General features: G+C 61.0%; 55 protein-coding genes (1 of these 55 cut by a window edge). 34 read left to right on the plus strand and 21 right to left on the minus strand.

Annotation, left to right across the window (positions count from 1 at the left end; all coding sequences use genetic code 11):
- Positions 1-206: 206 nt before the first annotated feature.
- Positions 207-1,376, minus strand: a complete 1,170-nt coding sequence (locus ACIPSK_RS20540; protein ID WP_162118470.1) for an alpha-D-ribose 1-methylphosphonate 5-triphosphate diphosphatase — start codon at positions 1,374-1,376, stop codon at positions 207-209.
- A gap of 179 nt (positions 1,377-1,555) precedes the next feature.
- On the opposite strand from ACIPSK_RS20540, the gene ACIPSK_RS20545 reads away from it, so the two are divergent.
- Entirely contained in the window at positions 1,556-1,795 is a 240-nt protein-coding gene (locus ACIPSK_RS20545; protein ID WP_162118471.1) for a type II toxin-antitoxin system Phd/YefM family antitoxin, read from the plus strand.
- Positions 1,795-2,199 carry a type II toxin-antitoxin system VapC family toxin gene (locus ACIPSK_RS20550; RefSeq protein ID WP_162118472.1) on the plus strand — a complete coding sequence of 135 codons (405 nt, stop codon included), beginning with the start codon at positions 1,795-1,797 and terminating at the stop codon, positions 2,197-2,199. The genes ACIPSK_RS20545 and ACIPSK_RS20550 overlap by 1 nt, the downstream gene beginning before the upstream one ends.
- On the opposite strand, the gene ACIPSK_RS20555 is transcribed toward ACIPSK_RS20550, so the two are convergent.
- On the minus strand, positions 2,196-2,786 hold the full coding sequence (locus ACIPSK_RS20555) for an NUDIX domain-containing protein (protein WP_162118473.1): 591 nt from the start codon (positions 2,784-2,786) through the stop codon (positions 2,196-2,198). The two genes, ACIPSK_RS20550 and ACIPSK_RS20555, sit on opposite strands and share 4 nt — an antisense overlap.
- Positions 2,783-4,987: a molybdopterin-containing oxidoreductase family protein gene (locus ACIPSK_RS20560; RefSeq protein WP_162118474.1), complete on the minus strand. Its 2,205-nt coding sequence runs from the start codon at positions 4,985-4,987 to the stop codon at positions 2,783-2,785. Before ACIPSK_RS20560 ends, ACIPSK_RS20555 begins: the two co-directional genes overlap by 4 nt.
- Before the next feature lie 16 nt (positions 4,988-5,003).
- On the opposite strand from ACIPSK_RS20560, the gene ACIPSK_RS20565 reads away from it, so the two are divergent.
- Positions 5,004-5,873 (plus strand): 23S rRNA (adenine(2030)-N(6))-methyltransferase RlmJ, encoded by an 870-nt coding sequence (locus ACIPSK_RS20565; RefSeq protein ID WP_162118475.1) that lies wholly within the window; start codon positions 5,004-5,006, stop codon positions 5,871-5,873.
- Between the two features lie 59 nt (positions 5,874-5,932).
- Entirely contained in the window at positions 5,933-6,529 is a 597-nt protein-coding gene (locus ACIPSK_RS20570; RefSeq protein WP_162118476.1) for a glutathione S-transferase family protein, read from the plus strand.
- 99 nt (positions 6,530-6,628) lie between these two features.
- Here the strand turns inward: ACIPSK_RS20570 and ACIPSK_RS20575 are convergent, their stop codons facing one another.
- Positions 6,629-7,264, minus strand: a complete 636-nt coding sequence (locus tag ACIPSK_RS20575; RefSeq protein ID WP_017963745.1) for an outer membrane protein — start codon at positions 7,262-7,264, stop codon at positions 6,629-6,631.
- A gap of 365 nt (positions 7,265-7,629) precedes the next feature.
- Between ACIPSK_RS20575 and ACIPSK_RS20580 the strand changes: the two genes are divergently transcribed.
- From ACIPSK_RS20580 to ACIPSK_RS20600, 5 genes are all read left to right on the plus strand, one after another.
- Positions 7,630-8,397, plus strand: coding sequence for an SDR family oxidoreductase (locus ACIPSK_RS20580; RefSeq protein WP_017963744.1), 768 nt, complete (start codon positions 7,630-7,632; stop codon positions 8,395-8,397).
- Positions 8,394-10,439, plus strand: coding sequence for an excinuclease ABC subunit UvrC (uvrC, locus tag ACIPSK_RS20585; RefSeq protein ID WP_162118477.1), 2,046 nt, complete (start codon positions 8,394-8,396; stop codon positions 10,437-10,439). Before ACIPSK_RS20580 ends, uvrC begins: the two co-directional genes overlap by 4 nt.
- 193 nt (positions 10,440-10,632) lie before the next feature.
- Entirely contained in the window at positions 10,633-11,223 is a 591-nt protein-coding gene (pgsA, locus tag ACIPSK_RS20590) for a CDP-diacylglycerol--glycerol-3-phosphate 3-phosphatidyltransferase (protein WP_017963742.1), read from the plus strand.
- The gene (moaD, locus tag ACIPSK_RS20595) at positions 11,220-11,474 is read left to right on the plus strand and encodes a molybdopterin converting factor subunit 1 (RefSeq protein ID WP_017963741.1); all 255 of its coding nucleotides are present in this window, start codon (positions 11,220-11,222) and stop codon (positions 11,472-11,474) included. The genes pgsA and moaD overlap by 4 nt, the downstream gene beginning before the upstream one ends.
- A gap of 196 nt (positions 11,475-11,670) precedes the next feature.
- The gene (locus tag ACIPSK_RS20600) at positions 11,671-12,132 is read left to right on the plus strand and encodes a molybdenum cofactor biosynthesis protein MoaE (RefSeq protein WP_162118478.1); all 462 of its coding nucleotides are present in this window, start codon (positions 11,671-11,673) and stop codon (positions 12,130-12,132) included.
- Positions 12,133-12,141: 9 nt separating this feature from the next.
- Here ACIPSK_RS20600 and ACIPSK_RS20605 read toward each other — a convergent pair whose 3' ends face one another.
- Positions 12,142-13,038: a branched-chain amino acid ABC transporter permease gene (locus ACIPSK_RS20605; protein ID WP_162118479.1), complete on the minus strand. Its 897-nt coding sequence runs from the start codon at positions 13,036-13,038 to the stop codon at positions 12,142-12,144.
- 65 nt (positions 13,039-13,103) lie between these two features.
- On the opposite strand from ACIPSK_RS20605, the gene ACIPSK_RS20610 reads away from it, so the two are divergent.
- A complete protein-coding gene (locus tag ACIPSK_RS20610; protein ID WP_162118480.1) occupies positions 13,104-13,649 on the plus strand; it encodes a CGNR zinc finger domain-containing protein in 546 nt (181 codons plus the stop codon).
- Entirely contained in the window at positions 13,646-14,149 is a 504-nt protein-coding gene (locus tag ACIPSK_RS20615; protein WP_017963737.1) for a hypothetical protein, read from the plus strand. The genes ACIPSK_RS20610 and ACIPSK_RS20615 overlap by 4 nt, the downstream gene beginning before the upstream one ends.
- Positions 14,150-14,233: 84 nt before the next feature.
- On the opposite strand, the gene ndk is transcribed toward ACIPSK_RS20615, so the two are convergent.
- Positions 14,234-14,656 (minus strand): nucleoside-diphosphate kinase, encoded by a 423-nt coding sequence (gene ndk, locus ACIPSK_RS20620; protein ID WP_004680549.1) that lies wholly within the window; start codon positions 14,654-14,656, stop codon positions 14,234-14,236.
- An 81-nt stretch (positions 14,657-14,737) separates the two neighbouring features.
- Positions 14,738-15,427, minus strand: a complete 690-nt coding sequence (locus tag ACIPSK_RS20625; RefSeq protein ID WP_162118481.1) for a glutathione S-transferase family protein — start codon at positions 15,425-15,427, stop codon at positions 14,738-14,740.
- 138 nt (positions 15,428-15,565) lie between these two features.
- Here ACIPSK_RS20625 and ACIPSK_RS20630 point away from each other — a divergent pair, with 138 nt between their 5' ends.
- Positions 15,566-16,075: a DinB family protein gene (locus tag ACIPSK_RS20630; protein WP_162118482.1), complete on the plus strand. Its 510-nt coding sequence runs from the start codon at positions 15,566-15,568 to the stop codon at positions 16,073-16,075.
- Between the two features lie 92 nt (positions 16,076-16,167).
- Here the strand turns inward: ACIPSK_RS20630 and ACIPSK_RS20635 are convergent, their stop codons facing one another.
- Positions 16,168-17,961 (minus strand): hypothetical protein, encoded by a 1,794-nt coding sequence (locus tag ACIPSK_RS20635; protein WP_162118483.1) that lies wholly within the window; start codon positions 17,959-17,961, stop codon positions 16,168-16,170.
- A gap of 529 nt (positions 17,962-18,490) precedes the next feature.
- Here ACIPSK_RS20635 and ACIPSK_RS20640 point away from each other — a divergent pair.
- The 7 genes from ACIPSK_RS20640 to ACIPSK_RS20670 all read left to right on the plus strand — a co-directional run bounded on the left by ACIPSK_RS20640 (position 18,491) and on the right by ACIPSK_RS20670 (position 27,218).
- Positions 18,491-19,225, plus strand: a complete 735-nt coding sequence (locus tag ACIPSK_RS20640) for a hypothetical protein (protein WP_210254214.1) — start codon at positions 18,491-18,493, stop codon at positions 19,223-19,225.
- A gap of 176 nt (positions 19,226-19,401) precedes the next feature.
- The gene (locus ACIPSK_RS20645) at positions 19,402-20,451 is read left to right on the plus strand and encodes a GGDEF domain-containing protein (protein WP_032985045.1); all 1,050 of its coding nucleotides are present in this window, start codon (positions 19,402-19,404) and stop codon (positions 20,449-20,451) included.
- Positions 20,452-20,564: 113 nt separating this feature from the next.
- Positions 20,565-22,448, plus strand: coding sequence for an ABC-F family ATP-binding cassette domain-containing protein (locus ACIPSK_RS20650; protein WP_162118484.1), 1,884 nt, complete (start codon positions 20,565-20,567; stop codon positions 22,446-22,448).
- A gap of 128 nt (positions 22,449-22,576) precedes the next feature.
- Positions 22,577-23,422, plus strand: coding sequence for a polysaccharide deacetylase family protein (locus ACIPSK_RS20655; protein ID WP_017963732.1), 846 nt, complete (start codon positions 22,577-22,579; stop codon positions 23,420-23,422).
- Between the two features lie 167 nt (positions 23,423-23,589).
- A complete protein-coding gene (locus tag ACIPSK_RS20660) occupies positions 23,590-25,632 on the plus strand; it encodes a prolyl oligopeptidase family serine peptidase (RefSeq protein ID WP_162118485.1) in 2,043 nt (680 codons plus the stop codon).
- 89 nt (positions 25,633-25,721) lie between these two features.
- A complete protein-coding gene (locus ACIPSK_RS20665; RefSeq protein WP_162118486.1) occupies positions 25,722-26,648 on the plus strand; it encodes a Gfo/Idh/MocA family protein in 927 nt (308 codons plus the stop codon).
- Positions 26,649-26,720: 72 nt separating this feature from the next.
- Entirely contained in the window at positions 26,721-27,218 is a 498-nt protein-coding gene (locus ACIPSK_RS20670; RefSeq protein WP_026154093.1) for a hypothetical protein, read from the plus strand.
- A 122-nt stretch (positions 27,219-27,340) separates the two neighbouring features.
- Here ACIPSK_RS20670 and ACIPSK_RS20675 read toward each other — a convergent pair whose 3' ends face one another.
- Complete coding sequence (locus tag ACIPSK_RS20675; protein WP_162118487.1) at positions 27,341-27,790, minus strand: DNA polymerase III subunit chi; 450 nt, start codon at positions 27,788-27,790, stop codon at positions 27,341-27,343.
- Positions 27,790-29,280, minus strand: coding sequence for a leucyl aminopeptidase (locus tag ACIPSK_RS20680; protein ID WP_162118488.1), 1,491 nt, complete (start codon positions 29,278-29,280; stop codon positions 27,790-27,792). Before ACIPSK_RS20680 ends, ACIPSK_RS20675 begins: the two co-directional genes overlap by 1 nt.
- A 144-nt stretch (positions 29,281-29,424) precedes the next feature.
- Between ACIPSK_RS20680 and ACIPSK_RS20685 the strand changes: the two genes are divergently transcribed.
- The 7 genes from ACIPSK_RS20685 (at position 29,425) to rsmA (ending at position 37,883) form a co-directional block, all read left to right on the plus strand.
- Positions 29,425-30,198, plus strand: a complete 774-nt coding sequence (locus ACIPSK_RS20685; protein WP_162118489.1) for a phosphatase PAP2 family protein — start codon at positions 29,425-29,427, stop codon at positions 30,196-30,198.
- A gap of 100 nt (positions 30,199-30,298) precedes the next feature.
- Positions 30,299-31,480: an LPS export ABC transporter permease LptF gene (lptF, locus tag ACIPSK_RS20690; RefSeq protein ID WP_017963725.1), complete on the plus strand. Its 1,182-nt coding sequence runs from the start codon at positions 30,299-30,301 to the stop codon at positions 31,478-31,480.
- Positions 31,477-32,565, plus strand: a complete 1,089-nt coding sequence (gene lptG, locus ACIPSK_RS20695) for an LPS export ABC transporter permease LptG (protein ID WP_017963724.1) — start codon at positions 31,477-31,479, stop codon at positions 32,563-32,565. Before lptF ends, lptG begins: the two co-directional genes overlap by 4 nt.
- Complete coding sequence (locus tag ACIPSK_RS20700) at positions 32,565-34,892, plus strand: LPS assembly protein LptD (protein ID WP_162118491.1); 2,328 nt, start codon at positions 32,565-32,567, stop codon at positions 34,890-34,892. Before lptG ends, ACIPSK_RS20700 begins: the two co-directional genes overlap by 1 nt.
- Before the next feature lie 184 nt (positions 34,893-35,076).
- Positions 35,077-36,021: a peptidylprolyl isomerase gene (locus ACIPSK_RS20705; RefSeq protein ID WP_017963722.1), complete on the plus strand. Its 945-nt coding sequence runs from the start codon at positions 35,077-35,079 to the stop codon at positions 36,019-36,021.
- A 6-nt stretch (positions 36,022-36,027) separates the two neighbouring features.
- Positions 36,028-37,056, plus strand: coding sequence for a 4-hydroxythreonine-4-phosphate dehydrogenase PdxA (gene pdxA, locus ACIPSK_RS20710; protein WP_162118492.1), 1,029 nt, complete (start codon positions 36,028-36,030; stop codon positions 37,054-37,056).
- The gene (gene rsmA / locus ACIPSK_RS20715; RefSeq protein WP_017963720.1) at positions 37,056-37,883 is read left to right on the plus strand and encodes a 16S rRNA (adenine(1518)-N(6)/adenine(1519)-N(6))-dimethyltransferase RsmA; all 828 of its coding nucleotides are present in this window, start codon (positions 37,056-37,058) and stop codon (positions 37,881-37,883) included. Before pdxA ends, rsmA begins: the two co-directional genes overlap by 1 nt.
- Before the next feature lie 63 nt (positions 37,884-37,946).
- On the opposite strand, the gene gmk is transcribed toward rsmA, so the two are convergent.
- The 7 genes from gmk to fabD all read right to left on the minus strand — a co-directional run bounded on the left by gmk (position 37,947) and on the right by fabD (position 44,509).
- Entirely contained in the window at positions 37,947-38,609 is a 663-nt protein-coding gene (gmk, locus tag ACIPSK_RS20720; RefSeq protein WP_017963719.1) for a guanylate kinase, read from the minus strand.
- Positions 38,610-38,612: 3 nt separating this feature from the next.
- Positions 38,613-39,500 carry a YicC/YloC family endoribonuclease gene (locus ACIPSK_RS20725; protein ID WP_162118493.1) on the minus strand — a complete coding sequence of 296 codons (888 nt, stop codon included), beginning with the start codon at positions 39,498-39,500 and terminating at the stop codon, positions 38,613-38,615.
- An 18-nt stretch (positions 39,501-39,518) separates the two neighbouring features.
- A complete protein-coding gene (gene mltG, locus ACIPSK_RS20730) occupies positions 39,519-40,736 on the minus strand; it encodes an endolytic transglycosylase MltG (protein ID WP_020486067.1) in 1,218 nt (405 codons plus the stop codon).
- A 181-nt stretch (positions 40,737-40,917) separates the two neighbouring features.
- Complete coding sequence (gene fabF / locus ACIPSK_RS20735; RefSeq protein ID WP_017963716.1) at positions 40,918-42,180, minus strand: beta-ketoacyl-ACP synthase II; 1,263 nt, start codon at positions 42,178-42,180, stop codon at positions 40,918-40,920.
- Between the two features lie 93 nt (positions 42,181-42,273).
- Positions 42,274-42,510: an acyl carrier protein gene (locus ACIPSK_RS20740; RefSeq protein WP_003547058.1), complete on the minus strand. Its 237-nt coding sequence runs from the start codon at positions 42,508-42,510 to the stop codon at positions 42,274-42,276.
- 286 nt (positions 42,511-42,796) lie between these two features.
- Positions 42,797-43,534 carry a 3-oxoacyl-[acyl-carrier-protein] reductase gene (gene fabG, locus ACIPSK_RS20745; RefSeq protein ID WP_017963715.1) on the minus strand — a complete coding sequence of 246 codons (738 nt, stop codon included), beginning with the start codon at positions 43,532-43,534 and terminating at the stop codon, positions 42,797-42,799.
- Between the two features lie 30 nt (positions 43,535-43,564).
- Positions 43,565-44,509 (minus strand): ACP S-malonyltransferase, encoded by a 945-nt coding sequence (fabD, locus tag ACIPSK_RS20750; RefSeq protein ID WP_162118494.1) that lies wholly within the window; start codon positions 44,507-44,509, stop codon positions 43,565-43,567.
- A gap of 214 nt (positions 44,510-44,723) precedes the next feature.
- On the opposite strand from fabD, the gene ACIPSK_RS20755 reads away from it, so the two are divergent.
- The 6 genes from ACIPSK_RS20755 (at position 44,724) to ACIPSK_RS20780 (ending at position 50,425) form a co-directional block, all read left to right on the plus strand.
- Positions 44,724-45,767, plus strand: a complete 1,044-nt coding sequence (locus tag ACIPSK_RS20755) for an aldo/keto reductase (protein ID WP_162118495.1) — start codon at positions 44,724-44,726, stop codon at positions 45,765-45,767.
- 314 nt (positions 45,768-46,081) lie between these two features.
- Positions 46,082-46,549 carry a 30S ribosomal protein S6 gene (rpsF, locus tag ACIPSK_RS20760; RefSeq protein ID WP_003547040.1) on the plus strand — a complete coding sequence of 156 codons (468 nt, stop codon included), beginning with the start codon at positions 46,082-46,084 and terminating at the stop codon, positions 46,547-46,549.
- Positions 46,550-46,563: 14 nt separating this feature from the next.
- Positions 46,564-46,812, plus strand: a complete 249-nt coding sequence (gene rpsR / locus ACIPSK_RS20765) for a 30S ribosomal protein S18 (protein WP_003547038.1) — start codon at positions 46,564-46,566, stop codon at positions 46,810-46,812.
- Between the two features lie 156 nt (positions 46,813-46,968).
- Positions 46,969-47,955 carry a DUF2232 domain-containing protein gene (locus tag ACIPSK_RS20770; protein ID WP_017963712.1) on the plus strand — a complete coding sequence of 329 codons (987 nt, stop codon included), beginning with the start codon at positions 46,969-46,971 and terminating at the stop codon, positions 47,953-47,955.
- A 22-nt stretch (positions 47,956-47,977) separates the two neighbouring features.
- Positions 47,978-48,556: a 50S ribosomal protein L9 gene (rplI, locus tag ACIPSK_RS20775; RefSeq protein ID WP_162118496.1), complete on the plus strand. Its 579-nt coding sequence runs from the start codon at positions 47,978-47,980 to the stop codon at positions 48,554-48,556.
- 372 nt (positions 48,557-48,928) lie between these two features.
- Entirely contained in the window at positions 48,929-50,425 is a 1,497-nt protein-coding gene (locus ACIPSK_RS20780) for a replicative DNA helicase (RefSeq protein ID WP_026154092.1), read from the plus strand.
- 24 nt (positions 50,426-50,449) lie between these two features.
- Here ACIPSK_RS20780 and ACIPSK_RS20785 read toward each other — a convergent pair whose 3' ends face one another.
- From ACIPSK_RS20785 to ACIPSK_RS20795, 3 genes are all read right to left on the minus strand, one after another.
- Complete coding sequence (locus ACIPSK_RS20785) at positions 50,450-50,752, minus strand: AzlD family protein (RefSeq protein WP_017963709.1); 303 nt, start codon at positions 50,750-50,752, stop codon at positions 50,450-50,452.
- On the minus strand, positions 50,749-51,453 hold the full coding sequence (locus tag ACIPSK_RS20790) for an AzlC family ABC transporter permease (protein WP_162118497.1): 705 nt from the start codon (positions 51,451-51,453) through the stop codon (positions 50,749-50,751). Before ACIPSK_RS20790 ends, ACIPSK_RS20785 begins: the two co-directional genes overlap by 4 nt.
- A 67-nt stretch (positions 51,454-51,520) precedes the next feature.
- A complete protein-coding gene (locus tag ACIPSK_RS20795) occupies positions 51,521-52,342 on the minus strand; it encodes an AraC family transcriptional regulator (RefSeq protein ID WP_017963707.1) in 822 nt (273 codons plus the stop codon).
- 188 nt (positions 52,343-52,530) lie between these two features.
- On the opposite strand from ACIPSK_RS20795, the gene alr reads away from it, so the two are divergent.
- A complete protein-coding gene (gene alr, locus ACIPSK_RS20800; protein ID WP_017963706.1) occupies positions 52,531-53,694 on the plus strand; it encodes an alanine racemase in 1,164 nt (387 codons plus the stop codon).
- Between the two features lie 12 nt (positions 53,695-53,706).
- On the opposite strand, the gene ACIPSK_RS20805 is transcribed toward alr, so the two are convergent.
- Positions 53,707-54,342 carry a LysE family translocator gene (locus ACIPSK_RS20805; RefSeq protein ID WP_026154091.1) on the minus strand — a complete coding sequence of 212 codons (636 nt, stop codon included), beginning with the start codon at positions 54,340-54,342 and terminating at the stop codon, positions 53,707-53,709.
- A 234-nt stretch (positions 54,343-54,576) separates the two neighbouring features.
- Here ACIPSK_RS20805 and radA point away from each other — a divergent pair, with 234 nt between their 5' ends.
- Positions 54,577-55,504, plus strand: the 5' portion of a protein-coding gene (gene radA / locus ACIPSK_RS20810) for a DNA repair protein RadA (protein WP_162118498.1). Its footprint extends 473 nt past the window's final position; only the first 928 of its 1,401 coding nucleotides appear in the window; the start codon lies at positions 54,577-54,579; the stop codon falls past the right edge of the window.

A 55,504-nucleotide genomic window follows, 5' to 3' on the forward strand; every position in this document is an offset into this window, starting at 1 on the left:
CGGACCACTTCTGTGGCAGGCCGTCCGTAATCTCCTCACGCGAAGTCGTCGCCACCTCTGCGAGCCGCCGCGACGACGCCGAAAACAATGCGATTATCTCCGCGCCCGCCTAACCTAGCGCATATGAGGGCTAGGGTGAGGGGCAGCCATCTTTCATTGCTTTATGCATGTCGTCGTCCCAAAACTGCGGTTTTGGGCGACATGCATTAAGCCGCCAGCGCCCGCAGCGGATGCAGCGTGCCGTCGCTATAGACGAAGCGGCCGGCGCGGAAGGTGGCGCGGATGCGGTTGATGTCGCCAGGCTCGACCACGACCAGATCGGCGCGTTGGCCGATGGCGATCTCGCCGCGATCCGATAGGCCGGCGGAACGGGCCGCGTTGCCGGTCGCCATGGCAACAGCTGCCGGCAGGCCGCCTTCCACCATGTCGGCAAGCTTGAAGATGCCGGGTACGAAGGCAGCCGGATGATAATCGGCGGCAATGACGCTCAGCAGACCGGCCCTCGCAGCATCGAGCGCGCTGAGATTGCCCGACATCGACTGGCCGCGGAGTGCGTTCGGCGCGCCCATCAACGTCCAGAGACCGCGACGGCGCGCCTCTTCGGCCGCAGGTGCGGTGACCGGAAATTCGCTGATGGTGACGCCGAGATCGTGCATTTCAGCGACTTTTTCAACACTGTCGTCGTCATGCGAGGCAAGCGACAGCTTGTGCTTCAGCGACAACGCGACGATCTCCTTCAGCTTGGCTTCGATGTCAGGATTGCTGCGCATGGCGATGCGCTTGGCGACGATCTCCGCCGCCATTTCCTCGGAGACGGCGCGGCGCTCGGAAATGCTGAGAATGTAGCTCTGCAGGTTGTTGTACTGGCCCTGGCCCGGCGTGTGGTCGGTGAGCGAAACCATGTCGATCTGATCGGCATTCAGCAGGCGCTCGAGTGCCGCGGCTGCGCCGACGTTGGTGATCTCGTAGCGGGCGTGGACGCGGTGGTCGATCAGCAGATCGTCACGCAGGCGGTTGATGCCCTCGATCACCGCTGATGTCGTCTCCAGCGAACGGACGTGGCCGTAAACGCTTTCGGTCGCAAAGGAGACGGCGGCGAACGCCGTCGTCACACCGGCAGCGGCAAGCTTCTTGTCAAGTTCGTGGATGCCGAAATCGATCGGCATCGTTGCGTTCGGCCGCGGGGCGATTTCGCGCTCGATCATGTCGCCGTGCAGATCGACGAATCCGGGCATCAGCAGCCGTCCGCCGCCATCGATGGCGGCACCGGCGACCGGCTCCGGCCTGATCTCGGCGATGGCGCCGTCCTCAACACGCACGGAACCTTCACTCACCACCTCGTTTGGGAGAACGAGGGTGAAATTGCTGAGCCACATGGGCTTTCTCCTGACCGCATCCGATGATTGACAAACCGCAGCGCATAGAACTGCTTCGTGACAACTGCATGAAGAACTTCCAAACTTCTTACTCTTTCCGTTCTTGCTTCGCCATACTTGACCAACCAGTTGACCAAGTTTTGACGTGACGTTACATTAAACACAAATGGACGGTGGCTATGACGATCAAAGTGAAAGTGGCAGAGGCAAAAACGCATCTCTCGGAGCTTCTGTCAAAGGTGGAAGCAGGCGAAGATGTGGTGATATCACGCGGCAACAACGCGGTCGCCCGCATGATCAAGATCGATGACCGTCGCCAGAGGCTCGACGCCATCCGTGCACTCCGCAGCGAACGGGCAGAACGCGCCGGAGCAACCGCGGCCGAAATTCAAGCCTGGCGGCGCGAAGGCCAGCGCTGATGCCGTTCGTAATTGATGCTTCGATTGCGGCGGCTTGGTTGCTTGCCGATGAGGAAAGCCGGACTGCCGAAGGAGCCTTGTCGTTGCTCGAAACGGAAGATGCCTTGGTGCCCGATCTCTTCTGGCATGAGATACGCAACATCCTGTTGACCGCGGAACGGCGGAAACGCATCTCCAACGAGGATGTGCTCGCTTGTCTCATGCGACTCACCAGCCTGCCGCTGTGCACTGTCTCAAGCGAAGACCATCTTCCGATCTTGCGACTTGCCGGAAAATATCAACTATCGGCCTATGACGCCGCTTATCTGGCGCTTGCGGTCGCAGAGAACGTATCGCTTGCGACGCTGGACGCCAGACTGGAACGTGCCGCGTCAGCGGAAAGTCTCACCTTCGGGCTGGGTTAGAAAAGCGTTCCCCTGTTCAACAGCGCCCATTGCAGAAGCACGATCGTTTTGACGTCGAAGATCTCGCCGGTTTCGATCATCGCCGCCGCTTCGTCGAGCGGGATTTCGAGGACCTCGATGTCCTCGTGCTCCTCATCCAGGCCGCCGCCTTCCGCCACGCGGTCGGCGATGTCGATGAGGGCTGCGAAGAAATGCACGACTTCGGTGACGGCGCCCGGCGAGGGATAGGATTTGAACAGGAAGCGCGCATCGCGTAGGCGATAGCCGGTCTCCTCCATCGCCTCGCGACGGATCGCCGCCTCGGGATGGTCGTCGTCGAGAAGGCCGGCAGGCACCTCGATGATCCAGCTGGGATCGCCGTTGAGATGAACGGCGAGGCGGAATTGGCGGACGAGAACGACGAGGTCGCGCCTGGGATCGTAAAGCAGGATGCAGGCGGCCGGCGTGCGGTGATAGACTTCCCGCTTCAACCGCTGGGTCGCGCCCCTGCGGTCGATATAGTCGAGTAGGTAGCTGCTCAGCCGCGTCCACCCATTCGACAGGATTTCTTCGCTGACGATCTTCACGCGTGATTTCGGCTGCATCATGCTGCGTCCCTGCGAAGCCAGACCTTGTTGTCGTGTACGGCCGCCCCGCCATAGGGCGCAACGGGGTCGGCACCGGTCAAGACGTTGATGCCCTCGCCGTCGACATGCGCCTTGTTCGGCCAGAGCCCCTCGGCGATCAGCACGCCGGATTTGACTTCGGTGGTGATGCGGGCATGGAGGCGCAGATCGCCGCGGCTATTGCCGATGCGCACAAGATCGCCATGGGCTATGCCATTGGCTTCGGCGTCGGCCGGATTGATCATCACTTCAGGACGACCTTCCTTCTGGCGAGAGGTCTTGGTCTCGGAGAAGCTCGAATTCAGGAAGTTGCGCGCCGGCGACGTGGCGAGCCGGAAGGGATGTTCGTAATCGGCGACTTCGATGACATCGACCTGATCGGGGAAGGCCGGAAGCTCGGAATGCGGACCTAGCGCGCCGATAGAAGCCGGGGGCTTGTTCGGCGCCGGCTGATCGATCCAGTCCGGGCGGAAATGGAACTTGCCATCCGGATGGGCAAAACCGTTCAGATAATGCGCCTCCTCGAATGCAGGCTGACGATCGAACCATTTGTGTTCGAGGAAATGGTCATAATCCGGCAGGCCGCTCGATTCCAGAATGCGGTCGACCATCTCGCGGGCGGTGAAGCCGAAGCCGGGGCGATCGGCGACGCCGAGGCGTTTTGCCAGTTCCTCGATGACGAAGAGATTGGTGCGCACGGTTGGCGGCGGCTCGACCAGCTTCGGCCCCAGCAGGATATGGTTCTGGCCGCCGGCCCGATAGATATCGTCGTGCTCGACGAACATCGTCGCCGGGATGACGATATCGGCGATCTCGGCTGTCTCGGTCATGAACTGCTCGTGCACGGCGACGAAGAGGTCGTTGCGGGCGAAGCCGCGTCTGACCAGGCGCTGCTCGGGCGCGATGTTGGCGGGATTGGTGTTCTGGATCAGCATCGCCGTCACCGGGCCGCGATGGCGCAGCGCCACCGGATCGCCGGTCAGCACGCGGCCGATCTGGGATTGATCGAGCATGCGGATATCGGCATCCTTCATCGACCGGCCGGTCAGTTCCGCATTGTTCATGCGGAAGATGTCGCTGTTTGAATGGAAGGCGCCGCCGCCCTCATATTTCCAGGAGCCGAGAACGGTGGCGATCGAGGCGGCCGCATGCATGGCGACCGCGCCGTTGCGCTGGCGGGTGAAGCCATAGCCCAGGCGGAAAAAGGTCTTCTTCGTCGTGCCGACGAGGCTGGCGAAGGCTTCGATCTCCTCGACCGAAAGACCGGTGATGGCAGCCGCCCATTGCGGGGTCTTGGTTTTCAGATGCGCCTCGAGACCGGCGGGATCATCGGCATATCTCGCCATATAGTCACGGTCGGCGTAACCGTCGCGGAAGGCGATGTGCATGACGGCGCAGGCGAGTGCGGCGTCGGTGCCCGGCTTGACGATCAGCGCCATGTCGGCCTGCTTCATCGTCGGATTGTCGTAAATGTCGATGACGACGATCTTCGCGCCGCGCTCCTTGCGCGACTTGATGGCGTGGGTCATCACGTTAACTTGCGTCGACACCGCGTTGGTGCCCCAGATGACGACGCAATCGGTGCGGCCCATCTCGCGCGGATCGGGACCGCGCAGCGTGCCGGTCGCCATGGTGAAGCCGGTCCAGGCGGGGTTGGTGCAGATCGAGGAGAAGAAGCCGGAGTAACGCTTGGCATGACGCAGACGATCGATGGAATCGCGCTGCACCCAGCCCATGGTACCGGCGTAGAAATAGGGCCAGATCGCTTCGCTGCCGTCCCTTGCCTCGGCCTTCACAAAAGCCTCGGCGATCTCATCCAGCGCATCGTCCCAGGAAATCTGCTGCCACTGCCCTGCCCCCTTGGCACCGGCGCGGCGTAGAGGATGCATCAGGCGGTCGGGATGGTAGAGCCGCTCGGCGTAACGGGCGACCTTGGCGCAGATGACGCCCGACGTGTAGGAATGGTCATTGGCGCCACGGACACGGCCGATGCGGCCATCCTCCGATATCTCGACCTCCAGCGCACAGGTGGAGGGACAGTCATGCGGGCAGGCCGTGTGGCCCACCCTGTTTTCCGGCTTTTCTGATTTGGCGTGGATGGGGGTCGCAATGTTCATGGCATTTGTATATTCCAAGGCTTGCACGGCCAAAAGCCACAAAAATTCCCCATGATGCGAATTCATACGGACATCAGCAAAAATGAACTACCGCCACATCTATCACGCGGGCAACTTTGCCGATGTGCTGAAACATGTCGTGCTGACGCGGCTGATCCGCTACATGCAGAAGAAGGATGGCGGCTTCCGCGTGCTCGACACGCATGCCGGCATCGGGCTCTACGACCTCTCCTTAGAAGAAGCACAGAAAACCGGCGAATGGGTCGATGGCATTGGCAGGCTGATGGAGGCGGAGCTAGGCCCTCAGGTCTCTGAACTGCTGGAGCCCTACCTCTCGGCAATCCGCGAACTCAATCCTGAGGGCGGCATCCGCTTCTATCCCGGCTCGCCGAAACTTGCGCGCATGCTGTTTCGGCCGCAGGACCGGCTATCGGCGATGGAACTGCATCCCGAGGACTACGTCAGGCTGCACCGGCTGTTCGAGGGCGATCACCACGCCCGCATCACCGAGCTCGACGGCTGGCTGGCGCTCGGCGCACATCTGCCGCCGAAGGAGAAGCGCGGCATCGTGCTCGTCGATCCGCCCTTCGAGGAGGAGGACGAATATCAGCGGCTGGCCGAGGGGCTGGAAAAGGCCTACCGGCGCTTTCCCGGCGGCACCTACTGCCTGTGGTATCCGCTGAAGAAGGGCGCGCCGATCAAGGAATTCCACGAGAGGCTGCAGGCGCTCGATATCCCGAAAATGCTCTGCGCCGAACTTGCCGTTCGCAGCGACCGCGGCATTACCGGACTGACAGGCTCCGGACTCGTCATCGTCAACCCGCCCTTCACACTGAAGGACGAGTTGCACCAATTGCTGCCCGCATTGAAGGACCATCTGGCGCAAGACCGTTTCGCCTCGCACCGCGCCTTCTGGCTGCGCGGCGAAAACAAGGCCGTCAAGGACGATTGACCAGCCAATCGCCTTACGGAATAGTCCGCGCCGCAGTCTACAACCTCATCAGGTGTCCCATGAAGCTCCTTTGTTCGCCCGCTTCGCCCTATTCCAACAAGGTGCGGATGGCCGCATATTTTCTGGGCCTGGATTTGAACGCCATCCGGGTCGACACCAATACCGGACCGGCGATCCTGGTGGACAACAATCCGCTCGGCAAGATCCCGACGCTGCTGACCGATGACGGGATCTCGATATATGACAGCGTAGCGATCATGCATTATTTCGACCGGCTGACGAAGGGTGGGCTCTACCCTTCGAAGAACGGCAAGCGCACGGATGCGGAAATCCTCGAGGCGCTGTGCGACGGCATCTGCGACTGCCTGCTGGCGATCGTCTACGAGCGGCGCTTCCGCGACGAGGAAAAAATTCACCAGCCGTGGATCGACCGGCAATGGAAGAAGGCGACGAGCGGGCTCGCTTATCTCAGCGCCAATCCACCGAAAACAGGCAAGAAGCTCAATGGCGGACATTTCGCGCTGGCCGCGACGCTCGATTATCTCGAGCTGCGCTTCAAGGACCAGTGGGAAGCCGATCATGCGCCTCTGATCGACTGGCTGCGGCAGTTCGACAAGAAATTCCCTTCCCATAGCGAAATCAAGTCCCAAGGCTGAGCGTGCTCAAAGCCAAGGCTCAACGGCGGGAAGAGCAAACAGACAGCAAAAAGCCGGGCGACGCGCCCGGCTTTTTCATGCTTGAACGGATGGTCCGGCTTAGAACTTGACGCCGATACCGAGCTTGACGCTGTTCTCGTCGTAACCACGCGAGAAGCTGCCGGAGTCGAGGTCGTAATCCTTGCTCTGGTAGTCGGTGTAGCGATATTCCAAGCGCGTCGTGATGTTGTTGGTCACGAAGGCTTCGACACCAGCGCCGACCGTATAGCCGTAGTTCGTCTTGCTTTCGTCCGAGGTACCGTCGGAAACCTTGACGTCGCCGATGGCAAGACCAGCTGTGCCGTAGAGCAGGAAGGGGTTCATGTCGTAGCCGACGCGGCCACGGACGGAGCCGTTCCAGCCATACTTGTTCTTGACGCCGCCTGAGGAGACATCGTCGCCGCTGTAGCCGAGATCGGATTCAACGCCGTAAACGATCTGGCCCTGCTGCCAGTTGTAGCCGGTGAAGACCTGGCCACCGAAACCGTAGGTGTGACGGTCGGAACCGAAGTCACCCATGTTGTAGGTGCCGGCGCCGCCGAGATAGAAGCCTTCCCAGTTGCCAGCCGGCTTGACCGGAGCTTCCTGGGCGACCGGTGCTTCCGGAACCTGGTCGACGGCATCGGCCGCCTGAGCTGCCGAGACGCCCGCAATTGCAAAAACGGAGGCCATGAGGCCAGCAATGAGTACACGCATACTTAGTCTCCTTTCAGTCCCGCGCCGCTTACCATCTGTCTATCAGTAAAGCATTGGCGGGATATTGCCAGATGTCCCTTCCGGATCGAGATTGAAATTGGAACTGAAATGCGGATTTGAAAGAGCCAAATTGTGATATCATTGTGGCTGCCGCATGGCTGAAATTCGATGTTGCTTTGGCGCAACATACACTTTGTTAACCCTACCGAAGAGTTAAACTTAAAATACCTATTTTAGGAAATCGCATTCTTAAATAATACATAGAATATCCGGCTCTCCGACGCAACCGCAACGGCCTATTTATATAATCTCCGCCCGCCCCTATATAGTCTGCTGACAGACTCGCGGGATCAGAAGGCAAGATTTTGAACCACAAAAGACTTCGCTCGGCCCTTATAACAGGGGCTGCAAAAAGAATAGGCCGGGCAATCGCCGAAGACCTTGCCGCAAATGGCTTTTCCGTTGCGATCCACGCGAACGGCTCCATCGGTGAGGCCGAAGAGCTGGTGGCGGAATTGCGGCAAAAGGGACAAAGGGCGATCGCGCTGCAGGCAGACCTTAGCGATCTCGGCGAGACGGGCGCATTGGTCGCGAAGGCGTCGGAAGCGCTCGGACCGCTCGATCTGCTCGTCAATAATGCGTCGGTCTTCCAGCATGATTCCGCGCGTAGTTTCAATGCCGCCACATGGGCATTGCACTTCGACCTGCATGTCCGTGCGCCCTCTATCCTTGCGGCGGCCTTCGCGCAGCAGATGCCCGCTGAGGCAGCAGGGCTGATCGTCAATATCATCGACCAGCGGGTCTGGGCGCTGAGGCCCAGCTTCTATTCCTACACACTCTCCAAATCCGCGCTGTGGACGGCGACGCAGACGCTTGCACAGGCTTTGGCGCCACGCATCCGCGTCAATGCCATCGGCCCCGGCCCCTCGATGCCGAGCGAGCGGCAGGCGATGGAGGACTTTCAAGCGCAGGTCTCAGCCCTTATCTTGCAGCGAGGGCCGGCGCTGGAGGAATTCGGACAAACGATTCGCTTCCTTTACGACACGCCCTCGATCACCGGCCAGATGATTGCCCTCGACGGCGGCCAGCACCTCGCCTGGCAGACGCCCGATGTGGCGGAGATTACGGAATGAACGGACGAAAGCTGCCGGATGGCGGCGTTCTCTACGACGAGACGGATGAGAGCGAAGACGATATCGAAGTGGAAGGCGACGTGTCCGCCGCCGCCCCGCTTGCGGCTGCGGTCGACTGGAACGCGGGCAGCCTCAACGAGACCGGGCTTATCGGCGCGGAACTGATCGCCGAATTCGTCAAGCGGCTCCCCAACAGCCCCGGCGTCTACCGCATGTTCAACGCCGAGGGTGACGTGCTCTATGTCGGCAAGGCGCGCAGTCTGAAGAAGCGCGTCAACAATTACGCCGTCGGCCGCGTGCATTCCAACCGCATCGCCCAGATGGTGCGCCAGACGGCCAACATGGAATTCGTGACGACACGCACGGAAACCGAAGCGCTGCTTCTGGAAGCGAATCTGATCAAGCGCTTGCGGCCGCGCTTTAACGTGTTGCTGCGCGACGACAAGTCGTTTCCCTATATCCTCATCACCGGCGATCACCGGGCGCCGGCGATCTTCAAGCATCGCGGTGCGAGAGCGCGAAAGGGCGACTATTTCGGACCTTTCGCTTCGGCCGGCGCGGTCGGGCGGACGATCAACTCGCTGCAACGCGCCTTCCTGATCCGCACCTGCACTGACAGCGTCTTCGAAACGCGCACGCGTCCCTGCCTGCTCTACCAGATCAAGCGCTGTTCCGGTCCGTGCACGCATGAGGTCAGCGACGAGGGTTACGGCGAACTGGTGCAGGAGGCGAAGGACTTCCTGTCCGGCAAGAGCCAGAAGGTGAAGTCGCATATGGCCGAGGCGATGAACCAGGCGGCCGAGGACCTCGATTTCGAACGAGCGGCGGTCTATCGCGATCGCCTGGCCGCACTGTCGCATGTGCAGAGCCATCAGGGTATCAATCCGGCCGGTGTCGAGGAGGCTGACGTTTTCGCCATCCACCATGAGGGCGGCATCTCCTGCATCCAGGTGTTCTTCTTCCGCACCGGCCAGAATTGGGGCAACCGCGCCTATTTCCCGAAGGCCGATCCGCAGCTTTCGAGCGCCGAAGTGCTGAATTCCTTCCTCGCACAGTTCTACGACGATAAGCCGGTGCCGAAGCAGATCATGCTGTCGCAGACGGTCGAGGAACTGGAGCTGCTTGCCGCAGCACTCAGCGAAAAGGCCGGCCACAAGGTTTCCATCCTCGTGCCGCAGCGCGGCGAGAAGCGCGACCTGGTCGACCATGTCGTCGGCAATGCGCGCGAGGCGCATGGGCGAAAGCTCGCCGAGACGGCGTCGCAGTCGCGGCTGCTCCAAGGTTTCAAGGAAACGTTCAAGCTTGCCTATACGCCGCAGCGCATCGAGATCTACGACAATTCGCATATCATGGGCACCAATGCCGTCGGCGGCATGGTGGTCGCGGGGCCGGAAGGTTTCGTCAAGAACCAGTACCGCAAGTTCAACATCAAATCGACCGACATTACGCCCGGCGATGACTTCGGCATGATGAAGGAGGTGATGACGCGGCGTTTCTCGCGGCTGATCAAAGAGGAAGGTATTCCTGACCGGACGGCGCAGGCGGCGACCACACCCGACGCTGCCGACATGCCCTTCCCCACCTGGCCCGATGTGATCCTGATCGACGGCGGCCAGGGGCAGATGACGGCGGTGCGCGCCATCCTTACCGAACTCGGCATCACCGACAGCGTGACGGCGATCGGCATCGCCAAGGGCATCGACCGCGATGCCGGGCGCGAACGCTTCTTCCCGCCGGGACGAGAAAGCTTCACGCTGCCGCCGCGCGATCCGGTGCTCTATTTCATTCAGCGCATGCGCGACGAGGCGCATCGTTTCGCGATCGGCTCCCACCGGGCGCGGCGCAAGAAGGAAATGATCAAGAACCCGCTCGACGAGATCGGCGGCATCGGCCCATCGCGCAAACGCGCGCTGCTCCAGCATTTCGGCACCGCAAAGGCGGTTTCGCGCGCCGCCCTGTCCGACCTGATGGCGGTGGAAGGCATATCGGAAGCCGTCGCCAGGCAGGTCTATAATCATTTCCACGACGACGCCGCGAAATAACCGGCGTCCGTCGCAAATTCCACGCAAAGGCGGTGAAAAGACAGAAAGAATGTTGACGGTCCGCAGCCAAAGCCGTCATCTACCGCAACGACCCGAGCACGATGCGGAGGTCCCAAAGTGTTACAGCGTCCTTGGCGCGTCTGAAAAAGGCGCGCGGCGCTGTAGCAGCGCATCAATTCAGAGAAACGATCCCATGGCATCGCGTGCGTACAGCATTCCCAATCTTCTGACCTACGGTCGTATCCTTGCCGTACCGCTGATCGTTCTCTGCTTCTTCATCGAGGGCAGGCTGTCGATCAGCAATACGGCGCGCTGGGTGGCGCTGTGGATCTTCGTCATCGCCTCGCTCACCGATTTCCTCGACGGCTATCTCGCGCGCATCTGGAACCAGACGTCGAATATCGGCCGCATGCTCGACCCGATCGCCGACAAGCTGCTGGTCGCCTCGATTCTTCTGCTGGTCGCGGCCGACCAGACGATCGCCGGCTGGTCGATCTGGGCGGCGATCACCATTCTCTGCCGCGAGATCCTGGTTTCGGGACTGCGCGAATATCTGGCGGCGCTGAAGGTCAGCGTACCGGTGACGCGGATCGCCAAGTGGAAGACGACGCTGCAGCTGGTCGCCATCGCCTTCCTGCTCGCTGGCCCTGCCGGCGACGAGATTTTCCCCTATACGACGCAGATGGGCATCGCGCTGCTGTGGATCGCGGCGCTGCTAACGATCTACACCGGCTATGATTATTTCCGCGCCGGACTGAAACATATCGTGGATGACGAGGAATGACGCGGCTTATCTATTTCGCTTGGGTGCGCGAGCGCATCGGCAAGGGCGAGGAGGAGATCGACCTCCCCTCCTCCGTCGTCACCGTTGCCGATCTCCTCACTCATTTGAAGACGCTGGGCGAAGAATATGAGACCGCACTTCAATATCCCGACGTGATCCGCGTGGCGCTCGACATGGAGCATGTCGAGCATGACGAGCCGATATCAGGGGCGAAAGAGATTGGGATATTTCCGCCGATGACGGGGGGATGACTGGGATGAGATCCGGTGCGGCATATTCCCTTCCCTTCTCCCCTCGGGGAGAAGGTGCCCGAAGGGCGGATGAGGGGGCCGCCCCGGCAGGTACTGCCCTTCGCTTGCGCTCAGTGCGTTCGCGGCTTGCGCCACTCACCCCCCTCATCTGTCCTTCGGACATCTTCTCCCCGCTGGGGAGAAGAGGGAGGCTGTATTGACCATCATCCCCACCATCCGCGTTCAGCAGCAGGACTTCGACCTGCAAGCCGAGGTCGATCGCCTCTCCAAAGGCAAACCCGGCATCGGCGCCGTCGTCACCTTTTCCGGCCTCTGCCGCGATGAAGGCGGGACGCTGGCAGCCCTCGAACTCGAGCATTATCCTGGCATGGCTGAAGCGGAGATGCGGCGCATCGGCGATCTGGCCATCGCGCGGTTCGGACTTCTCGGCCTCACCGCCATCCACCGCTACGGGAAGATCGCCGCCGGCGAGAATATCGTGCTCGTCGTCGCGGCCGCACCGCACCGGCAGGCGGCGTTCGACGGCGCCAATTTCGTCATGGATTTCCTGAAGACTGCTGCCCCCTTCTGGAAGAAAGAGCACGCCAGGGATGGTGCCACCGGAGACTGGGTCGCGGCGAAGGACTCCGACGACGCAGCGCGCGACAAGTGGAAGTAAATTAGTAAATTAGAGCACCACGCGCTCCCTGCGGCTCATGACCAAGAGCAGGACGAGCAGCGAGAAGATAACCAGATCCCGCCAGACGAAGGGGCCATAGGCGCCCCACATGGTTTCGACGACGGCAAGCGCGGCCGCGCCGCCGGCCGAGCGCAGCGGATCGGAGTAGCCGCCGACGGCTGCGATCAACAGCACCTTCAGTCCGAACATCAGGCCGGAGCCGAAATCCATCGAGCCGTAATAGAAGGTGGCGAGGATGCCGCAGATCGTGGCGACGAGAGCGGCTGCCGCATAGGCGACGAGAAAGACGCGGTCGGCGCTGGTGCCGCAGAGTTCGGCTGCCAGCGGGTCATCGGTGACGGCGCGCCAGATGCGGCCCCAGGCCGTGCGCCTGAGGATCAGCGTACCGATCGCGACGATGGCGCACATCAGCGCCGTGTCGATCAACTGGATATGGGTGAGCGTCACCTTGAAGGGGCCGTCGCTCCAGAAGACGACCGTGTCGTTCAGGAATGGCGGCAGCCAGATGGCGCGGGTATTAGCGGCAAGCCGGGCAGTCTCCATCAGCACGATCATCATGCCGAGGGCGGCGACGATGACCGTATTCGGCGATTTGCTGACCAGCGGCAGCATGATCGAGCGGCCGATCCATAGGCCCGCCCCCAGCGAATAGACGATGGAAGCGCAGGCGCCGACGGCAAGGGCGGCCGGCAGCACCAACCAGAAGCGGTTGAAAGCAAGTTCGGTGAAGAGCAGCAGGATCTGGCCCGCGAAGGCAAAGATCGCCCCATAGGTGATGTCGGCCCGCTTCGTCACGCCGAAGGCGACGGCATAACCGAAGGCAAGCGCGGCATAGAGGGCAGCAAGTGGAACCGCATTCGCCAGCTGCTGCAGAAGATAGGCCATTCGAGACACTCCGCGTCATTAAAATTATAACTGGTAAAACCTATTTCGCTAGTTATAATTTCATCATGAGCTTTTCCTGGACCCCTCACCGCTTTGCCGGCGGCGCACTGGCGCTCGATGTCGTCAACAGCGTCGTTCTGCGCCACGATGCAACGCGGCGGATCGACCGCTTCGCGGTCAGGGATCAGATGCGGAGCTTTCCGCGCGCCGCCGCCGAATACTGCGCCGAGCGTGCCCTTTTCGGCGATATCGCGCCGGTGGCGGCGGAAAGCGAAGCGGATTTCATCGCGCTGCGGGAAGCGATCGACGTCTATTTCCGCGAGCGTATACTGAATGGCGGCGACGACCAATTGCTGGCCGGGCTGCTGGAAGCGCTGGCGAAGACATTGCGCGACGCGGGCCCCGACAGCCTAGCCGCGGCGACCGCCCATTCGGCACTGCGGCTGATCGCCATGCCCGATCCGGAGCGCATGAAGATCTGCGGCAATTGCGGCTGGCTGTTCATAGACCGCAGCAAGAACAGGAGCCGGGCCTGGTGCGACATGGCGGTCTGCGGCAACCGCGCCAAGGCGAACCGTCACTATCGCCGCAAGAAGGAGGAGACGCCATGAAGAAATATATGATCGTAGTGGTCGCAGCAGCGGCCCTTCTGCTTTCCGCCTGCCAGCGACAGGCGGAAAACCTGGTCGAGGTCACCGGCCATCTCTTCGTCTTCAACTATCGGGTGGCGAGCGCCACCTATCTGCTGACGCTGAAGAAGACAGGCCCCATCCCCGACGGCTCGGTCATCATTGCCGAATTCGAAAATCCGCAAGGAGGCGATCCGTTGGTGCTGAACCAGAAGATCTACCCGATCGACGACAAGATCGCTCTGCAGAGCGAAAAACTGCACTGCGTGCGCAAGGACCGCCCCTATTCCGTCAGTGTCCGGCTGGTCGACAAGGACGGCAAGGTGCTGCAGGAATTGAAGACGCAGTTCCGGTCCGACCTCGACCAGACCGTCCTGCCGAGCAAGCCGCTCGTCGTCGGCGCGCTTTATGACAAGAACCCGGAGGTCTTCAAGCCTGATGGCAGTGTCGATTTCTCGAATACCGACAAATGCCCGGCATAGAGAAATGTATAGAAAAAGCCGGAGCAAGGCCCCGGCTTTCGAGAGTCAATTCAAGGCATTGCCGGCGAATGCCGAAGCGTGGCCTCAGCCGACGATTTCGGTATCGGAGAACCAGTACTTGATTTCCTGGGCAGCTGTTTCAGGAGCATCCGAGCCGTGAACGGAATTTTCGCCGATCGACAGAGCGTGAACCTTGCGGATCGTGCCTTCGTCAGCGTTTGCCGGGTTGGTCGCGCCCATGATCTCGCGGTTCTTGAGGATTGCGCCTTCGCCTTCCAGCACCTGGACGACGGTCGGGCCGGAGGTCATGCCTTCGACCAGTTCACCGAAGAAGGGACGGTCCTTGTGAACGGCGTAGAAGCCTTCGGCTTCGCGACGGCTCATCCAGACGCGCTTGGAAGCGACGACACGCAGACCGGCATCTTCGAGCATCTTGGTGATAGCGCCTGTCAGGTTGCGCTTCGTTGCATCAGGCTTGATCATCGAGAAGGTGCGTTCAATCGCCATAGTCAAATCCTCTGTTTTCTCGGGAAAAGTGGGCGGTCTTTACCCGCCCCAACGCCCGAAAACAAGAGGTAGGCGGCAATTTCACGCCGCTGTCACAGTCCTGCCGCGGCTTTGGTGAAGATCGAGGCAGCGTTCGAACCAGACCATGACGGGATCGTCGGCAGCCAGCATGGCGAGACCGGCGGAGACACGCAGCCATTGCAGCGCGCCGAAGACGATATAGTCGGCAAAGAGCGGTGTCTGCCCGCCGATGAAGGGTTGGAATTTAAGCATGTGCCGGAGCGGCTCCAGCTTGGCGCCGAAGGCGGCCTTCTCCACCTCGCTATCGGCGGCAACCATTTCCAACGGCTTGCCGAGCCGAGCCTCCCGGCTTTCGCGGAAATAAGCCTTGTCTCCCTCGTCGAGGTTCGCATGGATGTCGAGAAGGGCGATGCGCATGATCGCCGGATGGATGATCATCTGCGAATAGCCTTCCACCATCCGCGACAACGCCTTGCCGCCTTCGCCGTTGAACAGTGACGGCCGCTCGGGATAGGCCTCCTCCAGATAGAGCGCAATGTCGAAGCTGTCGGAGACCAGCCGGCCATTGTCGTCGAGAACCGGCACGATCGACGAGACGCCGCCGCCGATCGCGCTGATGCGGGCATAGGTGGTCGGAATCTCCTCGAAATCGAGCCCCTTGTGCGCGAGCGCCATGACAGCCTTCCAGCAATGGGGCGAAAAGAAGCGCCGCTCGTCGGCGCCGCAGAGGGAATAGAGGGCTCTGGTCATGACAGTCCTTTCGAGATCGCAGCTCTATCCATTCCACGACAGAAAGCGCCTGCGATCAAATCAGGAAATTTCATGGCGTCATCACTCGGCTTTCTGGGGAAACCGGCTAGACTGCCGATACGACACGGGAGGGGCAGGATGCTCAGACATTACAAGATGTTCGCCGCCTATAATCGCTGGGCCAACCGCCAAGTCTATGCGGTTGCGGCCGAACTCAGCGATGCAGAATTCCGCAGCGACCGCGGCGCCTTCTTCGGCTCGCTGCATCGCACGCTCAATCATCTGCTCGTCGCAGACCGGATATGGATGAAGCGCTTCACCGGTACCGGCGAGGCACCGACGACGCTGAATGCCGTGCTCTTCGAAGATCTGGATGCGCTTGCCGCCGCACGCAAAATCGAGGACGAGCGTATCATTGCCTGGATGGACACGCTGGACGAGGCAGCTCTTGCCGCCGACTTCACCTATGTGCCGGTGACGCAGCCGGGCGAATTCACCCAGCCGCTGGCTCCAGCGCTTGCGCATCTCTTCAACCACCAGACCCATCATCGCGGCCAGTGCCACATGACGCTGACCGCGCTCGGCAAGCCGAGCCTCACGCTTGATCTTATCTACTTCCTGCGGATGGAGGGCCGCGAATGGATGTGAGGCGCGATCCAAATTGAAAAGTTGGAACATGATGTGTAGCGCGCAAATTCAAATGGCTTTTCGCGCAAGATCAAATGGCAACAGATACCTGGTCAGTCGAGTGAAGCATTTGCCTTCAGCCAATCCAGCCAATCATGCAGCGGTTTTAACTCGCGTTGATCGCCCGCTATCGTTCGAAACTGCCGTTCGAATCGAAGGATGAATGGCGCAAGTTTCATAAGGCTCTTCCTTTGAGTTGGGTCGTTAACCGCATCGCGAAGAGCGTTTGCAGCACTATTTCCGACGTGGGACCTTTTCAGCCCCTCCGCAGCAAAGACCGCTGTGAACCAAAAGGCTGTGGTAGATCCCGTTACCAGCCCGATGGCAGCTGGCAGGGTAGCGATGGCACCCACGATAAGCGCTATTGAGACGTTCCGGACTGTGTTAGTCCCAAAGAGAGCTGTCCTGGTCGGTTGACTGCCAATGCCGATATTTCCAGCCGTTTCTGTCAGGAACGAAGCTGCCCGATCGGCCGCAATGCCGTCTTCTGAGAGCCCCTGAGTCAATTCGACAGATGCCTCGCGGAACGTTGCCTCTTCCTCTGGGGTTCGCTTGTAGATCGCAGCATCCGACAAGAAATTGCGGCCTGCTTCCGTCGAGAGGATAAATGGGCCGTGGAGGTCCAGAATTGACCGAAGCGCGGCTAACTCACCATCTTCCATCTCGGGAGACAGGCGATCACGGACATTTCTGAGGGCAGCACTTTCAGCATTAGCAAGCAGCAAACCATAACCAGCAAGGACGTTGTAGTCTAACAGCTCTGGCGCGCTCTCAAGTGCCGTTCCGTACTCATGGATCATCGCGTAAATTTGGGGAAATGGCTGATTTCCGCCGAACAGTTCAAGTGCTTCGCGGACTTGCTGTCTTAACATGGGTAGGAGAGAGCGGAGGCGCGCGATGTTGTTCTTCGCTGGGTCAAGTTCGTCCGGCGGTCCGAAGTCGAGCTTTCCAGCGATTATCGCAAAATGAGGACCACTTACTTGTGATGGTGGAGCCGATGACGGAAGTCGGACACGTTCGAGCTCTACTGCGGCCGTCTCGCCATTGTCGGAACGGGGAAATATGTTCAATAGTTCGCGCAGCATCGTTGCGACGATGTTGATTGACCCTAAAGTCTCATAATCCATCTGCATGCCACCTCTGTTAGGGGTTGCAATAAGTGCCTCGGATGAATTGGAGATCAAATTTAAATGTTTGCGCAGGTTGACAAGAGCCGGTTCGAAACCATAGTTGGATCCGTTCCTAAGGGCACGCCCCATTGAGTTCAGGTCTTTTGCGGCACTTCCGTAGCGGTCCGCTAGGGACTGAAGAACATTCCAGTTTGTTGGCCTAAGCTTCGGGTCACTTCTGATCAACAGTTCTCTTCGATATGTTCTGACTTGCTTTTCGGCAAAGGCCAAACGGGTGAACATGTGTACGCTATCTCCTTCGGCTAGCGCGTGCCAAATCGCTATAGCTTCGCTCCTCAATATCTCAACTCTTCTGATGGCTTCAGAAAGGCCCAGGGAAAAGCTGGCCAGAGCTGGGTTGTCGCCGCCCATGGATTCGTTGTCGTCCACTATGGCCTCGCGCAAAAGCCAAAGAGATGTCACGCGGGAAGAGAGAAGATCGTCGCCCAGCGCGATCCACGATTTTGACTCGCGCAGGTTCTCCGCGAAACGACGCGGGTATTCCAGCCGATCCAGCGCGTTACGGATAGTCTTGTCGAAATCCTCCCCCATACTGCCAAGGTGATTGGGATAGGTCACGGAATTCACTCGAACAAGGAGAATACGAAGAGCTTCTTGCGCGTCGGATCTTTCTTTTTCCAGCATCGTGAAACTGCCCGAATCCTGTTCGAAAAACACTCCCGCAACCACTAGCTGATTTCAAAAGTGAAGTCTTCAGTCCGTTGGTTGACCCGCGACGGCGGCATGCAAGATGACCCCAACCAAAAAACAAATGCCGGGAGACCTAACCCGACAACGAACCCCTGCTTTGTGCGTCGTTCACAATCCTCAGACGCGAAGTTGACAAAGACTTCAACAAGGGGGTCTTCGCTATAGAGTTTCATGAGGCGGTCGATTGTGTATTCGCCGTGCCGGCCACAGAGGCGGCAGTCTACGACAATCTTGTCACGACCAGCGGGTTTCATCCGACGAACGGAAATTGGCTTCCCGGCTAGCATGCATCATCCTCTTTCCCGCCCTGCTTTGGGTTAGTAGAAGACGGCCGCAACGGGCGAAGGGTGAGTGATGGTCGATATGTCGCCTTCTGAATCAATCCGAGATTGTCCATTTAGCGGATGGGAAGACGGCGAGCGCGAGGCGGCCTCCAGGGTGATGGAGTGTTGCTATCAGGCGCTTGTCAAATCGAACGGACTTAAGGAGACCAAGGATGTGCGGTCGCTTTTTCGTCAAATCTGACCTCAAAACCATGATGGAGGCGTTTGCCTTCGCTCGGCGCAGCGAGGCACTTGGCCTTGATAACCAGTTCCCGCGTTACAATGGAGCGCCGTCGCTCGATTATGTTTACGCAGATTGGCAAGGCACACAGTGGGGTCAATCACTGGAAGAGCTAAGAGCGAGCGGGATGCAACTTGAGCCCGTGGTCGGGGCAGCGATCGAAGACCGTTCCCTTCCGGCATACGGAAAGCCGCTTCTTTCGGGGCCTTACAAGCCAGGGGCTGAGGAGTTTTCTGCTGATTATCTATTTGATAAGAAAAAGCTTTCTTCAGTTGTTCTCTATATGAGTGCTTACGAGCAAGCCGTGCGGGTTAGTGCACAACTCCGCGCACAATACGGCAGACCGAAGTCGATGACCTTGATATCGACCCGCCGACATTATGCAAAACGGAGAAGCGAATTTGGCGCGACAGCGAGCGGGGGAACCTTGTTACGTTTCGAAGCCGATATTGCGGCGCTGTCACTCTGCGGGGCACATCGCAATACATTATATACAGACCCATCGTCAGCTCGACGAAGAGTGGCTTGTGATCTTAGATTTTGCCATTTGATCTTGCGCGAACGTTACCGCATCAAATATCGCGATTTCGGCCGAAACCCCTGGTGTGCAAGGCTTAAACCGTCATTTCCCGGCAATTCCCAGATAATCCCGCTCAGTGCCATGTGATCTTGCGGGTTACGCTCACACTTTTCGGCGTCATGATCTGGCCATCAAGACTGAATTAACCGCCTTTGCCGGTTCTGCCGCCAATCCTGGGCTTTCCCGGCGAAAGTTCAGCCTCTCTTAAAAGCTTACGGGCATAACGTGATGTGAGAGATGAGGCTGGGTCGCGAGGGATCGTCATGCAGAATGCAAGCGCAAACGCATTGGTGCCGCGCGAGGCTGTGCGCCCGGCGCCGAAGGCGGATATTCAGAAGATCGCCCAGCACATGGCGCGCCTCAACGTCGCCGCGCTGCCGCGCAATTACGAGCTCTTTCACGAGGCGATCGTCGGGCTGAATGCCGGCCTTGCGCAGGATATCGCAGCACTCGGACCGCAGCCGCAACAGCCCATGCTCGACGAGCTCGGCCTGAGATACCGCCTCGTCGGCCATTGCGGGCTGGCAGGCGAGACCTCACGGAATGAGGCGAGCCGAATGCTGCGCGATGTGGCGGAAAGGCTTGCCGAAGGGCTGAAGCACAAGAACACCTTTGCGCGCGCCTGCAGCGCTATCCTGAAATCCGTTTCCGGCCAGAGCGACCAGAGCCTTGCCGCTTTCCTCAGCGAGGTCGATTATCTCACTGCGTCGCTTTCGACCGTTCTTGCGGCCGAGATGGAAATCGGCGCGAAGCTGCAGGACGATATCAAGACGCTGGAAACGCTGGAGCGCGGCATTTCGGCGATGCAGTCGGCCGCCATCGCCGACAGGATCACCGGACTTCCGAACCGCATTGCGCTGAACCGGACGATCGCCGATCTCTACGAGCGGGAAGAAGGTGCCGCCGGCAGCGCACTGATCATGATCGATATCGACAAATTCACCGATCTCAACGACAAATACGGCACGCAGGCAGGCAACAAGCTCTTGAAGAAGCTCGCCGGCCTCCTTCAGAAGTCGATCAAGAAAAACGATTTCATTGCCCGCACCGAGGGTGACGAATTCGCCCTGTTGTTTTCCAATGTCGGCATGCAGGATGCGATGGCTATTGCCGAGCGCCTGCGCGCCTCCGTCGAAGACAATCTGGTCTTCGCGACATCCGACAAGACCGATCGCGGCAGGCTCACCATCTCGATCGGCGTGGCGCTCAGCACCGATGCGGCAACGCCAGGGCAGTTGCAGGCCAATGCTCGCGTGGCGCTTCTCGCCGCGCAATCGAACCCCCGACTGCCGGTGCAGGCTTTCGGCCGCTGAGGCGGCGGACACGTGTTCTGGCCGCGGGACAAGCAAACTTGCGGCGCACAAGCAAGCTTGGCGCGGGATAAGCGCTCTTGCCTTGGCGAGCGCTTTCAGCCAAAACGCCGGCCATGATCACGCTCACCGATATTTCCGCCCGCATCGCCGGGCGCCTGCTTCTCGACAATGCCAGCGTTTCGCTGCCTTCAGGCACGAAGGCTGGGCTCGTCGGGCGCAACGGCGCCGGCAAGTCCACGCTTTTTCGCGTCATCACCGGCGATCTCGGCTCGGAGAGCGGAACGGTGTCGATCCCGAAGGCCGCACGCATCGGCCAGGTGGCGCAGGAAGCGCCGGCGACCGAAGACGCGCTGATCGAGATCGTCCTTGCCGCGGACAAGGAACGCACGGCCCTCGTTGCCGAGGCGGAAACGGCAACCGATCCGCACCGCATCGCCGAAATCCAGATGCGCCTCGTCGATATCGACGCGCATTCGGCCGAAGCGCGTGCGGCGAGCATTCTTGCCGGCCTCGGCTTCGACAAAGAGGCGCAGGCCCGCCCCGCCTCCTCCTTCTCCGGCGGCTGGCGCATGCGCGTCGCCCTTGCCGCCGTGCTGTTTTCGGAGCCGGATCTGCTTCTGCTCGACGAGCCGACCAACTATCTCGACCTCGAAGGCACGCTGTGGCTGGAAGACTATGTCAGGCGCTACCCGCATACCGTCATCATCATCAGCCACGATCGCGACCTGTTGAACAACGCGGTCAATGCGATCGTCCATCTCGACCAGAAGAAACTCACCTTCTATCGCGGCGGTTACGATCAGTTCGAGCGGCAGAAGGCGGAAGCCGACGAATTGCAGACGAAAGCCAAAGCCAAGAACGACGCGGCACGCAAACATCTGCAGGGCTTCATCGATCGCTTCAAGGCCAAGGCTTCGAAGGCCCGGCAGGCGCAATCGCGCGTCAAGGCGCTGGAGCGCATGGGGACGGTCGCCGCTGTCATCGAGGACCATGTGCAGCCGATCACGTTTCCCGAGCCGGAAAAGCAGCCGGCTTCGCCGATCGTCGCGATCCAGAGCGGCGCCGTCGGCTACGAGCCCGGCAATCCGATCCTGAAGAACCTCAATCTGCGCATCGACAATGACGACCGCATCGCCCTGCTCGGCTCGAACGGCAACGGCAAATCGACCTTCGCCAAATTCATCTCCGGCCGGCTCGCGCCGGAGAGCGGCGAAGTGAAGATCGCGCCGAGCCTGAAGATCGGCTTCTTCGCGCAGCACCAGCTCGACGACCTCATCCCCGAGCAATCGCCGGTGGAGCATGTGCGCCGGCTGATGCCCGGCGCGCCGGAAGCCAAGGTGCGCGCCCGCGTCGCCCAGATGGGGCTTGCAACCGAGAAGATGGCGACGGCCGCCAAGGATCTTTCCGGCGGCGAAAAGGCCCGCTTGCTGATGGGGCTTGCCGCCTTCAATGCGCCCAACCTGCTGATCCTCGACGAGCCGACCAACCACCTCGACATCGACAGCCGCCGCGCGCTGATCGAGGCGCTGAACGACTACGAAGGCGCCGTCATCCTGATCTCGCACGATCGCCATCTGATCGAGGCGACGGTCGATCGGCTGTGGCTGGTCAACGGCGGCACGGTGACGACGTTCGAAGGCGATATGGACGAGTATCGCGACCTCATCGTCACTTCCGGTAAAAAAAAAGAAGAAAAGCCGCAGCTAACTGAAGACGCGACCTCGAAGGCAGACCAGCGCAAGCTCAATGCCGAACGTCGCGCCTCGCTGACACCGCTCAGGAAAAAGATCAATGAAATCGAATCCTTGACGGCGAAGCTGGAGAAACAGATTCAGGCGCTTGACGCGGAACTTGCGGACCCGGCCCTTTACGAAAAGACGCCCACTAAAGCCGCCGAGAAGGCAAAGCAGCGTGGCGAAGCTGCGGCAAAACTCGCTGCCGCCGAGGAAGACTGGCTGATGCTATCGGCCGAATACGAAGAAGCGATGGCGGGATAGCCACAAGTCTTAAGGAAAGCGTGGCGAATTGCCGCGCTACACCGCAATTTTTGCCGATCTCAACCGATCGTTAACCATAATCCGAAAGGTTGTCTCAACATTCGTTACCGATTTGTTGAGCCCTTTCCATGTATCGTTTTTTCGTTCTGTCCTGCATGGCCCTCACGGCCGCCCTCTCCGCCTGCAGCACCGCCAGACAAGCCGCTCCCGATACCACGATCAAGACCTCGTCGGTGATCGCGCCCGAAGAGCGGAAACTTGCCTATGCCGGCGACGATGCGACCCCGCGCCTTGCCGGCCCGCATCATCTGGCCGGACGGATACTGGAGGTCTCCTCGCTCGCAGATCTCAAGCTGCAGGACAAGGAAGTGATCCTCAGCTTCGACGACGGCCCGATCCCTGGCCGGACCGACAAGGTGCTGGCAATCCTCGACCAGTTCGGCGTCAAGGGTGCCTTCATGATGGTCGGCGAAATGGCCGAGATGCATCCGGCGCTCGCCCGCAAGGTCGCCCAGGATGGCAACACGATCGGCAGCCACACCTATGACCACGCCAACCTGAGTTCGCTGAGTTTCGACGCGGCGATGGCCGAGGTGATCAAGGGCGAGTTGGCGGTGACCAAGGCGACCGGAACCGACGTCTCCTTCTTCCGCTTCCCTTATCTTGCCGAGAGCCACAGGCTGCGCGCCGCGATCGCCATGCGCGACATGGTGGTCATGGATGTCGATATCGACAGCAAGGACTACTTCACTACGACGCCGGTCTCCATAACCCAGCGGACGATGAACCTCTTGCACAAGCGCGGCCGCGGCATCATCCTGATGCACGACATCCATAAACGCACGGCGACGATGCTACCGACCCTGCTCACGAAACTCGAAGCCGGAGGCTACAAGGTGGTGACGCTGAAATTCAAGAAGACCGAGGTGCCGAACACCGTCGTCGCCTCGGCTGATTTCGTGACGACCCGCTAGCGCATAGGCCCGAAAGTCGAAATCCATTTTCGGGCCTATGCTTAGATTCAAAGTGTTACGGCGTCCTTCGCGCATCTGAAGAGACGCGCGGCGCTGTAAGGCGGGTTGCCAAGTCGGGACCGGCTGCCTAGATCTGTCCGACATCAACGGAAGCTGGCAGGCCGGACATGAACCTTCATCTCGAAACGGACGACGATCCGCGCACCCGCCAGTTCATCGACGAGCACAACGCGCTTTCCGACGCGGCGTTGAAAACTCCGGAATTCGATAGGGATCGCGAGGCGATCAAGGCGCTGATCGAGCGGCAGGACAGGCTGATCGTTCCGATGCGCCGAGGCGAGTGGCTGTTCGATTTCCGCCAGACCAAGGACAATCCTCTCGGCGTCTGGCTCCGCCTGCCGGCGGACCAGGAGCCGCTGCCGGACGCCGCCTGGGAGCCGGCCTTCGATCTCGACGCCTTCTGCGTGAGGGAAGGCAAGCGCTGGAACTGGCGCGGTGCCGTCACCTGCCCGTGGGAACCCACGCGGGTGCTGCTCACACTTTCGGACGGCGGCTCCGACCTTCTCCGGCTGCTCGAATTCGATGCCGAGCGGAGACAGATCGTCGAGGGCGGCTTCGACACCCCGGCTGCACGATCGCATGCCACTTGGCTGAGCCGCGACGAAATCTGCTATTTCGGTTCCATCGACCGGTTTTCGGCGACCCGTTCCGGGTGGCCGCGGGTCGGGCGGCGATTGAAGCGCGGGCAGCGGCCGGAAGATGCCGCCGTCATGTTCGAAGCAGCAGATGAGGACGTCTACGGCTTCAATCTCGTCATCGACCCTGCCCTGTCAGGCGCTTCGGCGGGTCACGAATTGATCGACATTTTCGTCGCCGCCCACGAGATCGGCGTCGCTAGCGCTTTCCTGATCGCCAGCGACGGGACGCAGCGGCGCATCGATCTGCCTCAGGAGGCCGATTTCCAGTTCAATCGCGATCATTGCCTTTGGCGGGCAAAGACCGATGAGCGCGTTGCGACCGGCAGCCTCGTGCTGCAACGCTTCGATCCCGGCTCTGAGACGGCCCTGCTCGGGCCGGAACGGATCCTGTTTCAGCCTGCCGAGGGCCAGTCCATTTCGCAAATGATGCTGATGCGTGAGTGGTGCGTCTTCCTCATCTCCGATCGGCTGCGTCCGCGTCTGATGGTGCTGGACGTGACGAGGCCCGATGCTGAACAGCGCGAGATCGCGCTGCCGGCGGACATGCAGACGGCTCACTTCAGGCCGCTCCATGCGGATCTGCATCTTGGGGACGATACGCTCTACATCGTCGGCCAGGGCTTCCTCCAGCCTCCGGCCTGTTACCGACTCGAGCTGTCGGATCGCAGCAAGCAGGCCGAACTGATTTTCGTCGCCGCGGCGCCGAGCTATTTCGATGCGACCGACATGTCATCCGAACTGCTGGAGGCTGTTTCCGAGGATGGAACGAGGGTTGCCTACCGACTGGTCCTGCCGAAGCAGTGGACCAAGGGCGCGCTGCCGGTCCTGATGTACGGCTATGGCGGCTTCGATGTTTCGCTGTCGCCGAGCTATTCAGGCGTGACAGGACGCTGGCTGGAGCAAGGCGGCGCCTATGTGCAGGCCTATATCCGCGGCGGCGGCGAATTCGGGCCGGACTGGTATCGCAGCGCCAAGCGGCAGGGGCGAGACCGGGCGTTTGCCGATTTCGTCGCCATCGCTCGCGATCTCGTCGCCCGCGGCTACACCGTGCCGTCGCGGATTGCCTGCCAGGGCGGCAGCAACGGCGGCCTGCTGACCGGCGTGATGCTGACGCGCTATCCCGACGATTTCGGTGCCGTCTGGTGCCAGGTGCCCGTCCTCGACATGACACGCTTCCACCTGTTCAGCGCAGGGCAAGCCTGGATGGACGAATACGGCGACCCGGAGACGCCCGTGGACCGGGATTTCATGCTCGGCTATTCGCCGCTTCACAATGTCAAGCCGGCGACCGAGGTCAGCTATCCGCCGATCTACGTCGAAAGCTCGGCCAATGACGACCGCGTGCATCCCTCGCATGCGCGCCGCTTTGCCGCGCTGCTGGAGGAGAAAGGACACCGGCCGCTCTTCCATGAATTCGGTTCGGGCGGGCATGGCGGCGACGGCAATTCCGAAGAGCGCGCCGCCCGCGCAGCAATGGGTTACAGCTTCCTTCGCCAAACCATCATGCGATAGAATGGAGCAGGAGAGCTTGTCGGCGCTCCTCTTTCTGATACAAACCAAGTCAATAATCATACTTTTCATACAGGCTCGAGCGAAACACCATGTCTCCAATCAACCTCGCCATCGTCGGCGTCGGCAAGATCGTCCGCGACCAGCACCTTCCCTCCATCGCCAAGAACCCGGATTTCGAACTCGTCGCCACGGCAAGCCGCCATGGCACGGTCGAAGGCGTCAAGAGTTATACGACGATCGAGGCGATGCTCGACGCCGAGCCCTCGATCGATGCCGTTTCGCTCTGCATGCCGCCGCAATATCGCTACGAGGCCGCCTATAAGGCGCTCGTCGCCGGCAAGCACGTCTTTCTGGAAAAGCCGCCCGGCGCAACGCTGAGCGAAGTGGCCGATCTCGAAGCATTAGCGAGCAAGCAGGGTGCGTCGCTCTTTGCCAGCTGGCATTCGCGCTATGCGCCGGCCGTCGAGGCCGCCAAGGCATTTCTTGCCTCGACGACGATCAAAAGCGTGCATGTGATCTGGAAGGAGGATGTCCGCCACTGGCATCCGAACCAGGATTGGATCTGGCAGGCCGGCGGCCTCGGCGTTTTCGATCCCGGCATCAACGCGCTGTCGATTGTCACCCATATCCTGCCGCGGCCGATCTTCATCACCGAGGCCGTGCTCGAATTTCCCGAGAATCGCGATGCGCCGATCGCGGCCGACATTCGCTTCCGCAATGCCGACGGCCTGCCGGTTCACGCCGAATTCGACTGGCGCCAAACCGGCAAGCAAAGCTGGGATATCGTCGCGGAGACGGCAGCCGGCCAGATGGTGCTCGCCGAGGGCGGCGCCAAGCTTCTGGTCGACGGCGCTCCGACATTCGCCGAGCCGGAGCAGGAATATCCCTCGCTCTACCGTCGATTCGCCGAAATCATCAAGGCCGGCAAATCGGATGTCGACCTCGCGCCGCTGCGCCACGTCGCCGATGCCTTCATGCTCGGCAAGCGGAAATTCGTCGACGCGTTCCACGACTGAGCGTCGCAATAACGTCATAGAAACCGGCAAGATTTGCCGGCCTATGGCAATTATGTTCGGGGGCAGCCGCTCATGAGCAACAAAATCCGCCGCAAGGGCCGATTTTTCCGCGTGTTGAAGATTGGCATCCTTGTGGTGCCGCTTCTCGGCCTTGCAGTATGTTCGAGCGAACTGGACGTCATGCCTCCTGATGCACCGGGCGTTTCCCGATCCGAGGAATATTCCTTCGGATCGGCGACCCAGGCTCAGGATTGGCAGGCCACCCGAAAAGTGCTGGGCCAACTGGAAGGGCGGTTCGGAGAGAAGTCCGTGCGGATACTGGCCCGCAATCTCGCCAGCACCACCGACCCGCAGACCATCAAGGCCTATTATGCCGACCGCCTTGTCCATCAAGCCGGCTGGGCGGAAATGCCGGTCAGCACCTTTGCCGACAAGGCGTGGGCCTTCGCTTTTGTCAGTCCGAATGGAAAGCGGGTTTTGGCAGTGGAAGCGCTTAATCCGTCGGAAGGTGCGGGAGGGATCGTCCCCCTCAACATCCTGACGAACCTCGACGAGGACAAAGGGTCGTAGGGATAACGGCTTCCGCCGGCGCGCGACAACGAAGCTGGAAGGTTTCAAGCGGCATTCGAAGTGTTACGGCGTCCTGGCGCGTCTGAAAAGACGCGCCATGCTGTAGTATCGTGGCAAAACGGTCAGGCCTTCTTCTCCCACCGCCCTTCTGACGTCTGCTGCCAATAGGTGAGATTATGCCCCTCGCCTTTCAGCTTCTTCCACTGCGCACGGGCGGCCTCCAGTTGCTCCTGATCGTGACCGTCGAACATGAAGACGATGCGCTCATAGGCATCGGCCGGCGGCGGCTCGGCGCCATCGACGATGAAACGCACGGTCGCTGCATTGGCATTGTCTGGCGTCACCGTCAAAAGCACCGGCTGGCTTTCGGCAAAATCGGCCTCGTCGGTACCATGCGGCAGGAAACTCTCCTCGCGGAAAGTCCAGAGATGCTGGTCGAGAGCATCGCGCCGCGCCGGCTCGCGCGTCTGGACGACAACGCGCCAGCCGCGCCCGACGCTTTTGTCGATCAGCGGCGGAAGCGCGTCCTCCAGCCTGGTTTCGGTCAGATGATAGAAGAGAACGTCCGTCATCAGGATTCATAATGGGCGCGAACGAGTTCGTCGAGCAGGCGCACGCCGAAACCGGAACCCCAGGACTGGTTGATCTCGTCCTGCGGCGAGCCCATCGCCGTGCCGGCAATATCGAGATGCGCCCACGGCGTCTCCTGCACGAAGCGCTTGAGGAAATGCGCGGCCGTAATCGAGCCGGCCTGTCGGCCGCCGGTGTTCTTCATATCGGCGAATTTGCTGTCGATCAACTTGTCGTAGTCCCTGCCGAGCGGCATCCGCCAGAGCTTCTCATTGCTCGAAAGGCCGGCGGCCGTCAGTTGGGCGGAAAGCTGGTCGTCATTGGAGAACAGGCCGGCATGGACATTGCCGAGCGCGACGACGATTGCCCCGGTCAGCGTGGCGAGATTGATCATGAACTGCGGCTTGAAGCGGTCGTTGCAATACCAGAGCGCATCGCAGAGCACGAGGCGGCCCTCGGCATCGGTGTTGATCACCTCGATCGTCTGGCCCGACATTGACGTGACGATGTCGCCCGGACGCTGGGCGTTGCCGTCTGGCATGTTCTCGACCAGGCCGATGATGCCGACCGCGTTAACGGCGGCCTTGCGGGAGGCGAGCACATGCATGAGGCCGGTGACGGCTGCCGCACCGCCCATATCGCCCTTCATGTCCTCCATGCCGGCGGCCGGCTTGATCGAAATGCCGCCGGTATCGAAGACGACACCCTTGCCGATGAAAGCAACGGGACGATCCTTGCCCTTGCCGCCCTTCCACTGCATGACCGCCAGGCGCGGCGGGCGCACGGAGCCCTGGGCGACGCCGAGAAGGGCGCCCATCCCAAGGCGTCGCATCTCCCGCTCCGTCAGGATTTCCACTTCGACGCCGAGCTTTTCCAGCTCCTTCGCCTTGGCGGCGAACTCGACGGGGCCGAGCACGTTCGGCGGTTCGTTGACGAGGTCACGGGCAAGATTGACGCCGCCGGCAATCGCTTCGGAATCGGAAAACGCCTTCTTGGCACCGCCCGGATCGGCGGTGACGATTGTCACCTTGACGGATTTCGCCGGCTTCTCCTCCTCGTCGCCCTTCTTCGTCTTGTAGGTATCGAAGCTATAGGCGCGCAGCAGCATGCCGAGCGCGAAATCGGCGGCTGCCCGCGCGTTCGTCTCAAGCCCAGGCACGTCGATGAAGACAGCAGCCTTGTCGGTGTTCTTGATTCTCGATGCCGCAGCACCACCGGCCTTCAGCCAGTCATGGGCAGTGAGTTCGGCGGCCTTGCCAAGCCCGACGACCACGATGCGCTCGACGGGCGCGCCTTCGGGGGCAACGATATCGAGCGCGCCCATCGATTTCGCGGAGAATCGGGCGATCCTGGCAGCCTTGGCGATCACGCCTGCCGGATCGACCGCTTCGGCGCCGGCAGCGCTGCCGGCCTCCGCAGTCTTCAACAGGATCGCCAGGCCGCCATTGAGCTTTGCCGACTTCGAGAATGAAATTTCCAACTTTACTGACATGTCTTCTCCGCTGGGATTTTTTGAAATCCGTCCCTCGCGGATAATTTCGCGTTTGGCGGGTCTGTCAATGGCTTGCGACAATTGTTATGGTCGCCCGCGGCCATCATGGCCCTCATGTTTTCGTCAGTTTCGTAGATATTCGCGTTGACAGTTTTTTCGAAAAATCGATGGCCGGACCTGGCAATCCGCCTCCCGAAAACGACTTTCGGTGCATTCATGCTGCTGTTTTGGACGTGGTGGGCGCTGCTTGTGGTGTTCCGCGCCTTCCCCGGAATAGACATCTATTTTTCCCAGCTTTTTTTCGTGGGCGCAGATTGCGACGCGACGGCCGCCACTGGGAGCATCTGCGGCGGCTTTCCCTATCGCGACGTCGCGACCTTCGACCTGCTGCGTACCGTCTTCTTCCGGCTGCCCTATGTGGTGGCAATCGTGATGCTGTGGAAACTCGTCGAATGCTATCAGCAGCACGGTGCGACCTTCAACGCCGAGCGGGCGCAAAAGCTCAAAGTCGCGCTCGGAACGCTGCTGATCGGGCCGGTGCTGCTGGTCAATGTCATCCTGAAGGAACATTGGGGCCGGCCGCGGCCGATACAGACGGACATATTCGGCGGTGCGCTGCATTTCGTCGAGGCCGGTTCGCTTGCCGGCAAATGCGTTTCGAACTGTTCGTTTATCTCGGGCGAGGCAGCAAGCGCCGGCTGGCTCATCTGCCTTCTGCTCTTCGTTCCCAAACGGCTGCGTTATGCGCTGGCGGCGCCTGTGGCGGCGATCTCGATCCTCACCCCGGCGATGCGGCTATCCTTCGGCGCGCACTACCTTTCCGACGTTGTCCTTGGATGGCTTTCGTCGCTTGTCGTCTTCGCCGCGTTGCTGGCGTTAACTGAGTCGCAACAGCATCAAAAAAATTCTGAAATTTGAATGAATTTTTGACACCAGCTTGTCGCAAAAGCGCGACAAAGAGCGTAGAGGGATTCTCCTGCAAAGCCGTTTGGGCGTGTAGGTGCTTTCAAGGGCAGGCATGAAACTACTCGAGACATACATATTGCGGCGCGTCGGCCAGATGTTTCTCGTGGCGCTCCTGCCCGTTCTGGCGATCATTTGGACGACACAGGTTCTGCAGCGCATCAATCTGGTCACCGACAGCGGCCAGTCGATCGGCTCGTTCGCCAAGCTGGCAACGATGATCCTGCCGTCGATCATCCCCGTCGTGCTGCCCTTCGCCCTCGTTATCGCGATCACCCAGACACTGACGACGATGAACAACGATTCCGAGCTCACCGTCATCGACGCGGCCGGGGCGCGGCGCAGCGTGCTGATCCGACCGATCCTGCTGCTTGCCGCCGTCATCAGCGCCCTTTCCTTCTTCGTCGACAACGTCGTCGAGCCGCGCGCAAAGACCGTCGTCCGCCAGATGATCGCCGAGACCTATGCTGACCTCCTCTCTTCGGTGATCGAAGAAAAGACCTTCCGCAAGCTTGATGAAGGCCTTTACGTGCAAATCTCGAAGCGGATGGCCGGCCGCATGCTGAAGGGCCTTTTCGTCGCCGACGAGCGCGATCCTGCCTACGAACTGATCTATTATGCAAAGGAAGGCGCCGTCGACGATACGGGCACGACGCTGATCATGCATGAGGGCGAAGTGCACCGCAAAACGCCCGATGGCAACGTCTCGGTCATCAACTTCGATTCCTATTCCTTCGACCTTTCGGACATGACGGAGAATCGCGGTCAGGCGACGCTGCGTGCCAGTGACCGCGACCTATGGTTCCTGTTCAATCCAGATCCGGCCGACAAGGACTATACGATCCGGCCGCAGAGCTACCGCGCCGAACTGCACCGCCGGCTGACGGACTGGATCCTGCCCGTCGTCTTTGCGCTGTTTTCACTGGCGATCGCCGGCGATGCGCGCTCACACCGCGAAGCGCGGCTGCATCCGATGGTGAGCGCGCTTGCCTATGCCTTCGCGATGCGGTGGGCGGCCTTCTACGCGGCCAATCAGATCGACACCGACCCTGAATATATCGCCGTCCTCTACGCCATTCCGATCGTCAGCAGCGTCGTCTCGATCGCCTTCCTCGGCCTGCATAAGCGACTGGTCATGCCTTCGTTCATTCGGGACCGGATTTCGTCCTTCTGGAGAGGGATGCAGGAAAGGCTGCTTGCCGTGACCGGCAGGACCGGCGGGGGCGCTGCCCAATGATGTTCGGGACATTGTCGCGTTATTTCTTTCGCCGCTACCTGGTGACGACGGGCTGGTTCCTGATCGGCGTCTCGGCGATTTCCTTCCTCCTCGATTTCAGCGAGACGGCAGGCCGCATGTCCGGCCTTCCCGGCTACACGATCGGCGGCGGCGTCCTGATGACTGCGGTGCGCCTGCCGCTCATCCTGCAGCAGACAGTGCCGTTCATCGCTCTCTTCGTCGGCATGACGGTGCTGATCGGGCTCAACCGCAAATATGAACTCGTCGTCACACGGGCAGCCGGCATTTCGGTCTGGCAGTTCATGTTCCCGTTCATCGCCGGCTCGCTGGCGCTCGGCCTGTTGACGATGGCGGCGTTGAACCCGCTTGCCGCCTGGGGACAGCGCCAGGCGCTGCTGGTCGAATCCGACTGGCGCGGCGAGAACGCGGTTTTGCGCAAGGCGCCGCAGATTCCCTGGCTGCGCCAGATCAGCGGCCGCGACGATGTCATCATCGGCGCGCATACGGTCCAGGAGAACGGAACCAAGCTGATCGACGCCGTGCTGATCCATTTCGATTCAAGTGGTCAGGTCATTCTGAGACAGGACGCCGCGACGGCAAAATTGGAAGATGGTTACTGGCAACTTAACAATGTTGTCGAGCGCAAGCCTGGCGAAATCCCCGTGCGCAAAGCTTCGGTTCAACTTCGCACCAATCTGAAACAGGACTTCGTCCAGGAGCGGCTGACAGCGCCGGAAACAATTGGTTTCTTTGACCTTTCCAATCGGATCGCGGCGGCCAAATCCTTCGGCATCTCGACCAAGGCATTGGAGACTCAATTCAACTCCTTGTTGTCCCAGCCATTGCTGCTGGTAGCCATGACTTTCATTGCTGCAACAGTGTCCCTAAAATTTAGCCGGTTCAACCAATCCCGCTCCGTGATTCTGGGTGGCATCCTTTCGGGCTTCATGCTTTATGTCATCACCGTGCTTGTAAAGGCATTCGGAAGCAGTGGAGTCGTGCCCCCCTTCGTGGCGACGTGGATACCGGTGGTCGTCGCGCTGGCCTTGGGTGCGACTATTCTGCTTCATCAGGAGGACGGCTAGTGGCGGCAGGCGACCGCAAGTATTTTAGTAAACAGTTGGTTGCCCTGCTTGTCGGCGCGGCTTTATGTTCCTATTTCGGCAGCGCCCCGGCCTCTTTCGGCCAGGCCAGCGCGCCCGAACAAAATATAGAGAAGAAGATTCCCGAAGGGGCCAAGCTTCTGCTTTCGGCCAATGAACTGGTCTATAACCGTGACGCCGATCTGGTGTCGGCGGTCGGTGGCGTGCAGATCAATTATGCCGGCTACAAGATGGTCGCGCAGAAGGTCGAGTACAATCAGAAGACCGGCCGGATGATGGCGATCGGCAATATCGAGCTGGTCAGTCCCGACGGCAACCGTATCTATGCCGACAACCTTGACGTGACGGACAATTTCGCCGACGGGTTCATAAACTCGCTGCGGATCGAAACCGCCGACAATACGCGTATTGCCGCCGAAACCGGCGAGCGCGTCGGCGGCACCAAGATGATTCTCAACAAGGGCGTCTACACGGCCTGCCTTCCCTGCGCCGAAGATCCGAAGCGCGCCCCTTTCTGGCAGGTCAAGGCCCAGCGGGTGATCCAGAATGGCGAGACGCATACGATCCGTCTGGAGAGAGCGCGCTTCGAGTTGCTCGGCCATCCGATCGCCTTCCTGCCGTTCATCGAAGTTCCCGACAATACGGTGAAACGCAAGTCCGGCTTTCTGTTTCCGACGATGAGCCTGTCGCAGAATCTCGGCTTCGGTCTTTCCGTTCCTTATTACTATGTGATCTCGCCGAGCATGGATGCGACGGTCACCGCCACGGGCTACACCGCCCAGGGCTTCCTCATCGAAGGCGAATTTCGCCAACGCTTCGAAAATGGCACGCATATTCTGCGCGTCGCCGGCATCGACCAGGCAAAGCCGGGCAACTTCAGCTCCGGCACCAGCGATGCCGAAGCCGGCCAGCGTGGCATGGTGGCATCGAAGGCCGAATTCCGCATCAATCCGCGCTGGACGTTCGGCTGGGATGTCATGATGCAGAGCGACAACAATTTCTCGAAAACGTATAAGCTGCGGGGCCTGGCCAGTACGGATCGGACCAATCAGATCTATTTGACGGGACTTGGGAAACGTAATTATTTCGACATGCGGGCGTTCTATTTCGACGTCCAGGATGCCGACCGGACGAACACAGCCGAAAAACAGCAGGCGATCGTCTATCCGTCGCTTGACTATCATTACGTGGCGCCGCAACCGCTTGCAGGCGGCGAGCTTTCGGCTGATGTCAACCTGACGAATATTTCGCGCACCCATGACGACTTCTATACCGTCGACGGCTTCGACCGCTTCCGCGGCCTGAAGGGACAAACCTCGCGGCTGACTGCCGAGCTGCAGTGGAAGCGCACTTATGTCACGCCGACCGGCCTGGTGATCACGCCACTGCTGGCCGCGCGCGGCGATGCCTTCGCGCTGAACATGGACGACCCCACAGGTTACGCCGGCAACTACGACGACGGCAATTCAGCCACCCGCTCGATGTTCACCGCCGGGCTGGAGATGCGTTATCCGATCCTGATGACGACTGACAATAGCACCCATATCCTCGAGCCGATCGCACAGATCTATGCCCGCCCCGACGAGCAGTTGGCAGGCCGCTTGCCGAATGAGGATGCGCAGAGCTTCGTCTTCGACGCCACCTCGCTGTTCGACCGCGACAAGTTCTCGGGCTACGACCGCGTCGAAGGCGGGACCCGCGCCAATCTCGGCATCCAGTACACCGGTTCATTCGACAGCGGCTACAAGCTGCATGGCATCTTCGGCCAATCCTATCAGATCGCCGGCCAGAACTCGTTTGCGACCGATGACCTCGTCAATGTCGGTGCGGATTCAGGCCTTGAAACCGACCGCTCCGATTATGTCGGCCTTGGCGGCGTCGAGACACCGTACGGCGTTTCCGTCGCAGCCTCCTACCGGCTCGACGAAAAAGATTTCGAATTCCGCCGCGGCGATCTGACGACGGCCTACCAGAACGACACCTTCGCGACGCAGTTGACCTACACCCATCTCAGCGCCCAGCCGGCATATGGCTTTGCCGAGGACAATGACGAGATCCAGACCAACAGCAGCGTCAAATTCAAGGATTACTGGTCGATTTTCGGCGGCATTGCCTGGGATCTGAACAATGATGTGATCAGCCGGCGGACGATCGGCCTCTCTTATGACGACGAGTGCACGATCTTCACGATCGCCTATACGGACAGCAGAGATTCCAACGACGAGACGGCAAGCGACTGGACGATCGGCGCACGGCTGACCTTCCGCACGCTCGGCGACATCAAGATCGGTTCCGACACCCTCGAATGACGGGCGATCGGCGCAAACAGGGCCTGAAGCCATTCTTTCGCCGTAAGCCTGTGCAGGACATTGCCGCCAGTCGGTATCTGAGGCATAGGGGTTTCGCGCCGTGAGGGAAGCGATTTCTGCGTGTCTCGTACTGTGGTAAGAACGCCGCGAACAACGGCTCGCGACGCTATCGGGAGGTGAACAGATGATTGACGCGAAAAAAGCCATAACCAAGTTCCTCGCCGGGGCAGCGCTTGCGTTGCTGACAGGCCTTGCCGGACCAGCGCTCGCGGTCAGTGAAGTCAAGGCCGTGGTCAACGGCACCGCCATCACCAGCGGCGATGTCGCCAAGCGCCAAGCCTTCCTGCGCCTGCAGCATACGAAGGCCGACGCCAAGACCGCCGAGGAGCAATTGATCGACGAGGCGCTCAAGCGGCAGGAAGTCTCCCGCGTCCATATGTCGGTGTCGCAGCAGGACGTCGATGCGTCTTTCGCGCGCTTTTCGAGCGGCAATAAGCTTTCCCCCGAGCAGATGTCGCAGATCCTCGATCGCGCCGGCGTCGGCGTCGACCATTTCAAGGGTTTCATCGCCGTGCAGATGAGCTGGCCGCGTGTCGTCAACGCCCGCTACGGCTCGACCTCGCGGCTGTCGAACTATGATCTCGTCTCGCGCATGATGCAAAACAACAAGCAGAAGCCGGTGACGACGGAATATATGCTGCAGCAGATCATCTTCGTCATTCCGCAAGCCAAGCGCGGGGCCATCACCGGCAAGCGCAAGGGCGAGGCCGAGGCGTCGCGCTCCAAATTTCCGGGCTGCGATCAGGCAAAGGTGTTTGCTGCGACGATGCGCGACGTTTCGGTGCGCGATCTCGGCCGCATGCTCGCCCCCGAAATCCCGCCGGATTGGAAGCCGCTGGTCGAGCAAACCAAGGGCAACACGACAGGGACCCGCGTTACCGACAAGGGTGTCGAATATCTGGCAATCTGCAGCCAGCGGCAGGTCTCCGACGACCAGGCAGCCGAAATGGTCTTCCGCCAGGAAGATCTCGACAAGTCCAAGGGCGGCAAGGACGCCAGCCCGGAAAACGAAAACAGCAAGAAATACCTGGATGAACTGCGCAAAAAGGCGCAGATCGCCTATCGCTGACCGACAATGGCGATACCGTTTTCTCGACCGCTTGCGCTAAGCCAGGGCGACCCCGCCGGCATCGGGCCGGACATTACTCTGATGGCCTGGCTCCGGCGGCGTGAACTCGGGCTGCCGCCTTTCTTCCTGATTGGCGATCCCGATGTCTTGGCGCTGAGAGCCCGGGAGCTTAATCTGGCGGTGTCGATCCGCGAGACCGATAGCGCCAGCGAGGCTGCTGGCATGTTTGCTGACGCACTGCCGGTCATGACCATACCGGCCGGCATCGAGGTCGTGGCTGGCGAGCCGCATGCGGCAACGGCGAAAGGTACGATCACGGCGATCGAAAAAGCCGTGTCGCTTGTCATCAACGGCGAGGCGCTCGCGGTCGTTACCAACCCGATCGCCAAGGCCGTACTCTACGAGGCGGGTTTCCGGTTTCCCGGCCATACCGAATTTCTCGCCGATCTCGCCGCCAGGGCGACCGGCCGGCCGGTGACACCTGTCATGATGCTGTCCGGACCGAAACTCAGGGCCATTCCCGTCACCATCCACATTCCGATCCGGGATGTGCCGCAGGCGCTGACGGGCGAACTGATCATGGAAACCTGCCGGATCGCTCATGAAGACCTGAGGCAGCGCTTCGGCATCGAGGCGCCGCGGCTTGCCGTTGCCGGCCTCAACCCGCATGCGGGTGAAGGCGGGGCGATCGGCAAGGAGGACGAGGACGTCATCCGACCGGCGATCGAGCGCCTGCGCGACGAGGGCGTCGATGCGATCGGTCCCCTGCCCGCCGACACGATGTTCCATGATGAGGCGCGGGCGCGATACGACGTCGCCGTCTGCATGTATCACGATCAGGCATTGATCCCAGCCAAGGCACTCGGTTTCGACGACAGCGTCAACGTAACACTCGGGCTTCCCTTCGTGCGCACCTCGCCGGATCACGGCACCGCTTTCGGCATCGCCGGCAAGGGACTGGCGCGCGAGCAGAGCCTCGTTGCAGCGCTGAAGCTCGCCGCCCAGCTCGGGCGCAGTGCGGAAAGCCGCCGCTGATGGCAGCACTCGATGGCCTGCCGCCGCTTCGTGACGTCATCCAGCGTCACGGCCTCGATGCGCGCAAGGCGCTCGGGCAGAATTTCCTGCTCGACCTCAACCTCACCCAGAAAATCGCCCGCACAGCGGGGGCACTCGATGACGCGACCGTTTTCGAGGTCGGCCCCGGCCCCGGCGGACTGACGCGCGCGATCCTGGCGCTCGGCGCCAGGAAGGTTGTTGCCATCGAGCGGGATACACGCTGCCTGCCGGCGCTGGCCGAGATCGCCGATCATTATCCCGGCAGGCTGGAAGTGATCGAAGGCGATGCGCTGAAGACGGATTTCGAGACATTGGCGCCGGAAGGCCCGATCAGGATCATTGCCAACCTGCCCTACAATGTCGGCACGCAGCTCTTGGTCAACTGGTTGCTGCCGAAAGCCTGGCCGCCGTTCTGGCAGTCGCTGACGCTGATGTTTCAGAAGGAGGTCGGCGAACGCATCGTCGCCAACGAAGACGACGACCATTACGGCCGTCTCGGCGTGCTCTGCGGTTGGCGAACGGAGGCACGCATGGCTTTCGATGTGCCGCCACAAGCCTTCACACCGCCGCCGAAAGTGACGTCGACGGTCGTGCATCTGGTCCCCCGCGAAAACCCCATCCCCTGCGCTGTCGCCAACCTGGAAAAAGTGACGCAGGCCGCTTTCGGCCAGCGTCGCAAGATGCTGCGCCAAAGCCTGAAACCGCTCGGCGGCGAGAGCCTGCTCGTCAAGGCCGGGATTGACCCGGCGCGACGGGCTGAGACCCTTTCCGTCGAGGAATTCTGCCTGCTGGCGAACTGCCTTTAGAGCCTTTCCGGGTTAGATCCAGGATGACGTCATCCGAAACCGCACACGTTGCGGTATCGCGGTTTAAAGCGACGGCGTCTCTTCCAAGAGTTCGCGGACGAAGTCGAACATACCATGGCGGCGATCGCGGCGCAGGCGTTCGGCCTTGACGATCGACTGGACAGCGTCGAAGGCAGCGTTGAGGTCATCATTGATGATGACGTAGTCGTATTCGCGCCAGTGGGCGATCTCGGCGCGGCTGTTGGCGAGGCGCGTCTGGATGACCTCTTCGGAATCCTCGGCACGACGGTGCAGCCGCGACTGCAGCTCCGTCATGGTCGGCGGCAGCACGAAGATCGACACGACGTCGGCCGACATCTTCTCCTGCAATTGCTGGGCGCCCTGCCAGTCGATATCGAAGAGCATGTCGCGGCCCTCAGCCATGGCCTGCTCGACCGGCTCTCGCGGCGTGCCGTAGAAATTGCCGTGCACCTCGGCCCATTCGAGCAGCGCGTCGCTATCGCGCAGCCGCTCGAACTCACGCACACTCTTGAAGTGGTAGTGCACAGCCTCGACCTCGCTTGGGCGGCGCTGGCGCGTGGTGACGCTGACGGAAAGGCCGATTTGCCTGTCGGTCTCCAGCAGCGTGCGCGCGATGGTGGACTTGCCGGCGCCCGACGGCGACGAGATGACAAGCATCAGACCGCGGCGGGCGATCTGCACGGGCGAGGATTTCGCCGGTTTCATGTCTTACTCCAAATTCTGGACCTGCTCGCGGAACTGGTCGATCACGACTTTCAGCTCGATGCCCGCAGCGGTAACTGCCGAAGCATTCGACTTCGAGCAGATGGTATTCGATTCGCGGTTAAATTCCTGTGCAAGGAAGTCCAGGCGGCGCCCGGCAGGGCCACCTTTCACCAGAAGATCGCGCGCTGCTGCGATATGAGCCTTCAGACGATCGATTTCCTCGCGCAAATCCGCCTTGGTCGCCAACAGTGCGGCTTCGGCATGCAGTCTGTCGCGGTCGAGTGCGGCCATGCCGTCCATCAACAAGGCGACCTGCGCGGCAAGCCGCGCAGCGATCTCCTGCGGCGAGCGCGAGGGATCAAGCTCGATCGTCCGTGTCAGGCCTTCGATCATCGTGACATGGTCATGAAGAATACGGGCGAGCGCTGCCCCTTCCTGTTCGCGCATTACTCTCAGATCGGCAAGCGCGGCCAGCAGGCCGGCAGCGATATCTGCGTCGCGGGCGGCAAGCGCCTCCTCGCCATCCTCACTTTCGCGGAATTCGACGATGCCGCGCACCAGAAGCAGCGTATCGAGCTTCAGCGGCGACGGATCGATGACGCCGTCCAGTTGCTCGCGCATGGCCAACACGGCAGCGAGCGCTTGCTTGTTCAGCACTGCCTCGAAGCGGTTCTCGTCGGCCGTCACGGACAGCGATGCCTGCAGGTTGCCGCGGCTGAAGCTTTCGCCGGTGAGGCGGCGGACGTCCGCCTCCATGCGTTCAAGCCCGGGCGGCAGACGCAGGCGCAGGTCGAGGCCCTTTCCGTTGACCGAGCGCAGCTCCCATGCCCAGCGCCAGCGGCCGCTCGTTCCCTCGCGCCGCGCAAAACCAGTCATGGACTGCAAAGCCATGCGAGCCTCCCGAAAGTCTCAGTTGATCTTCTTTTTCTTCTGCGGCGCGACGGTCGCGCCATTATCCGCCGGCTGCTCTTCCGGCTGGCCGTCGACTGCGATGTTCGGATCCGAGCCCTTGTCGGCTTCGAGCTTGCGCCAGCGCTTGACGTTGGCATTGTGCTCCTCGAGCGTGGCGGCGAAAACATGGCCACCGGAGCCGTCGGCGACGAAATAGAGGTCCTGCGTCTTCCAGGGATTGGCGACGGCTTCCAGCGCATCCTTGCCGGGATTGGCGATCGGCGTCGGCGGCAGACCCTTGATGACATAGGTGTTGTAAGGTGTATCCCGCTTCAGGTCCGACTGGTAGATCGGCCGGTCGGCGGGTTTGCCTTCGCCGCCGAAGAGGCCGTAAATGATCGTCGGATCAGACTGCAGGCGCATGCCCTTGCCGAGCCGGTTCAAAAAAACGGAGGCGACATGCGCACGCTCGTCGGGAACGCCAGTTTCCTTTTCGACGATCGAGGCGAGTGTCACGAATTCCTCCTTGGATCGCAGCGGCAGCGAGGAATCGCGCTTGTCCCAGATCTGATCGACGAGCTTCTGCTGCGCAGCCGCCATCTGGTCGATGACTTCCGAGCGTTTGGTGCCGCGCGAGAATTTGTAGGTATCCGGACGCAGGCTGCCCTCGGTCGGCAATGCGGCCGGCAAGTCGCCTTCCAGCACGGTATCCTGCAGCATGCGGTCGAACATCTGGCGGACCGTCAGACCCTCGGGGAAGGAAACGGAATAGAGAATGGACTTGCCCGATTTCAAAAGCTCCATGATATCGCTCATGGAGGCCCTCGCCTTGATCTCGTATTCACCCGCCTTCAGGCTTTCACCGGCAGACAGATGCGTTGCCGTGAGATAGCGGAAGATGCGGGCATCGCTGATGATCGCGTTGCGCTCGAGGTTCGAGGCGATTTCGGCCAGCCCAGCGCCGTTGCGGACGATGAAATTGGTGTTGGTCTGCAGCGGACCGGGGTTCCGATAGGTCGATGTGGCGTAGTAGAAGCCGATGACCGCAACGACGCAGACCAGAACCGCCATCGTCATGATGAAATTCAGGAAAAGAACGATCTGGCCGCGGGCTTTCTTGGACCGCTTCGGCGGCTCCGGAACGCGCTCAGGACGTAGGGCTTCGCTCGGCGACTTCGGGATGATCGGTCCCTTCTGCGCCTGGGTATCGTTGCTCTGGTTCGTCGTATCGCTCACCGGCAATCCTCTAAAACTTGACCCTCACTTCGCTATTTCGCGAAGCAATGCGGCAAAAGCAGGTTCTGCCGCCGTTCAACGACGCCGTTGCCGGTCGTTATGCTTTCGCACGCCCTCCTACGCAAGGTAGGGGACGGCCGGTTTGCGATGTAAGGGAGACCCGCTACACCGCACAGGGCTCTTATTGCGCGTAGCGGCGCAGCACGAGAGACGCGTTCGTGCCGCCGAATCCGAACGAGTTGGACAGCGCCACATTGATGTCTCGCTCACGAGCCTTGTGCGGAACAAGATCAATCGCCGTCTCACGTTCGGGATTGTCAAGGTTGAGCGTCGGCGGCGCGATATTGTCGCGGATGGCGAGCGTGGTGAAGATTGCCTCGATGGCGCCGGCAGCACCGAGAAGATGTCCTGTCGCCGACTTGGTCGAGGACATCGAGATCTTCGACGCCGCATTGCCGACCAGCCGCTCGACGGCGCCGAGTTCGATCGTATCGGCCATGGTCGAGGTACCGTGGGCGTTGATATAATCGATATCGGCCGGCGTCAGCCCGGCGCGCTTCAGCGCCATCGCCATGCAGCGGCCAGCACCCTCGCCGTCTTCGGAGGGTGCGGTGATGTGATAGGCATCGCCCGACAGACCGTAGCCGACGACTTCGGCATAGATCCTGGCGCCCCGCGCCTTGGCGTGCTCCAGTTCTTCGAGCACGACAATGCCGGCGCCCTCGCCCATGACGAAGCCGTCGCGGTCGCGGTCATAAGGACGCGACGCTTTTTTCGGGTCGTCGTTATGCTGGGTCGACAGCGCCTTGCAGGCGGCAAAACCTGCCAGCGAAATGCGGCTGACCGGGGATTCCGTGCCGCCGGCGACCATGACGTCGGCGTCGCCGAGCGCGATCATCCGCGCGGCATCGCCGATCGCATGCGCACCCGTCGAGCAGGCGGTGACGACCGAATGATTGGGTCCGCGCAGCTTGTGGCGGATCGAGACCTGGCCGGAGACGAGGTTGATCAGGCGGCCAGGAATGAAGAAGGGTGATATGCGGCGCGGGCCTTTGTCGCGCAGGGTATAACCCGCCTCGACAATGCCTTCGATGCCGCCGATGCCGGAGCCGATCAGCACACCGGTGGCGATCTGGTCCTCATCGGTTTCGGGATGCCAGCCGGCATCGGCGAGCGCCATGTCGGCGGCGGCCATGCCGTAGATGATGAAGGGATCGACCTTGCGTTGCTCCTTCGGCTCCATCCACTGATCGACATTGAAGGTGCCGTCGGTGCCGTCACCGACAGGGATACGGCAGGCGATCTTGGCGGGAAGGTCATCGACCTCGAATTCGGTGACGAGGCGGGCGCCGTTCTGGCCGGCAAGCAGCCGCGACCACGTCACCTCTGTTCCGCATCCCAAGGGTGATACCATGCCGGTACCGGTGATGACGACACGTCTCATCGCGTGCTTTCCCCCGTCTCTTATGTTCTATGGAGAAATATGCCGAAAAGAAAAGGGCGGACTCCAGGCCCGCCCTTTCTCAATTTCACAGGATCAGGCCTGGGCCTTCTCAATGAACTTCACGGCATCACCAACCGTCAGGATCGAGTCGGCAGCGTCGTCAGGAATTTCAACGCCGAATTCTTCTTCGAAAGCCATGACAAGTTCGACCGTGTCGAGCGAGTCGGCGCCCAGATCGTCGATAAAGCTGGCGCTCTCGACGACCTTGTCGGCATCGACGCCAAGATGATCAATAACAATTTTCTTTACGCGTTCTGCGATATCGCTCATGTCGGTTTCCTCGACCTTATGTCCTGATCGGAATGCCGTTGCGGCACCCCTACCCTGTTTCAGCCTGCGATGTTTTCAGACATCCTCGGCAAACTCGTTTACCCGGCTTCAGAGATGTTCCAGGCTTGCAAAAAGCCCGCCGGTCCGTCTGCTTTCTCGGGACGACTGTTCACAGTCATGGCCCGCTTAACATGCTTTAAGTCTGCCGCAAAGCCAGAAAATCAACGGTTCGTGATTGCTCAACATGCTATTGGCGGAAATATTCCCATGCCAGCGGTTTGTCGTTTCAGATCATCGCCATGCCGCCGTTTACGTGCAGTGTCTGGCCGGTCATATAGGCAGCCTCGGAGGACGCGAGGTAAGCAACCGCCGAAGCGACCTCGCCGCCCGTGCCCATGCGCTTCATCGGGATCGCTCCCATGATCGCTTCCTTCTGCTTGTCGTTCAGCTTGCCGGTCATGGCGCTCTCGATGAAGCCCGGCGCGACGCAGTTGACCGTCACGTTGCGGGTGGCAATTTCCTGCGCCAGGGACTTGGTGAAGCCGATCATACCGGCCTTGGAGGCGCAGTAATTGGCCTGGCCCGGATTGCCGGTGACGCCGACGATGGAGGTGATGTTGATGATGCGGCCATAGCGGCGGCGCATCATCGGATGCGTCAATTCGCGCGTCAGGCGGAAGGTCGCCGTCAGGTTCACTTCGAGGACGCTGTCCCAGTCCTCGTCGCTCATGCGCACGAACAGGCCGTCGCGGGTGATGCCGGCATTGTTGACGAGGATGTCGACGCCTTCAAGGTCGGCCTCGGCCTTCTGGCCGAGTGCCTTGACCTCATCGCGGTCGGAGAGGTTGGCCGGGAAGATCTTGACACGCTCGCCGAGCTCGGCCGCCAGCGCTTCCAGCTTCTCGACACGGGTGCCGTGCAGGCCGACGATGGCGCCCTGCTTATGAAGAAGGCGGGCGATTTCCTCGCCAATACCGCCCGATGCGCCTGTGACGAGAGCCTTGCGGCCGGAGAGATCGAGCATGGAAACGTTCCTTATATCTGGAAATACCAATCAGGCCATGAGGGCGGCGACGGCCGCGTCGATATCCGCCGGACCGTTGACGGAGATGCCGTTGATCGTCTTGTCGATGCGGCGGGCAAGGCCGGTCAGTACCTTGCCGGAACCGACTTCATAAAGCGTCGTGACGCCATTTCCAGCGAACCACTCCACCGTCTCGCGCCAGCGGACCTGACCGGTCACCTGCTCGACCAGGAGGCTGGCGATCTCGTCGGCGCCGGTCACGGGAGCGGCACGGACATTTGCAATGAGGGGCACGATGGGATCGGATTTCGAAACCGTTGCCAGCGCTTCACGCATGGCGTCGGCGGCCGGCGCCATCAGTGTCGAATGGAACGGAGCGGAGACCGGCAGCAGAATGGCACGCTTGGCGCCCTTATCGGTCGCAAGCCCGGCGGCCTTTTCGACGGCTGCCTTCTCGCCCGAGATGACGATCTGGCCACCGCCATTATCGTTGGCGATCTGGCAGGCGCCGACAGCGGTGGCTGCCTCGCAGACGGCAACGACGTCGGCATGTTCGAGGCCGATGATCGCGGCCATGGCGCCGACGCCGACAGGAACAGCCGCCTGCATGGCATTGCCGCGAATGCGCAGCAGCCGCGCGGTATCGGTGAGCGAAAAGGTGCCGGCGGCGCAAAGTGCCGAATATTCGCCGAGCGAGTGGCCGGCGACGTAAGCGACCTTCGACTTCAGATCCAGCCCTTTGGCCTCCAGAACGCGGACAACGGCGATCGAGACGGCCATCAGCGCCGGCTGGGCGTTCGCCGTCAATGTCAACCTATCATCGGGACCGTTGAACATGACGTCCGAAAGCTTTTCACCGAGCGCCTCATCGACCTCTTCGAAGACGGCTCGGGCTTCGGCAAAATTCTCGGCGAGATCCTTGCCCATGCCGACGACCTGACTGCCCTGGCCGGGAAAAGTGAAAGCAATGGTCATTCTCGTGTCCCTGGCTCCTGCCCCTGATTGCGCCCCTTAAGGCTGTTTTGCCTCCAATTGACATTCTTTCCGACAGAGTCAAGTGGCGGCCCATTCTCCGCAAAGCCTTTCGCACCGGCGCAAAGGCCCGGTTTTTGCTCTTGCGCTCGGCCAAATCAAGCCTAGATTTGCCCGGACCTCCCCAAGGCTTTCACCTCTCTCCCAAGGTTTTTCCATGAAGTACAATTCACTAGGCCGCACCGATATTTCCGTTTCAGAGATTTGCCTTGGCACCATGACCTGGGGCTCGCAGAACAGCGAAGTCGATGCGCATGCGCAGATGGACTACGCCGTCGACAAGGGCGTCAATTTCTTCGATACGGCCGAGCTTTATCCAACCACCCCGGTTTCGGCCGCGACACAGGGCTGGACCGAAGACTATATCGGCAGCTGGTTCAAGAAGACCGGCAAGCGTGGGGATATCGTGCTCGCCACCAAGGTCGCAGGCCGCGGCCGCGACTATATACGCGGCGGCGAAGGTGCCGATGCGAAAAATATCCGCCTGGCGCTCGAGGCCAGCCTGGCGCGGCTGAAGACCGATTACGTCGACCTCTACCAGATCCACTGGCCGAACCGCGGCCATTTCCATTTCCGCCAGAACTGGAGCTACAATCCCTTCAACCAGGATCGCGACAAGGCCGTCGCCAATATGCTCGACATCCTGGAAACGTTCGGCGCGCTGGTGAAGGAGGGTAAGATCCGCGCGATCGGCCTTTCCAACGAAACCACCTGGGGCATACAGAAATACCTGACGCTTTCCGAACAGAAGAGCCTGCCGCGCGTTGCCAGCGTCCAGAACGAATATAATCTGCTCTACCGTCATTTCGACCTCGATCTCGCCGAGCTCTCGCATCACGAGGATGTCGGGCTGCTCGCCTATTCGCCGCTCGCCGGCGGCATCCTCTCCGGCAAATATATCGACGGCGGCAGGCCGAAGGGTTCGCGCGGTTCGATCAATCCCGATATCGGCGGCCGTCTGCAGCCGCTTCAGGAGCCGGCGACCAAAGCCTATCTTGAGATCGCGGCAACCTACGGTCTCGACCCGGCAGCCATGGCGCTCGCCTTCTGCCTGTCACGTCCCTTCATGGCCTCGGTCATCATCGGTGCGACATCGATGGAGCAGTTGAAAATCGATATCGGCGCGGCCGACATTACGCTTTCGAACGAGATCCTGGCGGAAATCGCCAAGGTGCACCGGCAGTATCCGCTGACGCTTTGATCCTATTTGTTTGGCGCCTGCCCGATGCCGACCATGGCCGGCATCGGGTTCGGGTGTCCGATTGCGCTTGCCTTTGCCCAAAAAATCCGTATAAGCCGCCCTGTTCGTTAACCCGGTCTTCTGGCTGGTGGCTGAACGGAGGGCCGGTTTCCTCATGGAAATCGTTCGGAACGGAAGCGTTCCAGCCTCCCGTGTCTCCGCTCTCGACCGTCTCGGAAACGCTTTCTTGCCTGGGTCCGCCCAATCAGGAGCAGTCGTTGAGGCTTAGCCGCCGAATATCGGGTTGAACCAAACGCAAGAAAGGCAAAGCTGTCATGGCTCTTTATGAACATGTATTCCTTGCCCGGCAGGATATTTCCGCTCAGCAGGTCGATGCCCTCGTAGAACAGTACAAGGGTGTGATCGAAGCGAATGGCGGCAAAGTCGGGCGTATCGAGAACTGGGGCCTCAAGTCCCTCACCTACCGCATCAAGAAGAACCGCAAGGCGCACTACGCCCTTATGGACATCGATGCACCGGCTGCTGCCGTCCAGGAAATGGAACGTCAGATGCGCATCAGCGAAGACGTTCTTCGCTACATGACGATCGCCGTCGAGAAGCATGAAGAAGGTCCGTCTGCCATGATGCAGAAGCGCGACCGTGACGACCGTCCGCGTGAAGGCGGCCGTGGCCCGCGTGAAGGCGGCTTCGGCGATCGCGACCGCGGTCCGCGTCCGCCGCGTGAAGGTGGCTTCGGCGACCGTGACGACCGTCCGCGCCGTCCGCGCGAAGACCGCGTATAAGGGAGATCTGAGATATGTCTGAAACTTCCTCCGCTCCGGTCCGCCGCCCGTTCCATCGCCGCCGCAAGACCTGCCCGTTCTCCGGCGCCAACGCGCCGCGGATCGACTACAAGGACGTCCGCCTGCTGCAGCGCTACATTTCCGAGCGCGGCAAGATCGTTCCGTCCCGCATCACGGCCGTTTCCCAGAAGAAGCAGCGCGAACTCGCCCAGGCGATCAAGCGCGCCCGTTTCCTCGGCCTGCTGCCCTACGTCGTCGCCTAATCGGTCGACGCCCACACCTTTGAGGGAAGGCATTCGTGCCTTCCCTTCTCCCTTCCGCGATGGGCGCGGATCGGAACTCTTAAAACCCATGTTGAGACGTTTCTGAATTTGATTCAGCAACATCCTCTAACTGCTTGATGAAGCAGGACAGCGACCTTGAAACGACCGAACATTAGAACGCTGCTGATCGGCGCACTCGCCGGATTGACCGCCGCCCTGCTGGTGCTGGGCGCGAGCATGCAGCCGTCGTTTTTCAGCGCGCTCCTCTATACGGCATCGGCGCTGCCGATCCTGATCGTCGGGCTCGGCTGGGGCAATGCCGCCGCGGTCTCGGCCGTCGTCACCGCTGCAGCACTCGGCGCGATCTTGATCTCGCCTTCCTTCGCGCTGATCATGACGCTGGTGACGCTTCTGCCGGCCGGTTGGCTCAGCCATCTCGCCAATCTGGCGCGTCCGGCCTCCGAACTCGGCGGCCCCGACCATCTGCTTGCCTGGTATCCGCTCTCCGATATCCTGCTGCATCTCTGCGGGCTGGTGACGCTCGCCGTCATCGTCATTGGTGTGATCATCGGCTACGGGCCTGAGATCACCGATCCGATCGTCGACTTGCTGATCACCTCGGTCAAGCAGCAGCAGCCGGAATTCATGCCCGATCCGGCAGCGACCGCACAGACCAAGTCGCTAATCCTGCTGATGCTGCCGGCTTTGCAGGGCGGCATGTGGGTCAGCATGCTGTTTGCCGCCTATTATTTCGCCGTGCGCATCGTTGCCGCGTCCGGCCGCGGCCTTCGTCCGCGCGAGGACATTCCCTCGTCGCTGCGGATGAACCGCAACTCGATCTTCATCTTCCTGGCCGGGCTTGCCGCCTGCTTTTTCGGCGGCGTTCCGGCGCTGGTCGGTGCGACCTTGATCGGCACCTTCGGCGCCGGCTTCATGCTCTCCGGTTTCGCCTCGCTGCATTTCCGCACGCGCGGCAAGGACTGGCGCATACCGGCTCTCATCCTCAGCTACCTGGCCTCGATGCTCATGCTGCTGCCAGCTCTCCTCATCCTCGTCCTCGGTCTCAGCGATACGCGGAAGGCGATCGCGCTGACCCCGACGAAAGATGCTGATGCCCCTAACCAATCCGATACGAAAATCTGAGACACAAGAAAGGAAAAAGAAAATGGAAGTCATCCTTCTCGAACGCATCTCCAAGCTCGGCCAGATGGGCGAAACCGTAAAGGTTCGCGACGGCTTTGCCCGTAACTACCTGCTGCCGCTCGGCAAGGCGCTGCGCGCCAACGCCGCCAACAAGACCCGCTTCGAAGCCGAGCGCGCGACGCTCGAAGCCCGCAACCTCGAGCGCAAATCGGAAGCCCAGAAGATCGCCGACGTTCTCGACGGCAAGTCCTTCATCGTCGTGCGTTCCGCCGGCGAAACCGGCCAGCTCTACGGTTCGGTTGCTGCCCGTGACGTCGTCGAGATTCTCGGCGCCGAAGGCTTCAACATCGGCCGCAACCAGGTTCACCTCAACACGCCGATCAAGTCGATCGGCCTGCACAAGGTCGAACTGCAGCTGCATGCCGAAGTCGAAATCCACGTCGAGCTGAACGTTGCCCGTTCTGCCGAAGAGGCAGAGCGCCAGTCCAAGGGCGAAGAACTCACCTCGGTCGACGCGATCTACGGCGTCGACGAAGACGCGCTGCGTCCGGAAGACTTCTTCGATCCGGAAGCTGACGGCGTCGACGAAGACGAAGCATAATTTCGCCGGAGCGATCCGCGAGAGGAAAGCCCGGCCACCGCGCCGGGCTTTTTCGTTTTCACCCCTTCGATATGAGCAGCTGATCGGGTCGCTTTTTTAAGGGGATTTTTCGGATGTTTTTGCTGCGTGCCTTATCGCATCACGCTAAAATAACATTCTCCGAAACGGATGGGCTGAGTCGCCGCCACACCGTGTCGTGCGGGTGACACTGCCAGTATTTCTCCTTTGTGTCGCCCAAGACTGTGGAGAAGTCGAACAACGTGCACAGCGTTCAGGATTTAGGCGAAGCGAGCCCCCGCTCCTTTCGTAGCCTCTTGATTTTCGCGTCCGGAATTGCAACTCCGGAGCTGGAAAAAGACAGAACGGATGATGATGAACGACGCCGCTCGAAAGATTGCAGCCGTTGCTCCGGCGGAGCAGCATTATCGCGAAGCACCCAACAATATCGAAGCCGAGCAAGCGCTTCTGGGTGCGATCCTGATGAACAACGACGCCTATTACCGGGTGTCGGACTTCCTGAAACCGATTCATCTTTACGAACCGCTGCACCGGAAGATCTTTGAGGTTGCTGGCGATATCATCCGCATGGGCAAGATCGCCAATCCGGTGACGATCAAGACCTTCCTGAAGGCCGACGAGAAGGTCGGCGACATGACGGTTTCGCAATATCTGGCGAGCCTCGTCAGCAATGCCGTCACCGTCATCAATGCCGAGGATTACGGCCGGGCGATCTACGACCTGGCACTGCGCCGGGCGCTGATCACCATTGGCGAGGACGTCGTCAACATTGCTTATGACGCGCCGCTCGACATGCCGCCGCAGTCGCAGATCGAGGATACCGAACGCCGCCTCTTCGAACTGGCGGAAAACGGCCGCTACGATGGCGGCTTCCAGGCCTTCAACGATGCGGTCGCGCTGGCGATCGACATGGCGGCCGTCGCCAAGGAACGTGACGGCGGGCTTTCCGGCATTTCCACCGGCATCCATTCGCTGGATTCCAAGATGGGCGGCCTGCAGCGGTCGGACTTGATCGTGCTTGCCGGACGCCCCGGCATGGGCAAGACCTCGCTTGCCACCAACATCGCCTACAATATCGCCGCCGCCTACGAAGGCGAAGTCCAGTCGGACGGCAGCATGAAGGCGAAGAACGGCGGCGTTGTCGGCTTCTATTCGCTCGAAATGTCGTCCGAACAGCTTGCTACCCGTATCATCTCCGAGCAGACCGAAGTCTCCTCCTCGAAGATCCGCCGCGGCGACATCAACGACGCCGATTTCGAAAAGCTCGTCGCCTGCTCGATGATGATGCAGAAGGTGCCGCTCTATATCGACCAGACCGGCGGTATCTCGATCGCCCAGCTTTCGGCCCGCGCGCGCCGTCTGAAGCGCCAGCGCGGCCTCGACGTACTTGTCGTCGACTACATTCAGCTGATGACCGGCTCGGGCAAATCCAGCGACAACCGCGTGCAGGAAATCACACAGATCACCACCGGCCTCAAGGCGCTCGGCAAGGAGCTCAACGTTCCGATCATCGCGCTGTCGCAGCTCTCGCGTCAGGTCGAAAGCCGCGACGACAAACGGCCGCAGCTGTCCGACCTTCGCGAATCCGGCTCGATCGAGCAGGACGCCGACGTCGTACTCTTCGTGTTCCGCGAGGAATATTACGTCAAGAATTCGGAGCCGCGCGATATCCACGATCCGAAATATCCGGAATGGGAAGCGCTGTTCGACAAGGTGAAGGGCACGGCCGACGTCATCATCGCCAAGCAACGCCACGGGCCGACGGGCACGGTGAAGCTCGCCTTCCAGGCGGAATTCACGCGCTTTGCCGATCTCGCCGATCCCTCCTTCACCCAATATGAGGAACATTGACGCGGTATTGCCGCGTCAATTTCTTTAGAGACCCACAGCCCTCAATAGGGCGACCGTTGCGATGCCAACCACGACGCTCGCGAGCATCGGCAGGCGGGGTGCTGCGATCGCCGTTATCGCGCAGGCCAGCGTCTCCGCCCAGCCGGTCGCAAAGGCGGTCGGGGCGATGACGGCCATCAGCACGGCCGGCGGAATGGCCTCGATCGCCGTTCTCCGGCGCTCATCCATCTCGACATGGCGGATCAATACCAGGCCGCTGACACGGGTGAGGACCGTTGCGGCGGTCATTGCGAGGATGGCGATCAATGTGTTGAGATCGAGCGTCATGCCGCCTGCTCCCGTGCCCTGCCCTGCCAGAGGGCGGTTGCCAGCCCGGCCAGCGCACCGGCGGCGATATACCAGACGCCGGGCACCAAGTGGTGGACCGCCACGGATGCGACACCGCTTGCAGCAAGGACCGCGCCGGTTTCCGGCCCCTTCCAGAAGCCCATGACGAGCACGACGAAGACAGCCGGAAAGGCGAAGTCGAGGCCGATAACGGCAGGGTTGCCGAGAAAGGCGCCGAGCAGTGCGCCTGTCAGCGACGAGCCGACCCAGGTGAGATAGAAGGGCGTGACGATACCGGCATACCAGGCGGGCGTCAGCCGCGTGCTGCCGGCGCGGAATTCCGCCATGGCCCAGAGTTCATCGGCAAGGAAGAGCATGGCGATATAGCGTTTGACGCCGGAGAAGGACTGCATCTTCGTGCCGATCGACGCGCTCATCAGCACGTGGCGGATATTGACCAGAAGGGCCGCGAAGCCGACGCCGACCCAGCTTACCGGATGCGTCCAGATGTCCATGGCGACGAATTGCGAACCTCCTGCGAAGACAAGCGCGCTCATCAGCGTCGTTTCCAGCGGTGAAAGGCCCTTGGTGGCGGCGACCGCGCCGAAGACCAGACCGATCGGCAGGACGGCGACAACAAGAGGAAAAATGGCACGCGTTCCGGCAATAAATTCGCCGGATCGCCGGCTGTGCTGCAACATGGCAACCTCCTGATTGGGATCGCGCAGGCTTAGCCCAGCCCGAAACGGCAGTATTGAACAAAAGTGATCAGCCCGTGCGGAATTGGCCGGGTGTCACGCCCGTGCGCGCTTTGAAGTGCCGTGTGAAATGCGCCTGGTCGGCAAACCCGCATTCGAGCGCGATGTCGGCCGGCGCACGCCCCTGCCGCAGCAGCCGGCGCGCCACCTGCACGCGCCGATCTGTCAGGAAGGCGTGCGGCGTGATGTGATATTCCTTGCGGAAAGCGCGGATGAGGTGCGCGCGACTCAACCTCGCCACGCCGGCCAGTTCATCGAGGCCGACATCGCTGTCGAAATTCTCGATCAGGTAGTCGCGGGCGCGAGCGACCGCGCTACGCTCCTGCGTATCGATAGGAACGATGATGGCGCTGCCGTGGCGCGCAAAGATCGCCGCCAGCACCGAGAACATGCTCTCATCGGATTCCAGCGCGCCTGCGCCACTCTCGAGCGTTCGATGAGCGGCGTGAAAGGCATTGGCGAGTTGCGGATCGCGTGGAAGCCCGCCGGCGAAGGACGGCGTTGCATGAAAGGCCTTGCCGGTGACATCCTCCAGAATATCGACGAACAGCTTCATGTCGGGATAGATCATGCGGTAGCGGTAGCCCTCGCCGCCGGGAGCACCGTCATGGATGACGCCGGGATCGATCAGATAAAGGTCGCCAGGCCCGGTTTCCTCCCGCCTGCCGCTGAGGGTGGCGATCTGGCTGCCGCTTTCTATCGCGCCGATGCTGAAGGTATCATGCGCATGCGGCGCATATTCATGCGTCAGGAAGGTGGCGCTCAGGCACTCCATGTCGCGGAAGCGGCTGTCCCGCCAGAAGCGGGCCGATTCAACATTGGCAAGCGGCATGGCCTCCGCCGCCTCTCTCTGCGATACGTTCTGCATCCAGCGAGATTAGCGCGGAAGCCTGCATGCGTCTTGAACAAAAGTGATCGTGCAACAGGCAAAGGATGGTATGTGCCCGCTTCCGCTTTTTCTTGGCCACAATGCTCTCTAGACTGGGCGAGGTGGTTTCCTTCGATTCTCTACGGCGATTCATGACAGATTTTCCTATCCCCTTCGAAGACGACGATCTTTTCGCTTCCGCAGGCCTGCGGCTGACCGTCGACCTGACCGCCCTGACGGAGAACTGGCGCGACATGGCGCGCCGCTCCGGCGCGGCGCGCGCCTCGGCGGTCGTCAAGGCCGATGCTTACGGCATGGGCATCGAGGATGCCGGCGAAGCGCTGTATATGGCCGGCGCCCGCGACTTCTTCGTCGCGACCGTCGACGAGGGCGTAACACTTCGCCTCTATGCGCCCGAGGCGCGCATCTTCGTGCTTTCCGGCATCTGGCCGGGCACCGAGCGGCGCTTCTTCGACAATGATCTGGTGCCGGTGATTTCCTCCGACGAACAGTTCGCCTTCTGGATGGCGGTGCTTGCCGATTACGGCGACTACCCCTGCGCACTGCATGTCGATACCGGCTTCAATCGGCTTGGACTGCATATCGACGATGCGATCGCGCTCGCCGACGACGTATCGCGGCCGGCGAGCTTCGCGCCCGTGCTTGTCATGAGCCACCTCGCCTGCGCCGACGATCCCGCCCATGCGATGAACCGGCAGCAGCTCGAATCATTCCACAGGGTTAGCGCCGCCTATGAAGGCATCGATTCAAGTCTTGCCGCCTCGGCCGGCATCTTTCTCGGTGAGGATTATCACTTCGACCTGACCCGCCCCGGGATCGCGCTCTATGGCGGAGAAGCGGTCAGCGGCATGGCAAACCCGATGCGGCCGGTCGCGACAGCGGAAGCGCGCATCATTCAGGTGCGCAGCGTCAAGGCCGGCGAGACCGTCAGCTATGGGCGGGCGCTGCAGCTTCGCCGCGAAAGCCGACTGGCGATCGCCTCGGCCGGCTATGCAGACGGCTACATGCGCAGCCAGTCGAGCGGCGGCGTGCCGCTGCGCCATGTGGTGCCGCAAGGCGGGCAAGGTTTCATCGCCGGACAGAAGGTGCCGGTTGCCGGCCGGATCACCATGGACCTGACGATCTTCGATATCACCGACCTGCCTGACAATGCCGTGCGCGCCGGGGATTATGTCGAACTGTTCGGGAAGAACATGCCGGTGGACGATGTGGCGCGGGCATCCGGCACGATCGGATACGAGATCCTGACCAGCATGGGGCTCCGCCACGAGCGGCGCTACGTGGCCGAGGAATAACGGCCGCCATGTTCAGCGGCTGCTGAGGGCGAGACGGACGCCGAGCGCGAGGAAAAGCGCACCGAGGCCGCGATCGAGCCAAAGTCCGATTTTTTGATTATGCCTGATCGCGTCAGCAAGGCGCCCTCCGAGAAGGACGAGCGGTGGTTCGATGAAGGCGGCAACGACGATGATGAGCCCGCCATGCAGCAGGAGTTGGGCCCATGCCGGCCCTGCCCCTTCGACCACGAATTGCGGCAGGAAGGCCAGGAAGAATATCGCCACTTTCGGATTGAGCAGCGACACCAGAATTCCCTGTCGGTAGATCCTTGCCACCGGCAACCTTTCACCGACGGCCTTTATCAGGCCATCGCCGCCACCGGAGCGCAAAGCCTGAATTCCGAGCCAGACGAGATAGGCGGCGCCGATCCATTTGACTGTCGAGAAGGCGACTGCGGAAGCGGCAAGTATGGCCGAGAGGCCGAGTGCCGCCATCAGAACATGCAGGCAGGCGCCGGACCAGACGCCGAACAGCGCCGAAAAACCGGCGCGTTTTCCGCTTCTCATCGTGTGACCGAGGATGAAGGCGATGTCGGGACCGGGCGAGAGATTGAGCAGAACTGCCGCCGACAGAAATGCAAACCAGTGCGCAAACGAATAATCGAACATCTTCACCATTCCCGGACTACAGCGCCGCGTGTCTTTTGAGACGCGCAAAGGGCGCCGTAACACTTTCAATCTCGCATCGGCCCGATGCGCCAGAGGCAAAGGATAGGCACGGGTGCGCTGATGGGGAAATCATTAGTTTTGATCCGTCGCGACAGCCATTATCTCAAGCGCGATATTGATTCGATGAGGCGGCGCGTCTGCTTCACTTGGAAACCCGGACTGAAAGAGTAATTGATGGCGAAGGCCAGGACACAATTCATTTGCCAGAGTTGCGGCACGGTTCATAACCGCTGGGCTGGCAAATGCGAGAACTGCGGCGAGTGGAACACCATCGTCGAGGAAGACCCGATGGGCGGGATCGGCTCCGGTCCCGGCAAGACGCCGAAGAAGGGCCGGCCGGTGGCGCTGACGGCGCTCTCCGGCGAAATCGAGGAGGCGCCACGCATCCATACCGCCATGCCGGAGCTCGACCGGGCGCTCGGCGGCGGCTTCGTGCGCGGGTCGGCGGTGCTGATCGGCGGCGATCCCGGCATCGGCAAATCGACGTTGTTGATGCAGGCAGCCGCCGCCCTTGCGCGGCGCGGCCACAAGATCATCTACGTCTCAGGCGAAGAAGCCGTGGCGCAGGTCCGGCTGCGGGCGCAACGCCTTGCGGCGGCCGATACCGACGTGATGCTGGCGGCCGAAACCAATGTCGAGGATATTCTGGCGACGCTCGCCGAGGGCAAGCGGCCGGACCTCGTCATCATCGATTCCATCCAGACGTTGTGGAGCGAACTTGCCGAATCCGCGCCGGGAACGGTGACGCAGGTGCGCACCGGCGTCCAGGCAATGATCCGTTTCGCCAAGCAGACGGGGGCAGCCATGGTGCTCGTCGGCCACGTGACCAAGGACGGGCAGATCGCCGGGCCACGCGTCGTCGAGCACATGGTCGATGCCGTGCTCTATTTCGAAGGCGATCGCGGCCATCACTACCGAATTCTGCGCACTGTCAAGAACCGCTTCGGCCCGACCGACGAGATCGGCGTCTTCGAAATGTCAGACAAAGGCTTGCGCGAAGTCGCCAACCCCTCGGAACTCTTCCTTGGCGAACGCAACGAGAAATCGCCGGGCGCTGCCGTATTCGCCGGTGTGGAGGGCACGCGTCCCATTCTCGTCGAGG

Source organism: Rhizobium sp. LARHSG275 (assembly GCF_052871115.1).

Excerpts from the sequence above, each read along its gene's own strand:
- ACIPSK_RS20540 (WP_162118470.1), bottom strand. The coding sequence starts at position 1,376 with ATGTGGCTCAGCAATTTCACCCTCGTTCTCCCAAACGAGGTGGTGAGT.
- ACIPSK_RS20545 (WP_162118471.1), top strand. The coding sequence starts at position 1,556 with ATGACGATCAAAGTGAAAGTGGCAGAGGCAAAAACGCATCTCTCGGAG.
- ACIPSK_RS20550 (WP_162118472.1), top strand. The coding sequence starts at position 1,795 with ATGCCGTTCGTAATTGATGCTTCGATTGCGGCGGCTTGGTTGCTTGCC.
- ACIPSK_RS20555 (WP_162118473.1), bottom strand. The coding sequence starts at position 2,786 with ATGATGCAGCCGAAATCACGCGTGAAGATCGTCAGCGAAGAAATCCTG.
- ACIPSK_RS20560 (WP_162118474.1), bottom strand. The coding sequence starts at position 4,987 with ATGAATTCGCATCATGGGGAATTTTTGTGGCTTTTGGCCGTGCAAGCC.
- ACIPSK_RS20565 (WP_162118475.1), top strand. The coding sequence starts at position 5,004 with ATGAACTACCGCCACATCTATCACGCGGGCAACTTTGCCGATGTGCTG.
- ACIPSK_RS20570 (WP_162118476.1), top strand. The coding sequence starts at position 5,933 with ATGAAGCTCCTTTGTTCGCCCGCTTCGCCCTATTCCAACAAGGTGCGG.
- ACIPSK_RS20575 (WP_017963745.1), bottom strand. The coding sequence starts at position 7,264 with ATGCGTGTACTCATTGCTGGCCTCATGGCCTCCGTTTTTGCAATTGCG.
- uvrC (WP_162118477.1), top strand. The coding sequence starts at position 8,394 with ATGAACGGACGAAAGCTGCCGGATGGCGGCGTTCTCTACGACGAGACG.
- pgsA (WP_017963742.1), top strand. The coding sequence starts at position 10,633 with ATGGCATCGCGTGCGTACAGCATTCCCAATCTTCTGACCTACGGTCGT.
- moaD (WP_017963741.1), top strand. The coding sequence starts at position 11,220 with ATGACGCGGCTTATCTATTTCGCTTGGGTGCGCGAGCGCATCGGCAAG.
- ACIPSK_RS20605 (WP_162118479.1), bottom strand. The coding sequence starts at position 13,038 with ATGGCCTATCTTCTGCAGCAGCTGGCGAATGCGGTTCCACTTGCTGCC.
- ACIPSK_RS20610 (WP_162118480.1), top strand. The coding sequence starts at position 13,104 with ATGAGCTTTTCCTGGACCCCTCACCGCTTTGCCGGCGGCGCACTGGCG.
- ACIPSK_RS20615 (WP_017963737.1), top strand. The coding sequence starts at position 13,646 with ATGAAGAAATATATGATCGTAGTGGTCGCAGCAGCGGCCCTTCTGCTT.
- ndk (WP_004680549.1), bottom strand. The coding sequence starts at position 14,656 with ATGGCGATTGAACGCACCTTCTCGATGATCAAGCCTGATGCAACGAAG.
- ACIPSK_RS20625 (WP_162118481.1), bottom strand. The coding sequence starts at position 15,427 with ATGACCAGAGCCCTCTATTCCCTCTGCGGCGCCGACGAGCGGCGCTTC.
- ACIPSK_RS20630 (WP_162118482.1), top strand. The coding sequence starts at position 15,566 with ATGCTCAGACATTACAAGATGTTCGCCGCCTATAATCGCTGGGCCAAC.
- ACIPSK_RS20640 (WP_210254214.1), top strand. The coding sequence starts at position 18,491 with ATGTGCGGTCGCTTTTTCGTCAAATCTGACCTCAAAACCATGATGGAG.
- ACIPSK_RS20645 (WP_032985045.1), top strand. The coding sequence starts at position 19,402 with ATGCAGAATGCAAGCGCAAACGCATTGGTGCCGCGCGAGGCTGTGCGC.
- ACIPSK_RS20650 (WP_162118484.1), top strand. The coding sequence starts at position 20,565 with ATGATCACGCTCACCGATATTTCCGCCCGCATCGCCGGGCGCCTGCTT.
- ACIPSK_RS20655 (WP_017963732.1), top strand. The coding sequence starts at position 22,577 with ATGTATCGTTTTTTCGTTCTGTCCTGCATGGCCCTCACGGCCGCCCTC.
- ACIPSK_RS20660 (WP_162118485.1), top strand. The coding sequence starts at position 23,590 with ATGAACCTTCATCTCGAAACGGACGACGATCCGCGCACCCGCCAGTTC.
- ACIPSK_RS20665 (WP_162118486.1), top strand. The coding sequence starts at position 25,722 with ATGTCTCCAATCAACCTCGCCATCGTCGGCGTCGGCAAGATCGTCCGC.
- ACIPSK_RS20670 (WP_026154093.1), top strand. The coding sequence starts at position 26,721 with ATGAGCAACAAAATCCGCCGCAAGGGCCGATTTTTCCGCGTGTTGAAG.
- ACIPSK_RS20675 (WP_162118487.1), bottom strand. The coding sequence starts at position 27,790 with ATGACGGACGTTCTCTTCTATCATCTGACCGAAACCAGGCTGGAGGAC.
- ACIPSK_RS20680 (WP_162118488.1), bottom strand. The coding sequence starts at position 29,280 with ATGTCAGTAAAGTTGGAAATTTCATTCTCGAAGTCGGCAAAGCTCAAT.
- lptF (WP_017963725.1), top strand. The coding sequence starts at position 30,299 with ATGAAACTACTCGAGACATACATATTGCGGCGCGTCGGCCAGATGTTT.
- lptG (WP_017963724.1), top strand. The coding sequence starts at position 31,477 with ATGATGTTCGGGACATTGTCGCGTTATTTCTTTCGCCGCTACCTGGTG.
- ACIPSK_RS20705 (WP_017963722.1), top strand. The coding sequence starts at position 35,077 with ATGATTGACGCGAAAAAAGCCATAACCAAGTTCCTCGCCGGGGCAGCG.
- pdxA (WP_162118492.1), top strand. The coding sequence starts at position 36,028 with ATGGCGATACCGTTTTCTCGACCGCTTGCGCTAAGCCAGGGCGACCCC.
- rsmA (WP_017963720.1), top strand. The coding sequence starts at position 37,056 with ATGGCAGCACTCGATGGCCTGCCGCCGCTTCGTGACGTCATCCAGCGT.
- gmk (WP_017963719.1), bottom strand. The coding sequence starts at position 38,609 with ATGAAACCGGCGAAATCCTCGCCCGTGCAGATCGCCCGCCGCGGTCTG.
- ACIPSK_RS20725 (WP_162118493.1), bottom strand. The coding sequence starts at position 39,500 with ATGGCTTTGCAGTCCATGACTGGTTTTGCGCGGCGCGAGGGAACGAGC.
- fabF (WP_017963716.1), bottom strand. The coding sequence starts at position 42,180 with ATGAGACGTGTCGTCATCACCGGTACCGGCATGGTATCACCCTTGGGA.
- ACIPSK_RS20740 (WP_003547058.1), bottom strand. The coding sequence starts at position 42,510 with ATGAGCGATATCGCAGAACGCGTAAAGAAAATTGTTATTGATCATCTT.
- fabG (WP_017963715.1), bottom strand. The coding sequence starts at position 43,534 with ATGCTCGATCTCTCCGGCCGCAAGGCTCTCGTCACAGGCGCATCGGGC.
- fabD (WP_162118494.1), bottom strand. The coding sequence starts at position 44,509 with ATGACCATTGCTTTCACTTTTCCCGGCCAGGGCAGTCAGGTCGTCGGC.
- ACIPSK_RS20755 (WP_162118495.1), top strand. The coding sequence starts at position 44,724 with ATGAAGTACAATTCACTAGGCCGCACCGATATTTCCGTTTCAGAGATT.
- rpsF (WP_003547040.1), top strand. The coding sequence starts at position 46,082 with ATGGCTCTTTATGAACATGTATTCCTTGCCCGGCAGGATATTTCCGCT.
- rpsR (WP_003547038.1), top strand. The coding sequence starts at position 46,564 with ATGTCTGAAACTTCCTCCGCTCCGGTCCGCCGCCCGTTCCATCGCCGC.
- rplI (WP_162118496.1), top strand. The coding sequence starts at position 47,978 with ATGGAAGTCATCCTTCTCGAACGCATCTCCAAGCTCGGCCAGATGGGC.
- ACIPSK_RS20780 (WP_026154092.1), top strand. The coding sequence starts at position 48,929 with ATGAACGACGCCGCTCGAAAGATTGCAGCCGTTGCTCCGGCGGAGCAG.
- ACIPSK_RS20785 (WP_017963709.1), bottom strand. The coding sequence starts at position 50,752 with ATGACGCTCGATCTCAACACATTGATCGCCATCCTCGCAATGACCGCC.
- ACIPSK_RS20790 (WP_162118497.1), bottom strand. The coding sequence starts at position 51,453 with ATGTTGCAGCACAGCCGGCGATCCGGCGAATTTATTGCCGGAACGCGT.
- ACIPSK_RS20795 (WP_017963707.1), bottom strand. The coding sequence starts at position 52,342 with ATGCCGCTTGCCAATGTTGAATCGGCCCGCTTCTGGCGGGACAGCCGC.
- alr (WP_017963706.1), top strand. The coding sequence starts at position 52,531 with ATGACAGATTTTCCTATCCCCTTCGAAGACGACGATCTTTTCGCTTCC.
- ACIPSK_RS20805 (WP_026154091.1), bottom strand. The coding sequence starts at position 54,342 with ATGTTCGATTATTCGTTTGCGCACTGGTTTGCATTTCTGTCGGCGGCA.